At 63.9% G+C, this 57,671-nt stretch carries 48 protein-coding genes and 1 tRNA gene (1 of these 49 running past the window's edge); 13 read left to right on the top strand and 36 right to left on the bottom strand.

Annotated features, from left to right (window positions below; all coding sequences use genetic code 11):
• The 9 genes in view from atpD to U0L91_RS05950 are tightly spaced (at most 60 nt apart) and all read right to left on the bottom strand, a layout consistent with a single transcriptional unit that may run on beyond the window.
• On the bottom strand, positions 1–1,130 hold the 5' portion of the coding sequence (gene atpD / locus U0L91_RS05990; RefSeq protein ID WP_330045286.1) for a F0F1 ATP synthase subunit beta. Its footprint begins 268 nt before the window's first position; only the first 1,130 of its 1,398 coding nucleotides appear in the window; it begins with the start codon at positions 1,128–1,130; its stop codon lies off the left edge, out of view.
• A gap of 14 nt (positions 1,131–1,144) precedes the next feature.
• Positions 1,145–1,996 (bottom strand): ATP synthase F1 subunit gamma, encoded by an 852-nt coding sequence (gene atpG / locus U0L91_RS05985; RefSeq protein WP_330045285.1) that lies wholly within the window; start codon positions 1,994–1,996, stop codon positions 1,145–1,147.
• 15 nt (positions 1,997–2,011) lie between these two features.
• On the bottom strand, positions 2,012–3,532 hold the full coding sequence (gene atpA / locus U0L91_RS05980; protein ID WP_330045369.1) for a F0F1 ATP synthase subunit alpha: 1,521 nt from the start codon (positions 3,530–3,532) through the stop codon (positions 2,012–2,014).
• 60 nt (positions 3,533–3,592) lie between these two features.
• The gene (gene atpH, locus U0L91_RS05975) at positions 3,593–4,132 is read right to left on the bottom strand and encodes an ATP synthase F1 subunit delta (RefSeq protein WP_330045284.1); all 540 of its coding nucleotides are present in this window, start codon (positions 4,130–4,132) and stop codon (positions 3,593–3,595) included.
• Complete coding sequence (gene atpF / locus U0L91_RS05970; RefSeq protein ID WP_330045283.1) at positions 4,129–4,638, bottom strand: F0F1 ATP synthase subunit B; 510 nt, start codon at positions 4,636–4,638, stop codon at positions 4,129–4,131. The genes atpH and atpF overlap by 4 nt, the downstream gene beginning before the upstream one ends.
• A gap of 37 nt (positions 4,639–4,675) precedes the next feature.
• Positions 4,676–4,954: an ATP synthase F0 subunit C gene (gene atpE / locus U0L91_RS05965; protein WP_330045282.1), complete on the bottom strand. Its 279-nt coding sequence runs from the start codon at positions 4,952–4,954 to the stop codon at positions 4,676–4,678.
• 58 nt (positions 4,955–5,012) lie between these two features.
• A complete protein-coding gene (locus U0L91_RS05960) occupies positions 5,013–5,918 on the bottom strand; it encodes a F0F1 ATP synthase subunit A (protein ID WP_330045281.1) in 906 nt (301 codons plus the stop codon).
• 8 nt (positions 5,919–5,926) lie between these two features.
• Complete coding sequence (locus U0L91_RS05955) at positions 5,927–6,394, bottom strand: ATP synthase subunit I (protein ID WP_330045280.1); 468 nt, start codon at positions 6,392–6,394, stop codon at positions 5,927–5,929.
• 19 nt (positions 6,395–6,413) lie between these two features.
• Entirely contained in the window at positions 6,414–6,674 is a 261-nt protein-coding gene (locus U0L91_RS05950; RefSeq protein WP_330045279.1) for an AtpZ/AtpI family protein, read from the bottom strand.
• 268 nt (positions 6,675–6,942) lie between these two features.
• On the opposite strand from U0L91_RS05950, the gene U0L91_RS05945 reads away from it, so the two are divergent.
• Together U0L91_RS05945 and U0L91_RS05940 are read left to right on the top strand one after the other, a co-directional pair.
• Complete coding sequence (locus tag U0L91_RS05945) at positions 6,943–7,212, top strand: ACT domain-containing protein (RefSeq protein ID WP_330045278.1); 270 nt, start codon at positions 6,943–6,945, stop codon at positions 7,210–7,212.
• A 12-nt stretch (positions 7,213–7,224) separates the two neighbouring features.
• Entirely contained in the window at positions 7,225–8,592 is a 1,368-nt protein-coding gene (locus U0L91_RS05940) for a PFL family protein (protein WP_330045277.1), read from the top strand.
• 104 nt (positions 8,593–8,696) lie between these two features.
• Here U0L91_RS05940 and U0L91_RS05935 read toward each other — a convergent pair whose 3' ends face one another.
• From U0L91_RS05935 to U0L91_RS05920, 4 genes are all read right to left on the bottom strand, one after another.
• Positions 8,697–9,698: a GGGtGRT protein gene (locus tag U0L91_RS05935; protein ID WP_330045276.1), complete on the bottom strand. Its 1,002-nt coding sequence runs from the start codon at positions 9,696–9,698 to the stop codon at positions 8,697–8,699.
• A gap of 20 nt (positions 9,699–9,718) precedes the next feature.
• Positions 9,719–10,420: an iron-sulfur cluster assembly scaffold protein gene (locus U0L91_RS05930; RefSeq protein WP_330045368.1), complete on the bottom strand. Its 702-nt coding sequence runs from the start codon at positions 10,418–10,420 to the stop codon at positions 9,719–9,721.
• Positions 10,421–10,545: 125 nt separating this feature from the next.
• Positions 10,546–12,213 (bottom strand): O-antigen ligase family protein, encoded by a 1,668-nt coding sequence (locus tag U0L91_RS05925; RefSeq protein WP_330045275.1) that lies wholly within the window; start codon positions 12,211–12,213, stop codon positions 10,546–10,548.
• Between the two features lie 71 nt (positions 12,214–12,284).
• Entirely contained in the window at positions 12,285–13,463 is a 1,179-nt protein-coding gene (locus U0L91_RS05920; RefSeq protein WP_330045274.1) for an MFS transporter, read from the bottom strand.
• Positions 13,464–13,602: 139 nt separating this feature from the next.
• Here U0L91_RS05920 and hisS point away from each other — a divergent pair, with 139 nt between their 5' ends.
• A complete protein-coding gene (hisS, locus tag U0L91_RS05915) occupies positions 13,603–14,844 on the top strand; it encodes a histidine--tRNA ligase (RefSeq protein ID WP_330045273.1) in 1,242 nt (413 codons plus the stop codon).
• A gap of 144 nt (positions 14,845–14,988) precedes the next feature.
• Complete coding sequence (locus U0L91_RS05910; RefSeq protein ID WP_330045272.1) at positions 14,989–15,945, top strand: DUF4349 domain-containing protein; 957 nt, start codon at positions 14,989–14,991, stop codon at positions 15,943–15,945.
• Positions 15,946–16,014: 69 nt separating this feature from the next.
• Here the strand turns inward: U0L91_RS05910 and aspS are convergent, their stop codons facing one another.
• The 7 genes from aspS to U0L91_RS05875 all read right to left on the bottom strand — a co-directional run bounded on the left by aspS (position 16,015) and on the right by U0L91_RS05875 (position 27,204).
• On the bottom strand, positions 16,015–17,805 hold the full coding sequence (gene aspS / locus U0L91_RS05905) for an aspartate--tRNA ligase (RefSeq protein ID WP_330045271.1): 1,791 nt from the start codon (positions 17,803–17,805) through the stop codon (positions 16,015–16,017).
• A gap of 87 nt (positions 17,806–17,892) precedes the next feature.
• Positions 17,893–18,762, bottom strand: coding sequence for a YitT family protein (locus U0L91_RS05900; protein WP_330045270.1), 870 nt, complete (start codon positions 18,760–18,762; stop codon positions 17,893–17,895).
• Between the two features lie 55 nt (positions 18,763–18,817).
• Entirely contained in the window at positions 18,818–20,629 is a 1,812-nt protein-coding gene (locus tag U0L91_RS05895; RefSeq protein ID WP_330045269.1) for a 5'-nucleotidase C-terminal domain-containing protein, read from the bottom strand.
• A gap of 98 nt (positions 20,630–20,727) precedes the next feature.
• Positions 20,728–21,846, bottom strand: a complete 1,119-nt coding sequence (locus tag U0L91_RS05890) for a hypothetical protein (protein ID WP_330045268.1) — start codon at positions 21,844–21,846, stop codon at positions 20,728–20,730.
• 189 nt (positions 21,847–22,035) lie between these two features.
• Positions 22,036–22,260 carry an HPr family phosphocarrier protein gene (locus U0L91_RS05885; protein WP_330045267.1) on the bottom strand — a complete coding sequence of 75 codons (225 nt, stop codon included), beginning with the start codon at positions 22,258–22,260 and terminating at the stop codon, positions 22,036–22,038.
• Between the two features lie 382 nt (positions 22,261–22,642).
• On the bottom strand, positions 22,643–24,814 hold the full coding sequence (locus tag U0L91_RS05880) for a Tex family protein (RefSeq protein ID WP_330045266.1): 2,172 nt from the start codon (positions 24,812–24,814) through the stop codon (positions 22,643–22,645).
• 11 nt (positions 24,815–24,825) lie between these two features.
• Positions 24,826–27,204 (bottom strand): YfhO family protein, encoded by a 2,379-nt coding sequence (locus U0L91_RS05875; protein ID WP_330045265.1) that lies wholly within the window; start codon positions 27,202–27,204, stop codon positions 24,826–24,828.
• A gap of 121 nt (positions 27,205–27,325) precedes the next feature.
• On the opposite strand from U0L91_RS05875, the gene yfbR reads away from it, so the two are divergent.
• Positions 27,326–27,928 (top strand): 5'-deoxynucleotidase, encoded by a 603-nt coding sequence (gene yfbR, locus U0L91_RS05870; RefSeq protein WP_330045264.1) that lies wholly within the window; start codon positions 27,326–27,328, stop codon positions 27,926–27,928.
• On the opposite strand, the gene dusB is transcribed toward yfbR, so the two are convergent.
• Positions 27,925–28,905 carry a tRNA dihydrouridine synthase DusB gene (gene dusB, locus U0L91_RS05865; RefSeq protein WP_330045263.1) on the bottom strand — a complete coding sequence of 327 codons (981 nt, stop codon included), beginning with the start codon at positions 28,903–28,905 and terminating at the stop codon, positions 27,925–27,927. The genes yfbR and dusB overlap by 4 nt on opposite strands.
• 120 nt (positions 28,906–29,025) lie before the next feature.
• Between dusB and U0L91_RS05860 the strand changes: the two genes are divergently transcribed.
• Together U0L91_RS05860 and tsaD are read left to right on the top strand one after the other, a co-directional pair.
• On the top strand, positions 29,026–31,518 hold the full coding sequence (locus U0L91_RS05860; protein WP_330045262.1) for a DNA polymerase I: 2,493 nt from the start codon (positions 29,026–29,028) through the stop codon (positions 31,516–31,518).
• Positions 31,519–31,537: 19 nt separating this feature from the next.
• On the top strand, positions 31,538–32,545 hold the full coding sequence (tsaD, locus tag U0L91_RS05855; RefSeq protein WP_330045261.1) for a tRNA (adenosine(37)-N6)-threonylcarbamoyltransferase complex transferase subunit TsaD: 1,008 nt from the start codon (positions 31,538–31,540) through the stop codon (positions 32,543–32,545).
• A gap of 36 nt (positions 32,546–32,581) precedes the next feature.
• Here tsaD and U0L91_RS05850 read toward each other — a convergent pair whose 3' ends face one another.
• Positions 32,582–33,016 (bottom strand): hypothetical protein, encoded by a 435-nt coding sequence (locus U0L91_RS05850; protein ID WP_330045260.1) that lies wholly within the window; start codon positions 33,014–33,016, stop codon positions 32,582–32,584.
• Between the two features lie 141 nt (positions 33,017–33,157).
• Here U0L91_RS05850 and U0L91_RS05845 point away from each other — a divergent pair, with 141 nt between their 5' ends.
• The gene (locus tag U0L91_RS05845) at positions 33,158–34,819 is read left to right on the top strand and encodes a glutamine--tRNA ligase/YqeY domain fusion protein (RefSeq protein ID WP_330045259.1); all 1,662 of its coding nucleotides are present in this window, start codon (positions 33,158–33,160) and stop codon (positions 34,817–34,819) included.
• 67 nt (positions 34,820–34,886) lie between these two features.
• Here U0L91_RS05845 and U0L91_RS05840 read toward each other — a convergent pair whose 3' ends face one another.
• The 6 genes from U0L91_RS05840 to U0L91_RS05815 all read right to left on the bottom strand — a co-directional run bounded on the left by U0L91_RS05840 (position 34,887) and on the right by U0L91_RS05815 (position 44,992).
• On the bottom strand, positions 34,887–37,595 hold the full coding sequence (locus U0L91_RS05840) for a valine--tRNA ligase (RefSeq protein ID WP_330045258.1): 2,709 nt from the start codon (positions 37,593–37,595) through the stop codon (positions 34,887–34,889).
• Positions 37,596–37,948: 353 nt separating this feature from the next.
• A complete protein-coding gene (locus tag U0L91_RS05835) occupies positions 37,949–40,474 on the bottom strand; it encodes a heavy metal translocating P-type ATPase (protein ID WP_330045257.1) in 2,526 nt (841 codons plus the stop codon).
• Between the two features lie 14 nt (positions 40,475–40,488).
• Positions 40,489–40,803, bottom strand: coding sequence for a metal-sensing transcriptional repressor (locus U0L91_RS05830; RefSeq protein WP_330045256.1), 315 nt, complete (start codon positions 40,801–40,803; stop codon positions 40,489–40,491).
• A 138-nt stretch (positions 40,804–40,941) separates the two neighbouring features.
• Positions 40,942–42,831: an endo-alpha-N-acetylgalactosaminidase family protein gene (locus U0L91_RS05825; RefSeq protein ID WP_330045255.1), complete on the bottom strand. Its 1,890-nt coding sequence runs from the start codon at positions 42,829–42,831 to the stop codon at positions 40,942–40,944.
• Positions 42,832–42,899: 68 nt separating this feature from the next.
• Positions 42,900–44,252 (bottom strand): ArsB/NhaD family transporter, encoded by a 1,353-nt coding sequence (locus tag U0L91_RS05820; RefSeq protein ID WP_330045254.1) that lies wholly within the window; start codon positions 44,250–44,252, stop codon positions 42,900–42,902.
• 47 nt (positions 44,253–44,299) lie between these two features.
• Positions 44,300–44,992 (bottom strand): YoaK family protein, encoded by a 693-nt coding sequence (locus U0L91_RS05815; protein WP_336647881.1) that lies wholly within the window; start codon positions 44,990–44,992, stop codon positions 44,300–44,302.
• A gap of 154 nt (positions 44,993–45,146) precedes the next feature.
• Between U0L91_RS05815 and U0L91_RS05810 the strand changes: the two genes are divergently transcribed.
• Complete coding sequence (locus tag U0L91_RS05810) at positions 45,147–46,046, top strand: LysR family transcriptional regulator (RefSeq protein ID WP_330045253.1); 900 nt, start codon at positions 45,147–45,149, stop codon at positions 46,044–46,046.
• Between the two features lie 131 nt (positions 46,047–46,177).
• Here the strand turns inward: U0L91_RS05810 and U0L91_RS05805 are convergent.
• The 3 genes from U0L91_RS05805 to U0L91_RS05795 all read right to left on the bottom strand — a co-directional run bounded on the left by U0L91_RS05805 (position 46,178) and on the right by U0L91_RS05795 (position 48,324).
• A tRNA-Arg gene (locus U0L91_RS05805) sits at positions 46,178–46,254 on the bottom strand.
• Positions 46,255–46,365: 111 nt separating this feature from the next.
• Positions 46,366–47,100 (bottom strand): PASTA domain-containing protein, encoded by a 735-nt coding sequence (locus tag U0L91_RS05800; protein ID WP_330045252.1) that lies wholly within the window; start codon positions 47,098–47,100, stop codon positions 46,366–46,368.
• 30 nt (positions 47,101–47,130) lie between these two features.
• Positions 47,131–48,324: an MFS transporter gene (locus tag U0L91_RS05795; protein ID WP_330045251.1), complete on the bottom strand. Its 1,194-nt coding sequence runs from the start codon at positions 48,322–48,324 to the stop codon at positions 47,131–47,133.
• Between the two features lie 341 nt (positions 48,325–48,665).
• Between U0L91_RS05795 and U0L91_RS05790 the strand changes: the two genes are divergently transcribed.
• The gene (locus tag U0L91_RS05790) at positions 48,666–49,850 is read left to right on the top strand and encodes a nucleotide sugar dehydrogenase (RefSeq protein ID WP_330045250.1); all 1,185 of its coding nucleotides are present in this window, start codon (positions 48,666–48,668) and stop codon (positions 49,848–49,850) included.
• A gap of 67 nt (positions 49,851–49,917) precedes the next feature.
• On the opposite strand, the gene U0L91_RS05785 is transcribed toward U0L91_RS05790, so the two are convergent.
• Positions 49,918–50,691 (bottom strand): DUF134 domain-containing protein, encoded by a 774-nt coding sequence (locus U0L91_RS05785; protein WP_330045249.1) that lies wholly within the window; start codon positions 50,689–50,691, stop codon positions 49,918–49,920.
• Positions 50,692–50,898: 207 nt separating this feature from the next.
• Between U0L91_RS05785 and U0L91_RS05780 the strand changes: the two genes are divergently transcribed.
• A complete protein-coding gene (locus U0L91_RS05780; RefSeq protein ID WP_330045248.1) occupies positions 50,899–51,072 on the top strand; it encodes a ribbon-helix-helix domain-containing protein in 174 nt (57 codons plus the stop codon).
• A gap of 152 nt (positions 51,073–51,224) precedes the next feature.
• Here the strand turns inward: U0L91_RS05780 and gap are convergent, their stop codons facing one another.
• Positions 51,225–52,253 carry a type I glyceraldehyde-3-phosphate dehydrogenase gene (gene gap / locus U0L91_RS05775; protein ID WP_330045247.1) on the bottom strand — a complete coding sequence of 343 codons (1,029 nt, stop codon included), beginning with the start codon at positions 52,251–52,253 and terminating at the stop codon, positions 51,225–51,227.
• 281 nt (positions 52,254–52,534) lie between these two features.
• Here gap and U0L91_RS05770 point away from each other — a divergent pair, with 281 nt between their 5' ends.
• Positions 52,535–53,134 carry a hypothetical protein gene (locus U0L91_RS05770; RefSeq protein WP_330045246.1) on the top strand — a complete coding sequence of 200 codons (600 nt, stop codon included), beginning with the start codon at positions 52,535–52,537 and terminating at the stop codon, positions 53,132–53,134.
• Here the strand turns inward: U0L91_RS05770 and U0L91_RS05765 are convergent.
• The gene (locus tag U0L91_RS05765; protein ID WP_330045245.1) at positions 53,102–53,857 is read right to left on the bottom strand and encodes a hypothetical protein; all 756 of its coding nucleotides are present in this window, start codon (positions 53,855–53,857) and stop codon (positions 53,102–53,104) included. The two genes, U0L91_RS05770 and U0L91_RS05765, sit on opposite strands and share 33 nt — an antisense overlap.
• Positions 53,858–54,036: 179 nt before the next feature.
• On the opposite strand from U0L91_RS05765, the gene U0L91_RS05760 reads away from it, so the two are divergent.
• Positions 54,037–55,005: a SpoIID/LytB domain-containing protein gene (locus tag U0L91_RS05760; RefSeq protein ID WP_330045244.1), complete on the top strand. Its 969-nt coding sequence runs from the start codon at positions 54,037–54,039 to the stop codon at positions 55,003–55,005.
• 56 nt (positions 55,006–55,061) lie between these two features.
• Here U0L91_RS05760 and U0L91_RS05755 read toward each other — a convergent pair whose 3' ends face one another.
• On the bottom strand, positions 55,062–56,987 hold the full coding sequence (locus U0L91_RS05755) for a PTS fructose transporter subunit IIABC (RefSeq protein ID WP_330045366.1): 1,926 nt from the start codon (positions 56,985–56,987) through the stop codon (positions 55,062–55,064).
• A 105-nt stretch (positions 56,988–57,092) separates the two neighbouring features.
• A partial coding sequence (locus U0L91_RS05750; protein ID WP_330045243.1) for an ABC transporter ATP-binding protein occupies positions 57,093–57,671 on the bottom strand: 579 nt, incomplete at its 5' end.

Below are 57,671 nucleotides of genomic sequence, written 5' to 3'. Positions count from 1 at the left end.
TCCTGCAGTTCCTTGTAGCGCTGCAGCACGCGCTGCACCGCACGGGCAACCTCGTAGTGTTCCTGGCCGACGATCTCGGGGGTGAGAATCCGGCTGGTGGAATCCAGCGGGTCAACGGCCGGGTAGATGCCCATCGAGGAGATTTCACGGCTCAGAACCGTGGTGGCGTCCAGATGGGTGAAGGTGGTGGCCGGGGCGGGGTCGGTCAGGTCGTCGGCGGGAACGTAGACGGCCTGGACCGAGGTGATGGAGCCCTTGCGGGTCGAGGTGATGCGCTCCTGCAGGGCGCCCATCTCGGTGGCCAGGGTGGGCTGGTAGCCGACGGCGGAGGGCATACGGCCCAGCAGCGCCGAGACTTCCGAGCCGGCCTGGGTGAAACGGAAGATGTTGTCAATGAAGAGCAGCACGTCCTGGTTCTTGACATCGCGGAAATACTCCGCCATGGTCAGGCCGGACAGCGCCACGCGCATACGGGCTCCCGGCGGCTCGTTCATCTGGCCGTAGACCAGCGCCGTCTTGTTGATGACGCCGCTCTCGGTCATTTCGCCGTAGAGGTCGTTGCCCTCACGGGTGCGCTCGCCGACACCGGTAAAGACCGAGTAGCCGTTGTGCGCGGTGGCAATGTTGTAGATCAGTTCCTGAATCAGAACGGTCTTGCCGACGCCGGCGCCGCCGAACAGGCCGATCTTGCCGCCCTTGGCGTAGGGGCAGATCAGGTCAACGACCTTGATGCCGGTTTCCAGCATTTCGGTGTTGGATTCCTGCTCCTCAAAGCTGGGCGCCGGGCGATGGATGCTCCACCGCTCGTCGGTCTTGGGGGCGGGCTTGTTGTCAACGGGCTCGCCCAGCAGGTTGAACACACGGCCCAGGCATTCCTCGCCGACAGGCACCGTGATGGGACCGCCGGTGTCCACCGCGTCGGCGCCGCGGACCAGGCCGTCGGTGCTGGACATGGCGATGCAGCGCACGACATTGTCGCCGATATGCTGCGCCACCTCAACCACGACCTTGTGGCCGTGGTTGTCCAGTTCGATGGCGTTGAGCAGCGCGGGCAGCTTGCCGTCCTCAAACCGGATATCCAGCACAGGCCCGGTGACCTGAATCACCTTGCCGATGTTTTGTTCTGGCATTGAATTCACTCCTTTTATTCCCCGGCGCCGGCCACGATCTCGGTGATTTCCTGCGTGATGGCGGCCTGGCGGGCGCGGTTGTAGTAAAGGTTCAGATTGTCGATCATCTCGGTGGCGTTCTTGGTGGCGGCATCCATCGCGGTGCGCCGCGCACCCAGCTCGCTGGCCACGCTTTCGCACATGGCGCCGTAGACCACGCCGGCCAGATATTCGGGGATGATGGCATCAAAGACGGTTTCCTCGTCGGGTTCGTATTCGATCAGGGTGGGACGGGGCTTGCCGTCCTCAGCGGGCAGCGCCTCAAAGGGCAGCACCGGCATGACCGTCGCCGTCTGGGTCAGCATCGAGACAAAACTGGTGTAGGCGATCTTGATCTCGTCAAAGGCACCGGCCAGGTATTTCTGGCAGACCAGATGTGCGATGTCGAAGCAGTCGCTGACCGAGATGTCCCCCACCATCTGGAACCGGCGGCTGACCAGTTCCTCGCCGTGGTTCTCGTAGTGCTCGACGGCTTTCTTGCCGATGGGAAGCACACAGTGGGGCATATCGTCCTGCATATCGGCGGCCACGGCCTTGAAGATATTGGAATTGTAGCCGCCGGCAAGGCCGCGGTCCCCCGCGAATACAATATAGCAGACTTTTTTCCGTTCCCGCCGGGTCACATAGGGGCTGGAGAAATCCGCCGTTCCCTGTGCGATCTCGATCAGGGTCTGGTAAAGGGTCTGGAAGTACGGGCGGCTCTGTTCGACCCGCTCCTTGGCGTGACGCAGCTTGGAGGATGCCACCAGTTCCATGGCCTTGGTGATCTGCATGGTGCTCTCTACGCTCTTGATGCGCAGCTTGATCTCCTTCATCGATCCTGCCATGCCTGTGACCTCCTTTTAGCGTGATGCGCGGAATTGCTCGGTAAACGCGGTGAGCACCTGTTTGAGGGCTGCCTCAATCTCGGGGCTCCAGGCGCCGGTGGTGCGGATGGGCTCGATGGCCTGGATGGCCGCGGCGTCGGCGTCGAGGTACTCATACAGGCTGCGCTCGTACTCCGCCACCTGATCGACGGGGATTTCGGTCAGGAACCCGTTGATGGTGGCATAGAGGATGGCGACCTGCTTTTCGACGGGAACCGGCGAGTTGCGGTCCTGCTTGAGCACTTCGACGATGCGCTCGCCCTGGGCCAGACGCGCCTTGGTATCCTTGTCCAGATCGGAGCCGAACTGGGCAAAGCCCTGCAGCTCGCGGTACTGGGAGTAAATCAGTTTGAGGGTGCCGGCCACCTTCTTCATGGCCTTGACCTGGGCGTTGCCGCCGACACGGGAGACCGAGATGCCGGGGTCCACGGCGGGCATGATGCCGGAGTGGAACAGCTCGGTGACCAGGAAGATCTGGCCGTCCGTGATGGAGATGACGTTGGTCGGGATATACGCCGAAACGTCGCCGGCCTGGGTCTCGATGATGGGCAGTGCGGTCAGCGAACCGCCGCCCTTCTCATCGCTGAGCTTGGCAGCGCGTTCGAGCAGACGGCTGTGCAGATAGAAGACGTCGCCGGGGTATGCTTCACGTCCCGGCGGACGGCGGATCAGCAGCGAAAGGGCACGGTAGGCGACGGCGTGCTTGGACAGGTCGTCGTAGATGATCAGGACGTGCTTGCCCTTGTTCATGAAGTACTCGCCCATGGCGCAGCCCGAGTAGGGGGCGATATACTGGATGGGCGACAGTTCCGACGCGGTGGCGGCCACGACGATGGTGTACTCCATGGCGCCGTTGCGCTCGAGGTTCTCGACCAGGCTGGCGACGGTGGACTGCTTCTGGCCGATGGCCACATAGATGCAGATGACATCCTTGCCCTTCTGGTTGATGATGGTATCCGTCGCAATGACGGTCTTGCCGGTCTGACGGTCACCGATGATCAGCTCACGCTGGCCGCGGCCGATGGGGATCATGCTGTCGATGGCCTTGATGCCGGTCTGCAGGGGTTCCTTGACCGGCTGGCGGTCGATGATGCCGGGAGCCGGGCTCTCGATGGGGCGGAACTCCTGGGTCTCGATGGGGCCCTTGCCGTCGATGGGCTGGCCCAGTGCGTTGACAACGCGGCCGATCATGGCTTCGCCGACCGGGACAGACACCACCTTGCCGGTGCGCTTGACCACGCTGCCTTCCTTGATGCCGGCATCGGAGCCCAGCAGAACGATGGAGACGGAGTTCTCCTCCAGGTTCTGGGCCATGCCGTACTCACCGTTCTCGAACTGCACAAGCTCGCCGGCCATGCAGTTGTCCAGGCCGGAGGAACGGGCAATGCCGTCGCCCACCATGATGACGGTGCCGGTCTCGCTCTGTTCGATGGCATTCTGGTAGTGCTTGATCTGCGAACGGATGATTTTGGAAATTTGTTCAGGTTTTAATTGCACGGTTTGTTTCACCACTCATTCTCATACTGGGGAGCGCCGCCCGGCGTCCCCCTGACTGTTTTACAAAACCACTTCGGAAATCTCGGCGCGCAGCTCTTCGAGGCGATGGCTGACGGTGCCGTCCAGCCGTGTACCGGCCAGGTCCAGGCGGATGCCGCCCAGAACGCCGGGGTCCACCCGGACGGTCAGGTCAATCTTTTTGCCGGTTTTCTCGGCAAGTCGGGCAATGAGCTTCTGCCGGCTTTCCTCCCGCAGCGGCACGGCCGCCACGGCACAGACCTCCAGAATGCCGAACGCCTGATTGTAGCGGGTACGGTATTCCCGCGCACAGGCCGACAGTTCGCGGATGGCGTTCTGCTCGCACAAAATTTTCAGAAAATTGACGGTGTACGGATGCATCTGCCCGCCAAACGCTTCATCCAGCAGGGCGGTGCGCTCCTTCTTGGGAACGCTCGGGGTGCACAGCAGCTTGAGATACTCCGGCTCGGCGAAGATGCAGCGGACAGCGCAGTCCAGCTCGTTGAGCAGACGCTCTTCCAGGTGCTCTTCCGCGGCCAGATCAAAGATGCTGTCGCCGTAGCGCTTTGCCAGATCGGTCACGATGCTTCACCTACATTCCGGATAAATTCGTCGATCAGATCCTGATGATCCTTCTCGCTGATCTCGCGCTCCACCACCTTGGAGGCAATCTCCATGGCGATGCCGCCGATCTCATTCTTCAGGCTGTTGATGGCGGTCTTTTTCTCCTGTTCAATGTCCGCCTCGGCCTGGCGGCGGATCTGGGCCGCCTGGGCCTGGGCCTCTCCCACCAGCTCTTCGCTGCGGGCGGCCGCCGTTTTCTGGGCATTGACTACGATCTCGTTGGCTTTGGCTTTGGCGTTGGCCATGTCCTTCTCATACTCGGCTTTCATGGCCTGCGCTTCCTCGCGGGCAGCCTGGGCCGCGGTGATCTCCTGATCGGCAGCCTTGCGGCGCTCGTCGAGGACCGCCTTGATCTTATTCAGAAAGAACTTCTTGATGATGAACATCTGAATGAAGAGGTTGCAGATCGTGCAGATCAGTGTGATAGGCTCCACTGCCACAAGGGACTGGTAAACAACGGACATTCGGGAACCTCCTTCCGTCGGGTGCTGCGGATGCCGATCAGCCCAGGAAGTTCATGAACATGCCGGGCGCGACAAAGATCAGCAGCAGGCCGGTGACGAAGCCGTAAATACCGGTGGTTTCGGCCAGGGCGACGCCGAGGATCAGCGTGCTGGTCACATCACCCTTGCACTCGGGCTGACGGCCGATGGCTTCACAGGCCTTGGCGGCCGCGTTGCCTTCGCCGATACCGGGGCCGATACCTGCGATCAGGGCGAGACCTGCGCCGATGGCGCAGCCGGCAAGAGCAATACCTTTTGCTAAAATCGTGAAATCCATGGTGTAATCCTCCTAAAAATTTGATGATTTACTTGGTTTTTTGCAGGCACCGGAGGGATCAGTCCTCCCCGGCGGCCTGTTTGATGAACATGGTGGTCAGCGTACAGAAGATGAACGCCTGGATGCAGCCGCCGAACCAGTCAAAATAGAAGCTGATGATGGCAGGCAGGCCGATGTCCAGCCAGGGGAACTCGGCAGCCAGGCCGCCGGTGACAACGGTCAGCAGCGCCAGCACGCCCAGCACGGTCAGCACAATGCCGGGGATTCTGCCCTTGGCCTTGCCGCCCGCCGCCTTGCTGCGGCGCGCCCGCACAAGCAGCAGAACGCCGATGAGCAGCACCGCCGCGGCAGCCACCACATTGGAGCCCAGCAGGTGGAACAGCGCATAGCTGGCGGCGGCCAGCGCGGTGTAGAGCAGACCGCTGATGACGGTGCCGGACAGAATGTTGCCGAAGTGACGGCAGGCCATACTGATGGGGGTGAAGCACTCCGACACCACATTGATGGGCGCGAGCAGGAACACCGGTTCAAGGAATCCCTTGAGATACCCGCCGAGGCCGCTGGCCTTGATTTTGTGGTAGGTAATCAGCACAAAGACCACCAGGGCCCAGCCGATTTCCGTCATCAGGTCGGCGGTGGGGCTCCAGATGCCCAGCAGGCTGATCAGGTTGGAGACCACACTGGTCACAAAGATGGTGCCTACCAGCGGAATATAGCGGTCAAACTTGGGACCCATATTGCCGCGCACAAAATTGATGAGCGCGTGGTAGATCATCTCGGCCACAGCCTGTTTGCGGGAAATGCCGGTCACCTTGAGGCCCGACCCCAGCACCACGCATCCCACCGTGATGATGGCCATGACCAGCCAGCTCACCACCAGTGTCTGGGTGATGTTCACGGTCCCCAGAATGGGCACATCCGTGAAGGTGTGTAGAATTTTTGCGCCGTTAATGGAAATATCCATCGGTTGCATCACCTCTCCTGTTCGGGCGGCAGGGGGTTTCCCTGCTGCGCGGCGGAAGCCGGCGCGGCTTCCGGGCGCTTGCGCTCTTTGATTTGCTGGAAATAAATTGCCACGCGGGGGAACAGCAGCGGCAGGGCAGCTGCCACCACCTGGAAACACGGGGCCACGAACGCCGCAATGCACCACAGCGCCTGCAATGCCAGGCGCGCCGTGTAGCTGGTCTGGACGCAGGTATGGACGAATCGCGCATCCTGGGATTTCTCGGCCGCCTTCTGCACGGTCAAGCAGAGCGCCGCAAAATTGAGAATGGCCACCGCAGACCCCACCAGCGCGCTGAGCACGACCTGCCACAGCGCCGTGCGGTATACGCCGGCCACATGAAGGACGACAAAAACCAGTACCATCACCGCGGAGCACGCCAGGGTGCCCGCGGCAATCACTTTGAGTTCTTTACGGGAAGAAGGCTGCAATTTCATGGATGGACCTCTTGTCAGGTTAATGACGGTTGAACCCGGACGGGCGATGTTCGGCGTCGCGGCGGCTGTCCCGCAGCCAGCGGGCGGCAAAGCTGCGGAAGGTGACGGCCGCCGTGGCCAGCCCCAGCAGGATGGCCGGCAGCCAGACCCAGACGGGCCAGCCCCAGCGGGTCACAAGCCAGTGCGCAAGCCCGAGAAAAAAGACCGGCGGAAGCAGAAGAGAGAGCCCCAGCTGCGTGACCCAGATCAGGTTCTCCATCGCCTTATAAAAGTCTTTCACACACAGGCCTCCGTTTATGCGCGGAATGAATTCACACAAAACCAGTATAAAGTAGACCGGCGTTTTTTTCAATAGGTCTGGCCAAAATCTTTTCATAATCTTTACATAGTTTTATCTATTGTGATCATATTTTTCCAATTATCGCAGTTTCCGGCAATTTGACGCTATTCAAACCCCAAAGAGTCTGTTATAATGAAAACGACAAAATACGGGTGCGTCGAGCCGGAGAAGGGATCTGCCGCACAGAGCACACAAAGGGGGAGCTTATATGAAAGCCGTTATCACCGTGATCGGACGGGATACCGTGGGCGTGATTGCCCGGGTCAGCGCCGTCTGTGCCGAACTGAATATCAATGTGGAGGACGTGACCCAGAGCATTCTGCAGGAGATGTTCTGCATGATCATGCTGGTCAACACGACGAACTGCACCGTGGAACCCGCCGAGATGCGGGCCCGCTTTGAAACGCTCGGTCAGGAGATGGGCATGCAGGTCACCCTGACCCGCCAGGAAGTCTTTGACGCGATGCACAAGGTGTAAGGAGGCCGCAGCATGAAGATTCTGAACAGCGGCGACATCATGGAAACCATCAACATGCTCACGGCGGAAAACCTCGACGTGCGCACGGTCACGATGGGCATCAGTCTGCTGGACTGCATTGATCCCGACGGGCGCAAGGCCTGTGAGAAGATTTACAACAAGATCATCCGTCTGGCCGGCAATCTGGTGCCGGTCGTGGACAAGATCAGCGCCGACTACGGGATTCCGATTGTGAACAAGCGGATTAGCGTGACGCCCATTGCGATGCTGCTGGGCGCCGCGCCGGACGCCGACCCGGTCTGGTATGCCAAGACGCTGGACGCGGCCGCCAAAACCGTGGGCGTCAACTTTGTGGGCGGATACGGCGCGCTGGTGCACAAGGGATTTTCGGCGGGCGATGTGCGCCTGCTGGAGAGCATCCCCCGCGCCCTGGCCGAGACCGACCTGGTCTGCTCGAGTGTCAACGTGGGGTCCACGAAGTCCGGCATCAACATGGATGCCGTGGCCATGATGGGCAAGGTTGTGCGGCAGACCGCCGAGCTGACCCGGGACAACATGTGCATGGGCGATGCCAAGCTCGTGGTGTTCTGCAACGCGCCGGAGGACAACCCGTTCATGGCGGGTGCCTTCCACGGTCCCGGCGAGCCGGACTGCGAGATTCATGTGGGCGTTTCAGGCCCCGGTGCGGTCCGCGCCGCGCTGGCCAAGCTGCCCAAGGATGCCCCGATGGACGAGGTGGCCGAGCTGGTCAAGCGCACCGCCTTCAAGATCACCCGTCTGGGCCAGCTGGTGGCCAACCTGGCCAGCAAGGAGCTGGGCGTGCCGGCCGGCATCATTGACCTGTCGCTGGCGCCCACGCCGGCCATCGGTGACAGTGTCGCCAACATTCTGGAGGAGATGGGCCTGGAGAGCTGCGGCTGCTGCGGCACGACGGCCTGCCTGGCCCTGCTCAACGACGCCGTCAAGAAGGGCGGCGTGATGGCCTCCAACCATGTGGGCGGCCTGTCCGGCGCCTTCATCCCGGTTTCGGAGGATGACGGCATGATCAAGGCGGCGACCTGCGGCAGCCTGACGCTGGAAAAGCTCGAGGCCATGACGGCGGTCTGCTCGGTGGGCATCGACATGGTGGTCATCCCCGGCGATACCTCCGCCGAGGTCATCAGCGCCCTGATTGCCGACGAAGCCGCCATCGGCATGGTCAACAGCAAGACCACCGCCGTGCGCGTCATCCCCGCCATCGGCCACAAGGCCGGCGACGTGCTGGACTTCGGCGGCCTGCTGGGCCATGCGCCCATCATGCCGATCAGCAAGTTCAAGCCCGACGTGATGATCCACCGCGGCGGACGGATTCCCGCCCCGATGCAGGCACTGAAAAACTGAAATCTTTGGGGGAAGGCAAGGCGCCTTCCCCTTTTTTGCAGGACACAAAAAGCCCCGCGCTCTGCCAGGCAGAGCGCGGGGCTTTGGTTTTGAGGTATCGCAGATCAGCCGTTGTTGACCTGAGAAGCCGCAACAGCGCAGGCGACGGTCATGCCGACCATCGGGTTGTTGCCGGCGCCGATCAGGCCCATCATCTCAACGTGCGCAGGCACGGAGGAGGAGCCGGCGAACTGGGCGTCGCCGTGCATACGGCCCATGGAGTCGGTCAGGCCGTAGCTGGCAGGACCGGCGGCCACGTTGTCGGGATGCAGGGTACGGCCCGTGCCGCCGCCGGAAGCGACGGAGAAGTACTTCTTGCCGTTCTCGATCGCCCACTTCTTGTAGGTGCCGGCGACCAGATGCTGGAAGCGGGTCGGGTTGGTGGAGTTGCCGGTGATGGAGACCTCAACGCCCTCCATCTTCATGATGGCAACGCCTTCCAGGACGTCGTTGGCGCCGTAGCACTTGACAGCGGCACGCTCGCCGTCGGAGTACGGGATGGTCTCAACAACCTTGACTTCGCCGGTCTTGAAATCGAAATCGGTCTTGACGTAGGTGAAGCCGTTGATGCGGCTGATGATCATGGCGGCATCCTTGCCCAGGCCGTTCAGGATGACGCGCAGCGGGGTCTTGCGGACCTTGTTGGCGGTACGCGCAATGCCGATGGCGCCTTCGGCGGCGGCGAAGGATTCGTGGCCGGCCAGGAAGCAGAAGCAATGGGTGTCCTCATGCAGCAGCATGGCGCCCAGGTTGCCGTGGCCCAGGCCGACATGACGCTGCTCGGCGACAGAGCCGGGGATGGTGAAGGCTTCGAGGCCTTCGCCGATGGCGGCGGCGCACTCGGCGGCGCTCTTCAGGCCGCGCTTGACGGCGATGGCGGTGCCCAGGGTGTACGCCCAGACAGCGTTGTCAAAGCAGATGGGCTGCACGCCGCGGATGATCTTGTCGCAGTCAATGCCCTTGGCAAGGAGCATTTCGTTGCAGGCGTCCAGGCTCTCGAGGCCGTTGGCTTCGAGGCAGGCATTGATCTTGGGCATACGACGCTCTTGAGATTCAAAAGTTGCCATAGTTTGTTATCCTCCCTCTCTTATTCTTCGCGCGGGTCGATGTACTTCACGGCGCCCTGCTCGGCGGAGAAGCGGCCATAGGTGCCGATGTTCTTCTCGTAGGCTTCCTTCGGGTCCTTGCCGTGACGGATGTCTTCCATCATCTTGCCCAGACGGACGAACTGGTAGCCGATGACCTGGTTGTCCTTGTCCAGCGCGGTCTTGAGGATGTAGCCCTCGGTCAGTTCCAGGTAACGGACGCCCTTGGCTTTGGTGGAGAAGATGGTACCGGTCATGGAACGCAGGCCCTTGCCCAGGTCATCCAGGCCGGCGCCGACAGGCAGGCCGTTCTCGGAGAACGCGGTCTGGCTGCGGCCGTAAACGATCTGCAGGAACAGCTCACGCATGGCGACGTTGATGGCGTCACAAACCAGGTCGGTGTTCAGCGCTTCCAGAATGGTCTTGCCGGGCAGGATCTCGCCCGCCATGGCGGCGGAATGGGTCATGCCGGAGCAGCCGATGGTCTCGACCAGGGCTTCTTCGATGATGCCGTTCTTGATGTTCAGGCTGAGCTTGCAGGTGCCCTGCTGGGGAGCGCACCAGCCCACACCGTGGGTGTAGCCGCTGATGTCCTCGATTTTATAGGCCTTGACCCACTCGCCCTCTTCGGGGATGGGGGCGGGACCGTGCTTGGGACCCTTTGTGATCGGGCACATATTCTTGACCTGTGCGGAGTATTCGATCATAATTTTCTCTCCTTTACATTTTTGTGAAGCTTTTCACAGCTAAGAACATTATACGGTATAGACAGCGTTTTTTCAAGTGGTTCCTTCTGTCAACGGGCAGATTTTGAGAATTTTTGCGCCGGTCAGAGCAGGAACCAGAACAGCAGGCCGGACAGCGCGCCCGACACCGCCATGCCCGCAATGGCCGCGGCGGTGATCTTGGCATAGCGCACCACACGCTGCCGCCGGGTCAGCGGTTTGGGGGGATGCTGTTTCCGGCCGGCGGGGCGGCGTTCGGACGGCGCCGGTAAGCTGGGAGACGTGAAGGCGGTGAGCAGGCCGAAGAGCAGCATGACCAGCGGGAAGACCATCGAAACCCGGATGGACACCACCGACTGGGCCAGGTAGCTGCACAGTGCCAGCAGGACCGGAGCCACGCCGGGGCGCTGCCAGTTGGCAAAGCCCCGCCGCAGATGGGCCGCGATCAGCAGGACCCAGGCGGCCAGACCCAGCAGGCCGGTGGTCAGCAGCTGTTCGAGATACTCGTTGTGGGCCGCATAGAAAGTGTTCATCCGGGGCGTCACGGCGTCCCCGGCCCAGGCGGCGACGGCCTCGTGCATCATGCCGGGGCCCACGCCGATGAGCTTGCGCCACCAGGAGCCGTCCGCCCAGGTCGAGAAGGCAATCCGCCAGGCGGTGCCGCGGTAAGTACCCCAGTCATCGCTGAAGACGAGCAGGTTGTGCAGCCGTCCGGGCAGCGGCAGCGTCGGCAGGCAGTTGGCCACGGCGACGGCCGCCACCGCCAGCACAAGGACGGCGCCAGTCAGCACCCGGCCGGGCAGGCAGAGCGAGACCTCGGCCCGGCCGCTCCGGGACCGCAGTGCCAGCAGGGCCCACAGAACCAGGCAGACCGCCGCCCCGGGCAGGGCGACCCGGGGATCGCCGAGTTTGGCCAGCAGCGCGGTGCCGCCCTGGGTGTAGACGCTGGCGCGCAGCAGATGCATGGTCCAGGCCCAGCCGAAGAAGGCCGCCGCCACCAGCGCGGTCCTGCGGAGCTGGCGGGTGGTGAAATCCCGGTGGCAGACCATGACCATGGCCGCCGCCGCAATGCCGAGGGTCAGCGCTTCGGAGTCCACGATGGCGAGCGCCAGCGCCCCGAAAAAGGCCGGAACGCCCGCGGCAGCCGCCCGGCGCCGGGTCGGCGCAAAGAGGAAGGCGTAGAAGACCAGCGGCAGGGTCACGGCAAAGAAACTGGCATTGAAGTCCTTCTGGCCCAGCGTGGAGAAGAACTGGGCGCGCTCGACGACGGCGGTGTTGGCATAGGTGCCGATCAGGTCAATGTTGAAGATGTTGAGCAGGTAGAACACCGCCACCAGGGAGCTGGTGACGCCGACGCCCAGCGTGAGGAAGCCGAAGTCCCCGGCATCGGCATAGCTGCGGATACACCAGTACCCGGCGGCCGTGAAGAGGACCATCATGAGGCCGCCGTAGTATCCGCCGAGACCCCAGACCGAGGAGAGGCTGGAGAGGGAAAAGACCGTCGAGACCAGCGTGGTCACGACGAAGGCGGCGACGCCCCACAGCGTGAGGTCGCGGCGTGCCGCCCGGTAACGGCCGGCGGGGGCATGGGCCCCGATGGCGGTGCAGGCGCCGAGCCAGAGGGAAAAGAGCAGGAACAGCGTGAAGCAGCCGGTGAACTTGGTCACGCCGAGGTTGGAGAACCGATCAATGTACAGCGGGTAGACGCAGAGCACCGCACACAGGAAGGCCGTGGCGGAGGACGACGTCAGGCGGGAAAGATTCTGTTGCATGGCTGGAACAATACCTCCGGGAAACAGGGTCCGCCGCGCTGCCAGGGCGCGGGACCCGGGAAATTATCTTTTTATTGTACCCTTTTCCCCTGGTCTTTGCAACCTTGCCGCAAAGGTTTTACAAAGAGGAAGCAGGCACCGCCCGCCCCCGCGCTGATGCCCGCCAGAATGTGCCGGGCGGAGAGCGGCAGCAGCTGGCTGCCCGCATAGCTCAGCAGGCTGCCGGCGCTCATGCCGAGGGCGGTCAGCCCGTAGTTGACGCCGGCGTGGGCCAGGCCGAACAGGTCGGTGTTGAGTGCCGGCTGGACGGCCGCCCCGCCGGAATAAAAGAAGGTCAGGGTACAGTAGGCCGCCGGGAACCACCATCCCTGCGCAAAGGCCAGCGCCGCCGATCCCGCCGCCAGCCCCGCATAGACGCCGTACAGCACCGGTTTGCGGCCCAGCCGGTCGCTGGCCGCCGGGCAGAGCAGCCGGCCCAGCGCACTGGCCGCACTGCCCAGCGCCACACAGACCGGCGCCCACTGTTCGGGCAGACCGCGGTCGGCGGCCAGTGAGAGGATCTCGGGGCTGAAGAGCAGCACGGGCGGCGCCGCCAGGGCGATGCCGGCCACACAGAGCCGGTACTGGGAAGTGCGGATCATCTGGCGCGGTCCCATCCCCTGCTGCGGGGCCGGGCCGTCCTGGGGCGGATTGACCAGCACCGCAGCGGACAGTCCGCAGACGACCAGCACCACGGCCCCGAGTACCCCGAAGCAGACCCGCATGCCCCACCGCCCCGCGATGCCCCGCACAAAGAGGGTGAGGAAGGCGCCCGAGAGGCCCATCGACGCCCCGCTGACGCCGGTGGCCAGACCTTTGCGGTTACGGTACCATTTCTGGGCGCAGGCCAGCACCGCCGGGGCCAGGAAGGCACTGCCCACCCCCGCCGGGACGCTGTACCCCAGAAGGAAGAGCACAATCCGCCCCTGCGGCAGAAAGGCGGCCGCAAAGCTGCCCCCCGCCAGCAGCGCCGTGCCCCACAGCGCCGCAAACCGCGGGGAACGGCGGTCCTGCACAAAACCGCCCACCGCACAGCCGATGCCGTAGCCCGCCACCAGCACCGCGAACACCAGGGAGGCCTGTCCCCCGCTGAAGCCGTAGGTCTCACAGACCGGCCTCTGAAAGATGCCCCACGCGGCCGGGATGCCGGTGAGCAGCTGCACCGCCGCACCGGCGGCCAGCACTTTGGGATTTCCTGTCTTTTGTGGCATACACTCGTCTCCTTTGACGATAGTATGCCCGGATTTGGTTGACAAAACGAAGGCAGGCGGATATGATAATATTTACACAGAACCATCTTATTCCAATTTGTAAAAAATATTGGATAAAATACAATCCGGAGGGAAAGTCATGAAAGTTCAGCCTTTGAAGGGAATGCGCGATCTGCTGCCGCGCGAACAGGCACTGCGGGACTACATTCAGGGGGAGATCCTGGCCACCTACCGTGCGGCGGGGTTCCAGCGCATCTCGACGCCGATTCTGGAGGATATGGAGAACCTGGACAAATCGGACGGCGGCGACAACCTGAATCTGATCTTCAAGGTGCTCAAGCGGGGCGACAAGCTGGCCGCGGCGCTGCGCAGCGGCGATGAGAAGGCGCTGTCCGACATGGGACTGCGCTATGACCTGACGCTGCCGCTTTCCCGGTACTATGCGGCGAACCGCAACGAGCTGCCGGTGCCGTTCAAGGTCATCCAGACCGACCGCGTCTACCGCGCCGAGCGCCCCCAGAAGGGCCGTCTGCGCGAGTTTGTCCAGTGCGACATTGACATTCTGGGCGATTCGTCCCCCAACGCCGAGGTGGAGCTGATCGACGTGACGGCCCGGGCGCTGCTGCGCATCGGCTTTACCGGTTTTACCGTGAACATCAACGACCGCCGCATCCTGCGCGCCATGCTGCAGAAGATGGGCTTTGCCGAGGCGGATCTGGATTCGGTCTGCGTGAGCTTTGACAAGCTGGACAAGATCGGGGCGGACGGCGTGCGCGCCGAGCTGCTGGAAAAGAACTTTGCCGCCGACGCCGTGGAGGCGCTGGACAGCTTCCTGCGGGCGGGGGATTTCAGCCTGGATGCCGTGGCGGCCCGGGTGGGCGACGAGGCCCTGACGGCCGATCTGCGGTATGTGATCGAGGTGTCCCGCCGCATTGCGGGCGACCGGTACGGCATTGCCTATGCGCCCAGCCTGGTGCGCGGACAGGGCTACTACACCGGCATGGTCTTTGAGGTGACCTGCCCGCAGTTCTCCGGCGCGGTGGCCGGCGGCGGCCGGTACGACAACATGGTGGGCAAGTTCATCGGCCAGCAGGTGCCGGCGGTGGGCTTCTCGATCGGGTTCGAGCGGGTCTGCGGGATTCTGCTTGAGCAGGGCTACCAGATTCCCGGCGCCAAGCCGCGGATGGCGCTGCTCTATCTGAAGGAAGCGGACTTTGCGCAGGTTCTGGCCAAGGCCGAGACGCTGCGCGCCGACTATGACGTGACGGTACTGCCCCAGGCCAAAAAGCTGGGCAAGCAGTTCGGCACGCTGGAGAATGCCGGCTACCAGGCCGTGGCCTTTGCCGACAACGACGAGATCCGCCGGCTGGGCCAGAAGTAAGAGAGAAACGACAGAACGGAACATTCCGCAAATGGAATGTTCCGTCTTTTTTTGACATCAAAGTGTAACGCACAGCGGCACTTTTCCGTGTTATAGTGGTGAAAAGGAAACCGGCTTTTCAACTGCAAAGGAGTGTGACTTCCCGTGAAACTGTGCCCTTCCCTGTCCCGGACCCTCTGTCTGGCAACGGCCGCGGCGCTGGCGCTCTCGCTGGCCGGCTGCGGTGCCTCCTCCGGCGCCACCGATGCTGCCTCCACCACGGCAAGCACCTACCAATCCGCTGCGGAAAGTACCACGGCGGATTCGAACGGCGGAACCCCGGTCAACGCCGACTCGCTGCTCGACCCGTCCCAGCTGTCGGAGGATCTGAAAATCATCTACACCGCTTCGATGACGATGGAGACCAACGATTTTGACGCTTCCCGCGACGCACTGCTCGCCGCCGTGGACGACTGCGGCGGCTACCTGCAGAACACCAACCAGGGCGGCAGCGCCGACTATGCCAGCCGGTACGCGGACTACACCGCCCGGATTCCCGCCGACCGGTACCGGGAGTTCCTGACCACCGCCGGGGAGGCCGGCAGCGTTCAGAACCTGACCGAGCGTGCCGAGGATGTGACCGACCATTACATCGACGTGGAGGCCCGGCTGACGGCGCTGGAAAACCAGCGGACCCGGCTCAACGAGCTGGCCGACCAGGCCGACACCACCGCCGACCTGCTGGAGATCGAGAGCCAGCTGTCCGATGTCCAGTATGAGATCGAGCGGTACACCAGTCAGATGCGCCAGCTGGAAAACCAGGTCAGCTATTCCACCGTCGAGATCTCGCTGTACGAGGTGCGGGAACTGACCCCCACGACGGTCACCTTCGGCGAGAAGGTTGCCCAGGCGTTCCGCCAGGGATTGCGCAACCTGATCTCCTTCTGTGAGGAGACCGTGCTGGCGCTGCTGCGCATCTGGCCGTTCCTGCTGATGCTGCTGGCGGTGATCCTGCTGTTCTGGCGGGGCCGGCGCCGTCGGCGCGCCGCCAAGGCTGCCAAAGCCGCTGCCCGGCCGGCCGATCCGCCCCCGCAGGAGGACGGTACACCCCCGTCGGCCTGATTGCCCGCTGTAAAAAAACGCCCTCCCCGGATGGGGAGGGCGTTTTTACTGTATGAGGAAGAGTGAAACTCAGGCCTTGTCTTCCGGCAGGGTCAGCGCAATGGACAGGTCCTTGAGCTGCTGCGGGTCCACCACGTCGGGGGCGCCGGACATCGGTTCGCTGGCGTTCTGCACCTTCGGGAAGGCCAGCACGTCGCGGATGTTGTCACGCTTGAGCATCAGCATGACCATGCGGTCGAGGCCGTAGGCCATACCGCCGTGCGGCGGCGCACCGTACTTGTAGGCATCCATCAGGAAGCCGAAGTTCTTGCGGGCGCGCTCCTCGGTGAAGCCGAGGGCCTTGAACATCCGGTCCTGCAGGACCGGGTCGTTGATACGCATCGAACCGCCGCCCATCTCGACGCCGTTGAGCACGATGTCGTAGGCAACGGCATGGCAGGCACCGGGATCGGATTCCACCTTGTCGATGTCCTCGGCCTTGGGCAGCGTGAAGGGATGGTGCATGGCCATCCAGCGGCCTTCCTGCTCGCTGTACTCGAAGAGCGGGAAATCCACCACCCACAGGAAGTTGAACTGGTCGGGGTTCATCAGGCCGTATTTGCGGCCGATCTCCAGACGGACCTGGCCCAGCGCCGTACAGGCCTTGACCCAGTCGGCATCGCTGACAATCAGGATGACGTCGCCGGTCTCGGCGCCCAGGGCGGTGTACAGGGCGGTCTTTTCCTCCGGGGTGAGGAACTTTTCAAAGCTCGAGGAGGTGGCATCCGCCGTGATGCGGCTGAACGCCAGGCCCTTGGCGCCGTAGGTCTTGGCCACGTCGCCCAGCTTGTCGATGTTCTTGCGGCTCAGCTGATCGGCCAGGCCCTTGGCGTTGATCGCACGGATCGTGCCGCCGGCGGCCACGGCGTCGGCGAACGGCTTGAAGTCGGTGCCGTCGAACAGGTCGGTCACATCACAGATTTCCAGGCCAAAGCGGGTATCGGGCTTGTCGGAGCCGTAGCGGCCCATCGCCTCGTCCCAGGGCAGGCGCTGGAAGGGCGTCTTGAGGTCCACACCCAGCATCTCTTTCCACAGACGCTTGAGCAGGCCCTCGTTGATCGTCATGATGTCGTCCTCGGTGACAAAGGACATCTCCTCATCCACCTGGGTGAACTCGGGCTGACGGTCGGCACGCAGGTCCTCGTCGCGGTAGCAGCGGGCGATCTGGAAATAGCGGTCAAAGCCGGAGAGCATCAGCAGCTGCTTGTAGATCTGCGGGCTCTGGGGCAGCGCATAGAAATGACCGGGCTGCACACGGCTGGGCACCAGATAGTCACGCGCACCTTCCGGCGTGGACTTGATGAGGGTCGGGGTCTCGATCTCGGTAAAATGATTGTCGGTGAAATAGCTGCGGATGATCTGCATGATCTTGCTGCGCAGCACAATCGGTTCGTGCATGGACGGACGGCGCAGGTCCAGATAACGGTAGCGCAGGCGCAGGTCATCGTTGACGTTGATGCCGTCGCGCAGCTCGAACGGCGGGGTCTGGGCCTCGCTGAGGATGCGCAGCTCGCTGACATACAGCTCCACGTCGCCGGTTGCGATCTTATCGGTCTTGGAAGCGCGCTCGCGCAGGCTGCCGCGGCAGATCACGACATATTCGCTCTTGAGGCTCTCCGCCTTGGCAAAGACATCCTTCGGCGTATCCTCATCAAAGACCAGCTGCAGAATGCCGGTGGTATCCCGCAGGTCGGCAAAGATGATGCCGCCCTTGTCCCGGGCGCGGGCAATGGAGCCGCAGACCGTCATCTGCCGGCCCACATCGGCCATGCTGACCTCGCCGCAGTAATCGGTACGGCGCAGGCTGCCCATCGTTTCCATAGTAACTCCCCTTTTCTCTATTGTCTGACAATATATTATACAGCGGTGCCCTGCCTTTTGCAAGACAAAACGCGGTTTTTGCGGCGGTTATTCCGCGCCGCCGCTGCCGCCCAGTTCCAGGCGGCGGAATCCTTCGCCCGCCACCTCGTTGGCCTGCAGCATGACGATGAAACTGCCGGGGTCCAGGCGTTTGGCTTCCCGGTTGATGATGTACAGCTGTTTGGAACTGCAGGCGCACATGACGACATCCCGCTCATCCTGCGCATAGCCGCCGAATCCCTTGAGGATCGTCGAGCCGCGGTCCACCGTGCGGCCGATCATGTCGCAGATGGCCGGGCCGTCCGATGTGACGATGAGGGCCACCATACAGGCGTTGAAGCCGAACATCATCCGGTTGATGATGTAGGAGGCCAGGAAGTTGAAGATCAGGCCGTAGATGATGGAATCCACATCGTGGAAGACCAGGCCGTTGGCAAGGATGACGGCCAGCGCCGCGCCGAAGGTCAGGTTGCCGAACGGCATATGCGGATGCTTGGCCTTGATGGCCATCGTGATGAAGTCCAGGCCGCCGGTGCTGGAGTTCTGCATATAGATCAGCGCGTCGCCGATGCCGCTGATGACGCCGCCGCACAGGGTGGCGAGCATCCGGTTGCCGGTATAGACGGGCAGCGCGGGCAGCAGAAAGTCGGTGAACACCGCGAAGAGGATCATGCACCGCACGCTGCGCAGGAAGAAGTCCTTGCCGAGCAGCCGGAAGCAGACCAGCACGATGGGCACATTGATCAGAATGTTCGTCACGCCGATGGGCAGTCCGAACAGCCGGTACAGGATGGCGCCGATGCCGGCCACGCCGGTGACGGGGACCTCCGCCGCGACGGCGAAGCTGTACAGACCCGCCGCCGAGATCAGGCAGCCGATCACTTCCAAAAAAAGATTTTTCCAACGGGAATCTGTCATTCCTTTTCCTCCCTCAATGTCGGGCAAAGGAACACTGCACTGCCCGCGGTATGGATTATTTCCGGTTCTTTCTGCGATGGTAGGATTCGCCGCTCTGTCCGCCGGCGGTTCCGCGGCGGATCAGCAGCACGGCCACAACGGCCACGCAGACCAGGCCCAGCACAATCGCCGTGTACAGCGGCAGTTTGCTGCTGGTCTGGGCCGCTTCCTCACGGCGCTCGGTCTCCTCGGGATCGGGGGTGGGCTCCGCCGTCGGTTCGGGGGCCTCGGTGGGTTCCAGCGTCGGCATCGGGGTGGTGCCGATCAGCGTGCCTGCCGAGGGGTCCTGCACCGGCGCCGGCGTGCGGGTGCTCTTGGTCTGCTGTCTGGCAGCGGGGGCCGCCGTGGGCTGCACGGCCGCAGCCGCGGGGGTCTGGGTGGCCGTCACGGTCTGGGACGGTTCCTCCTGCCGCGTCTCGGCGCTGTTTGCCTGGGGTGCGGCCGGGGCCGCAGTGACGACCGGCTGCGGGGTGGCTGTGGGCTGCACCACAACCCCGCCGTCAGAGGCGGCCGGGACCGACGAGACCATGACCGGCGTGCCGTCCGCCGTGCCGATGAAGGTGATGTTGCTGAGGTAGTAGCCCGGCTCCCCTGCCTGCATCCGGAAGGTATGGGAACCCGGGGTCAGGTATTCCAGCCAGAGATTGCCCGACACATCGGCGACCGCCGTCATCGGGGTACCGTCCAGCAGGAAGTGAATGGTATGGTTGGCATAGCCGGTGCCGAGGCAGACCGTGCCCGTGTAGGACCCGGCGTTGACGGGGAGCGAACGTCCCACGCTGCCCTGGCGGCTGAGCAGGACCGTGAGGGTATCGGCATCCGCATTGGCGGGCAGCGCCGTGATGGCGCCGCGGAGGGTCAGGCCGCTGTCTGCCAGCAGGTTTTCGGCGGTGTTGAGGCCGAACCGCTCAAGCAGTCCGGCGGGCAGGACCAGCGCCAGGCGGGTGTCGGCAGTGACGGCGCGGCCGTCTGCCGAGGCGGAGTCGGCCAGCCAGAGGCTGTCCACCTGGGGTTCCCCGCCCGCGCTCTTCCAGGTGAAGCGCAGACCGCTGACCTGGGGATAGCCGCCGTAGCCGCTGCTCTGGGAATCCAGCATCCCTTCCAGCGAGACATTGAGCAGGTCGCGCAGCTTGGCGCCGTCAATCACGACGAGGGCCAGCGTATCGTCCCGGACGGCCTGGGCAACGGTGTTGAGGTCCACACCGGCCTCCACGGTGCCGGTCAGGCTGGCGCCGTCCAGCACCGCCACGAGCGGCAGCGTGTTGCCCGACCGGTTCCAGGCGTCGGAGGATGCCGCGGCCAGGGCAGCCGCGTCGGCGGCAAGGTCGCCGAGGTTGGTTTCCTCACGGCTGGCCGCCTGCAGGGTGGTGCCGTTGGAGAGCGCGACCGGCCCCCACAGTGTGGCATTGGTGCGGGCTTCGGTCTGGGCATTTCCGGCCGGGTAGCGGGCTCCCGGCACCGGGGCGCCGGTCATCCAGCCTGCGGGCCAGAGCGGAATCGAGGGGGCGGGCGTCGTCTGGCCCGGGGCGGCGGTGGGGGCCGGCGTGCCGGGCAGCGGCGTGGGCGCCGTTTCCGGTGTGGCGGATTCCGGCGTCGCCGTCTCGGGGGTGGCGGTTTCCGGGGTGGCGGTCTCCGGCGTGGCATCGCCGCGCTGGCCTCCTCCGGTCAGCAGCCGCACCAGATCCCCGAGCACCGGGATCTCCATCAGCGTTTCCACAAAGCCCGTCGGCTCCGCCTGGGCCGGCGCCGCGAGCGCCGGGGTGGCCGTGCCGAGCAGCAGACAGGCGGCCAGAGCCGCCGAACAGGTACGCCGTTTCCAGTCCGTCATAGGTAACATCCCCTTTATTCCGATCGTTTTTTACATTCTGTGGTCCAAAAAGGCCGGGGCGTGCTTTGGATATGCACCGCTCCGGCCCTGCGAGTTCCTTAGACAGTCTTTTTGATCTTGGAGGCGCTGTACGTCTTCATCGCACTGGCGGAGAGTCCGTTCTCCATCGAGGCGCCTTCCGCATACAGCTGATTCTGCAGCTCACTGCTCTTCATCGCATCGAGCAGGTTGTAGTTGCTGACATACTCGTCAACGGTGCCGTATTCCAGCGGGTCGATGGCGCGCACCACCACATAGCTCAGACCCAGATCGACGGTGGTCCACTGACCGAACCCGGCCTGCTCCACCGCATTGATCAGGGTGTTGTTGCCGGTGCCGTCGTCATAGCTGGCCAGGTCGTCCGGCGTGTACAGGCCGCTGGCCGCATAGTACAGCGCCTGGCTGGAATCCGTCGAGCTGCCGATCGCGGTGAACGCCTCGGGCACATACTGCATGGCGGCGAGGTAGAGCGCCGACTCGGAGGTGGCGGCGGCCAGATAGTCGCGGCACTCGTCGGCAATCTCGCTCACCTGCTGCTTCTGGTCCTCCGTCGCGTAGGCGTAGGTGGACTGGTCAAACAGCGGCAGCTGCACCGTCTCGAGATAATAGCAGTTGTCGGCAATGTAATCGCTGTAATCCTGGGTGGAGACCGGCTCGGTGCCGTTCTCGCCGTAGATCAGCTCCAGGCAGGCCTGGGCCTTCTGGGAGTTGAGCAGGTAGGTTTCGAGGCTGCTCTTGCTGATGCCGTTGGCCGTGTAGAGATCCCCGTTGGACTCCCACAGCGAATCCGCCGTCTGGGCGGCTTCCGACGTGGCGGCATCCTCGAGCGTGCCGCCGAGTTCGTCGAACTTCTTCTCAACGGCGGCATAATACTGCAGGCTGCGCAGCGTCAGGCGGCTGACATAGTCTGCGCCGTCGGTGGTGACTTCCTCATCGCCGATGGTGCCGGTGCACTGGGCCTTGAGCACGGCCTTGACATCGTTGGCGGTCTCGCCGGTAGCCAGATCGGCCACGCCGGCGGCCGTGTTGTAGGCGTTGTACTGCGCCAGCAGGTAGATGCCGGCCGGAATGTCAACGCCGCCGATACTGCCCACGCTGGCCGGGGTGGACATCGCACAGCCAGAAATGCTCAGCAGCACCATGACCGCAAGAGCCAGGCTGATGAATTTCTTCTTCATGAGGGGTTTCTCCTTTATGTACTTTCAATTTGCCTTCTGCCATACCTGCACAAAAAGGCAATATAAAGGTATTATAACGCTTTTGGGCAGTCAATGCAAGTAAAGACTTGCGCCGTGCAGACAAAAAGCCGCCGGCTGGTCGGCCGGCGGCTTTTCTGATGTTTCCAGGTATTGAGGCAGGACCCGGCATCACTGGCGCAGAGCACCCACGACGCGGTCCAGATCATGCTCATCTTCGCAGACAATCTTGACAGGGTGGCTGTAATCGAGGCTCATCATCCCCAGGATGCTCTTCGCATCGGCGATGCTGCCCTTCATGTCGTGCACGCCAACCTCGTTGTAGCATTTGGCGGCGGCAGACACGATCCCCTGAACTTCGGCGAAGTTGGAAACCTTGACTTGTCTCACCATCATAAAGACCTCCATACAATATATCCCACCCGCGGACCATCATGTCCGCGGTGCAAGGAGCGGAGCCGCTTGCTCTCTGTCCTCCTTACATTGTGCATTATAGCATAATTATTTCCAACGGAGTTGTGTAACATTCACAAAGCCGATTTTTTCATCAGGATGCACAAAAGAGGGATTTGTTCATATTTGGATTTGTCTGCTATCACAAAACTTTGAAGCCAGAGTAATGTTTTCTTTATATTTTTTGCCTTATCGGATTTTAAATTTTAACTATCAGCTTGATTTTCTTTTCTTTTACACACATTCAATAGTTTTGTATAGCCGTTTTCGCGTGGGGGTCAGCGGGGGGCTTGCAACAAAATTCCATAATTGGCCCTGTTTTCTGTCATTTGGTTGCCTGCGGCACAGCTTTCATGGTCAGGCCGATGCGTTTTTTGTTGACATCGACGGTGAGGACCCGGACGCGGACGACGTCCCCGACCTTGAGAACCTCGCCGGGATGGCGGATGAACCGGTCGGAAATCTGCGAAATATGCACCAGACCGTCCTGATGCACCCCGATATCCACGAAGGCGCCGAAGTCAATGACGTTGCGCACCGTGCCGGTGAGCTCCATGCCGGGCTTGAGATCCTCGAGTTTCATCACATCGCTGCGCAGCTGGGGCGGGGGCAGGGTGTCGCGCACGTCCCGGCCGGGGCGGCAGAGTTCCGCCACAATATCCTGCAGCGTCGGCTCGCCGATGCCCAGCCGCTCGCAGAGGCTGCGGGTCCCGCAGGACCGCACCCGGGCGGGCAGTTCCTGCATCCGGGCGGTGCCGATCTCGGCGGGGGTGTAGCCGCAGGCCTCCAGCAGGCCGCGGGCGGCGGCGTAGCTCTCGGGATGGACGGCCGTGGCGTCCAGGGGATTCTCGGCGCCGGGCAGCCGCAGAAAGCCCGCGCACTGTTCAAATGCCTTGGGGCCCAGCCCCTTGACCTTTTTGAGCTGGGCGCGGGAGCGGAATGCACCCTCCTCCTCGCGCCGGGCCACAATGTTGCGCGCCGTCGCGGCCGTGATGCCGGCCACACGGCGCAGCAGCGGGGCCGAGGCGGTGTTCAGGTCCACGCCCACACTGTTGACGCAGTCCTCCACCACGCCGTCCAGCGTCTCGTTGAGGCGTTTCTGGGGCATATCGTGCTGATACTGGCCCACGCCGACCGCCTTGGGATCAATCTTGACCAGCTCGGCCAGCGGGTCCTGCAGCCGGCGCGCGATGGAGACCGCGCTGCGCAGGTTGACATCAAACTGGGGGAATTCCTCGGCGGCCAGCTTGGAGGCCGAATAGACCGAGGCACCGGCCTCGCTGACCACCATGTACTGCAGATGCAGGCCCTTCTCGGCGGCCAGGTCCCGGATCACACGGGCGGCGAATTCCTCGGTCTCGCGGCCCGCGGTGCCGTTGCCGATGGCCAGCACCTCCACGCCGTGGCGCAGGATCATCGCCTTGACGGTGCGCTCGGCCTGCTCGACCCGTTTGAATTCCGGCACCGGATAAACCACGCCGGTGTCCAGCACCTTGCCGGTGGGGTCCACGACGGCGATCTTGCAGCCCATCCGGTACCCGGGGTCGAGGCCCATGACGGTCTTGCCCCGGATGGGCGGCTGGAGCAGCAGCTGGCGCAGGTTGCTGCCGAACACCTCGATGGCGCCCTCGTCGGCCCGGGCGGTCAGCTCGGCCCGGAGTTCGTTTTCCAGGCTCGGATGGATGAGCCGGGCATAGGCGTCGCGGGCGGCGGCTTCGACGATGCGGGCGCTGGCGCCGCCGGTCTTTTTGCGGGCGAACATCCAGGCGGTGATGGCGGCGGCCCGCTCGGCATCCACCTCGATGGAGACCTTGAGATACCCTTCCCGCTCGCCGCGGTCAAGGGCCAGAATGCGGTGGCCGGGAATCTTGTTGACCGGCTCACGGTAATCGTAGTAGGGCGCGTAGACGCTGTCCTCCTCCTTGGCGGCCACGCTGCGCACCGCGCCGAAGGCGTGATAATAGCGGCGCAGCTCGGCACGGCAGGCGGCACTGTCGCTGACCGTCTCGGCCAGGATGTCCTGCGCCCCGGCCAGGGCCGCGGCGGCGTCGGGCACCTCGTCGTTCAGGTAGCCGGCGGCGGCTGCCTCGGGATCAAAGGCGGCGTCCTGGCGCAGGATCGCATCGGCCAGCGGCTGCAGTCCCCGCTCCCGCGCAATGCCCGCCCGGGTGCGGCGCTTGGGCTTGTAGGGGCGGTACAGGTCCTCCAGTTCGGCCAGCGTGGCGGCGGCGCTCAGTCTGGCATCCAGCTCGGGCGTCATGGCCTGCTGGTCGGTGATGGCGCTGCGCACCTCCTCGCGCCGCTTGTCCAGCCCGCGCAGGTAGGCCAGGCGGTCGCCCAGGCTGCGCAGGACCTGGTCATCCATCGACCCGGTGGCCTCCTTGCGGTACCGGGCGATGAACGGGATGGTGTTGCCGGCGTCAATCAGGGCGATGGCGCCTTCCACATGGTTGGGGGATAGCTGAAATTCTTTGGCCAGCTGTTCGGCATAGGTCATGGATCTGGTTCTCACTTTCTGGGATCTTGGGGAGCTGCGGGTGCACTGTCGGCACGGCGGCGACGGCGCAGGACCGGCAGGCAGACGCCGGCCAGCCAGACGACGCAGGCCGCGCCGCTGACCGTAGCCGAGGCGCGCAGCCCCGCGGTGTGGTAGGTAAAGACAATCTCGCTGCGGCCCGCCGGGGCACGCACCGCCATCAGACCGTTGTCCACCTTCTCGATGGCGGCGGGCTGTCCGTTCACGGTGGCGGAGAAGCCGTCATCGTAGGGGACGCTGAAAAAGACGAGGTTTTCCCGGTCCAGGTCCGCCGTGGCGGTGAACCCGGTGCGGGTGGCCGTGAATCCGGTCACGGCATCGGCGCGGCGGGCGGCGCAGTCGTCGGCATAGCCGGCAAAGTCCAGCGTCCCCACCTCGTCGGCGGGCAGTTCGGTCAGCAGATCGCCCAGGCGGCTGATCTGGTCATCGGTGAGGAGCAGCGCCTTCATCAGCAGGTTGCCGCGCTTCTCCTCGGCGACGGAGTCAAAGGTCTCCTGGGTGACGTACCGGTCATAGGTAAAGCCCATCGGCACCCAGTTTTCATTTTCATAGAGCAGGTAGTCCCCCGCTTCGCCCGCGGCCTTCCAGCCCTGGGCTTTCTCCTTCTTCCAGTCCGCGTCGGCGTCGCGCGGGACCAGGGTATACCGCACGCTGAGCAGTCCGCGCAGCGCGTAAAGGCCGACGTCCGGCTTGGAGCTGACATCCCGGGTGACGCCCACGCTGGGATAGAATTCCAGAATGCTGGGGGCCACGGTGGAGTTGAAGAACTGGATGCAGCTCTTGTCCAGCCACAGGCCCATATTGTTGTAACATTCGTAGGCGTCGATGCGGTAGAAGGCATCGTCGGGCAGGGCGGCGTTGACCTCATCGGCCTGGCCCCAGGTTTCGTCCACATAGGCGGCGTCATGGTACCACTGGCCGTACTTGGTGATGGAGAGGTGAACCTGTCCGTACACAAAGCTGAAGCCGAGCACCGCCGCCAGCAGCAGCGAGGCGAACCGCTCCGGCCGGCGCAGATGCAGCAGCAGCGCAAACAGGGCGATGCCCAGCAGGGTGGCGGCCAGCAGTCCCCAGTAGCGCAGCGGTTCCTCCACAACGCCGAGCGTCGTGGTGTCGTTTTCCGTCACCGGGACCAGTGCGAAGGCGATGCTGCTGAGGGTGCAGAGTGCGACGACGCGCAGCGCCAGCCGGAACTCGGTGCGGCGCAGCCGTTCGCTGCGCAGGGCCATGACGGTGGCGGCGCAGAGGATCAGCACCGGCATATAGTACCAGCGGGCGTAATAGCTGGAGTTGAAGGCATAGAACATGCTGTTCAGCACCGGCACAAAGGCGCAGATCACGCAGACCCGCAGGATGCGGGAGAAGGGATGGCGGCGTCTGACACGGCAGAAGACCAGGCCGCCCGCAATGCCCACCACGGGCAGGTAGGCCGTCATGCTGGTATGCTTGAGGATGCCTTCCTGGAAGAGGTCGCGCAGATAGGGGGCATCCGGCATGAGGAAGGCGCTGTAAAAGATGGCCAGATACTGCTGCGCACTGCCGTAGACGAGATACCCGTAGCCGTTGAAGGGGTCGATGGTGCGGGGGTTCTGCACCAGCGAGAGGGCCGCCGGCCAGAGCAGCGCGCAGCCCATCGCACAGCCGAGCAGGGTTTCGAGCGCGAGACGGCCGAACAGCCGCCGGGTCAGACGGTAAGCGCCGCCCGCCGTCAGGCAGACAAAGTAGATGATCAGAAAGACGGCCTGACCCGCAAAGAAGAAATAGTTGTTGAGCAGGTTGAGGCCCAGCCAGAAGGGGAACATCCGGTGTCTGCCGTCCAGCACCGCGTCATCCAGCGAGGCCAGCAGATACGGGAAGAGGGCCACCACATCGAGGAAATGGTTGAAGAAGATATTATAAATGGTAAAGCCCGAGAAGGCATACAGGCAGGCACCGATGACGCTGTACTCCTCGTCCCGGACCCAGCGGCGCATCCAGAGGTAGGCGCCCCCGCCGGCGACGGCAAATTTGAGGCAGAGCATCGGCACCATGAACCAGGGGGTCAGCCAGTCCGGCAGCAGCAGCGTGAGCCAGAAGAAGGGGCTGCCGCACAGATAGAAGCTGTACGCATTGACAAACCCGCTGCCGAGGTCGGTGGCCCAGCTGAAGGTGCCGCCCTGTTTGACGAAGGCATTGGCATAGGAATAGAAGGAGATCTGCTGATCGTTGAAGTCCCCCGCATAGTGGAAGAAATCCCCGCTGAGTGCGTCGATCAGGCAATGCGGCGCAAACAGGGCGGCGCTGACCGCCAGGCAGAGCAGAAACACCTGCCAGTAACGGCTTTTGGATGGGTGAAGTGCGAGCTGCGGCATACCGGAAGCCCCCTCTTTTTTGAAAAATTCCCGCGAAGTCCTTAATAACGGACCCTGCATGTGGTATACTGGAATCGGTTTTCCCAACCCCACAGTTTACAGGAAAGGAACTGCTTTTGCAATGAAAACTTATCCGTTCCACGCGCTGCTCGGCCGGATGAAGTACATTACCCGGTGGTCGCTGATGCGCAACGGCCGGCCCGAGTCGCTGAGCGAACACTCCGCCGACACCGCGGTGCTGGCCCATGCGCTGTGTCTGATTGCCCGGCACTGCACCGGGACCGGGGACGAGATCCGTCCCGACACGGTGGCCGCCGCGGCGCTGTACCACGACGCACCGGAGATTCTGACCGGGGACATGCCCACCCCCGTCAAGTACAAGAACGACGCGCTGCGCGACGCCTACAAGGAGGTGGAGCGGCAGAGCGCCCGCGCCATGGCCAGCCTGCTGCCGCCCGAACTGCGCGAGGTGGAGGAAGGGTATCTGACCGGGCAGGTGCTCAACGAGGCCGAGCGCCGGCTGCTCAAGGCCGCCGACCGGCTGAGCGCCCTGATCAAGTGCATGGAGGAGGTCGGCAGCGGCAACCGTGAGTTTGCGGCCGCGATGGACCAGCAGCGCCGCGCGCTGGAGGAGATGCACTGCCCCGAAGCGGACTACTTCATGCAGCACATGCTGCCATGCTACAACCAGAATCTGGACGAGCTGACCCGGGGCCGGTTTTAATCCTGCAGGCGGCAGGCCGTGTCGATCAGGCGGTCAACATCGGGGAAGTGTTCGAGCATCGAGCAGTACCGCCGCAGCGATGCCGCTCCCTTGAGTCCCTTCATATAATACATGGCCTGGCTGCGGGCCTGGGGCATGGCGGTCCACTCCCCTTTTTCCTCGCACATCTCATAGACCTGGGCGCGCAGGGCGGCCATCCGGCGGTTCAGACTGGGCAGGGGTGGTTCGGGCTGTCCGGCCAACACCGCGTTGACCCGCTCAAACAGCCAGGGGTCGCCCAGCGCCCCGCGCCCGATCATGACACCCGCACAGCCGGTCTGTTCCAGCAGGCGGGCCGCGCCGGCGGCGGACGTGATGTCGCCGTTGGCAAGCACCGGGATCTGCACCGCCTGCCGGATGGCGGCAATGGCGGCCGGGTCGATGGGCGGGATATACATCTGTTCGCGGGTACGGCCATGGACGGCCAGCAGGTCGGCGCCAGCCCGCTCACATTCCCGGGCGACCTCGACGCCGGTCAGATGATCGCCATCCCAGCCGATGCGCATCTTGACGGTCAGCGGCGTGTCCGGTCCGAGGGCCTGCCGCGCCGCCGCCACCATCCGCCCGCACAGGGCCGGGTCGAGCAGCAGCCGGCTGCCCGCCCCGCCCGAGGTGATTTTGGGGGCCGGACAGCCCATGTTCAGGTCCAGAATATCAAAGGCGACGCCCTTGTCCCGGATGATGCCGATGGCCTGGGCCACCGTCTCGGGTTCGGCGCCGAACAGCTGGACGGCGTAGACCCCGTGGGGATGGGCATCGCGCAGAAGGGCGATGCTTTTTTTGTCGCCGAAGGTGATGGCCTTGGCACTGGCCATCTCACTGACCGTCCAGGCCGCGCCGTGGTCCGCCATCAAGTGACGGCAGGCCGCGTCGGAAAGCCCCGCCATGGGGGCAAACACCGCCGGATGGTCCGGCAGGGTAAGGCTGCGAAGCTGCATAAACTCTCCCATCTTGTGCGATTTGTCTGTAAAGATCGTTTTATTATTCTACCACACTCCCCGCAACAGTGCAATTTGTGATATACTGGGGTTCAGCACAGCATCTTTCAGGAGGTTTTTATGAAACTGTTGGTTTTGGACGGCAACAGCCTGGTGAACCGGGCCTATTTCGGCATCAAGCTGCTGACCACCAAGGACGGCCGCCATACAAATGCCATTTTCGGGTTCCAGAACATTCTGCTGAACCTGCTCGCCACCCACAGCCCCGACGCGGTGGCTGTGGCCTGGGACGAGAAGGCGCCCACCTTCCGCCACACTGCCTTTGCGGGCTACAAGGCCACCCGGCATGGGATGCCCCCCGAACTGGCCGAGCAGATGCCGGTTCTGAAGGAGCTGCTGGCCGATCTGGGGTTTGTCCAGGTCAGCCGGGCGGGCTGGGAGGCGGATGATCTGCTGGGCACGCTGTCCGCGGCCAACGAGGCGGCGGGCGGCGTGACGCTGCTGGCCACCGGCGACCGGGACAGCCTGCAGCTGGTGGATGCGTCCACGACGGTGCTGCTGGCCACCAACCGCGAGACCGTCGTGATGGACTGCGCCGCCGTCGAGGAAAAGTACGGCGTCCAGCCCCCGCAGCTCATCGAGGTCAAGAGCCTGATGGGCGACGCATCGGACAACATTCCCGGTGTGCCGGGCATCGGCGAAAAGACCGCCCTGGCCCTGGTCCAGCGGTTCGGCAGTCTCGAGGGGGTCTATGACCATCTGGACGACCCGGCCATCAAGCCCAAACAGCGGGAAAAGCTGACCGCCGGGCGGGAATCGGCCGAGTTGTCCCGGATGCTGGGCACGATCCGCCGGGACGCCCCCATCGAGACCGACCCCGACGCCTACCGGCGCGGCGCGGGCGATCCGGCCGCGGCGGCCCATCTGCTGGCCGACCTGGAGATGCACAAACTGGCCGCCCGCTGGGGTCTGGAGGAGAACAGCGCCCCGGCCGCCGTGGACCAGGTCCACCCCGAACCGCTGCCCGATGCGCCCGCCGGCCGGCTGTATCTGGCCCAGGGTCCGGAGGGCTGGTATGCGGTACAGCAAAACCATGTCTGGTCGGTGGCGCCGGAGCGTCTGGCGTCCCTGCTGGACGGCGATGCCGAGCTCTTTGTCTTTGACGCCAAGCCGCTGTTCCATGCGGCGCTCGACGCGGGCGGCACCGGCCGGGCCGTGCAGTTTGACGGCAAGCTGGCCGCCTATCTGCTCAACCCGTCGGCGAGCGATTACCAGGTCGGGCCGCTGGCGGCCGAGTACGGCATCCGGCCCGCCTTTGCCTGCGAGGCCTGCCCCGACGCCGGTGTGCTGGCGGGGCTCTGCGAGGCTTTGCAGGCCCGGCTGCGGGAACAGAAGGAGGACGCCCTGCTGACCGGAATGGAACTGCCGCTGGCCCGGGTGCTGGCCGACATGGAGCGGATCGGCTTTGCGGTGGACCCCGAGGGCATCCGCGCCTTCGGCGACAGTCTGCGCGCCGAGCTGGACGGGATTCTGCGCTCCATCTATGCGGAGGTCGGGTATGAGTTCAACCTGAACAGCCCCAAGCAGCTGGGCGAGGCCCTGTTTGACAAGCTGGGGCTGCCGCCCCGCAAAAAGACCCGCCGGGGCTACTCCACCGACGCCGAGACGCTGGAAAGCCTGCGCCCGTACAGCCCGGTGGTGGACGATATTCTGAAATACCGCACCTATTCCAAGCTGCTGTCCACCTATGTGGACGGGCTGCTCAAGGCGCTGGGGCCGGACGGGCGGATTCACTCCACCTTCATCCAGACCGAGGCCCGCACCGGACGGATCAGCTCCACCGAGCCCAACCTACAGAACATTCCGATCCGCACCGAGCTGGGCAGCCGGCTGCGCGGTTTCTTTGTGGCGTCGCCTGGCTGGAAGCTCGTGGACGCCGACTACTCCCAGATTGAGCTGCGGATTCTCGCGCACATCACCGGCGACGAGGCGATGCAGCAGGCCTTCCGGTCGGGAGCGGACATCCACCGCGCCACCGCGGCCAAGATCTACCACATTCCCGAGGAGCAGGTCACCCATGAGCTGCGCACCTCCGCCAAGGCGATCAACTTCGGCATCATGTACGGCAAGGGCGCGTTCAGTCTGAGCAAGGACCTGAACATCCCGGTGCGGGAGGCCGAGGCGTTCCTGAAAACCTATCTGAACACCTTCCCGCGCGTGGACGGCTATATGCAGGACTGCATCACCCACGCGAAGGAGAACGGGTATGTGGAGACGCTGTTCGGCCGCCGCCGCCCGCTGCCCGAACTGGCCAGCTCCAACTTCCAGGTGCGTTCCTCGGGCGAGCGGATGGCCCGCAACACCCCGATCCAGGGCACGGCGGCGGACATCATCAAGCTGGCGATGGTCCATGTCTGGGAACGGCTGCGCCGCGAACACCTGCAGGCGCGGCTGCTGCTGCAGGTCCACGACGAACTGATCGTGGAGGCGCCCGAGGAGGAAGTGGAACAGGTCAGCCGTCTGCTCCGCGAAGAGATGGAGCAGGTTGTACAGTACAGCGTGCCGCTGACCGCCGAGGTCGGCGTGGGCACCACCTGGCTGGAAGCGCACTGAAACTGTGGAGGATTGTCCAATGTATATTCTGGGAATTGAATCCACCTGCGACGAAACCGCGGCCGCGGTCGTCCAGGACGGAAAGAAACTGCTTTCCAACGTCATTGCCACGAGCGTCCGGGAACAGGCGCTGTACGGCGGCGTGGTGCCGGAGATTGCCAGCCGCCGCCATGCCGAGTACATCAGTGCGACGGTGCAGCAGGCCCTGTCGGACGCCGGCATGACGATTGCCGATGTGGACGCCGTGGCCGTCACCTTTGCGCCGGGCCTGATCGGCGCCGTGCTGGTGGGGGTGAACTTTGCCAAGGGGCTGGCCTACGGGGCCGGCAAACCGCTGGTGCCGGTGCATCATCTGCGCGGCCACATTGCGGCCAACTATCTGAGCCATCCCGAGCTGGAACCGCCGTTCCTGTGTCTGGTGGCCAGCGGCGGGCACAGCCACATCGTCGAGGTGCAGGACTGGTGCCGCTACCGCGTGCTGGGCCGCACGGTGGACGACGCCGCCGGCGAAGCCTTTGACAAGGTGGCCCGCACGCTGGGTCTGCCCTACCCCGGCGGGCCCAGCATCTCGGCGGCGGCCAAGACCGGCGACCCCCACGCCTACAAGCTGCCCACCCCGCATGTGGAGGGCAAGTACAACGTGAGCTTTTCGGGTCTCAAGACCGCTGTCGTCAACGAGGTGCACAACGCCGAACAGCGCGGCGAAACCATCCGGGTGCCCGACATGGCCGCGAGCTTCCAGGAGCGGATCGCCCAAATTCTGGCCCACAAGCTGCTGTCGGCGGCGGCGGACACCCATGCCCGGGTGATCTGTCTGGCGGGCGGCGTGGCGGCCAACGGCCGGCTGCGCCAGCTTGTCAACGACGGCGCCCAGAAGCTGGGGGCACGGGTCTATCTGCCGGCGCTCAAGTTCTGCGGCGACAACGGCGCGATGATCGCCGCCCAGGGGTACTATGAGTATCTGGACGGCAATATCGCAGGGCTGACCCTCAACGGTCTGCCCACCCTGCCCATTGATTACCGGTAACCGACAGGAGGCTCCCCGCAGCGGGGAGCCTCCTGTTCATTCTTCCGGTGCGACCAGATCATAGAAGAAGATGCCCTCGGTCAGGTTGACGAAGGTATCCTCATCCCGCAGCGGCAGCGCCCGGCCGTTCCACCAGACCGTCCGGCGGCTGGCCGAGACGGTGGTCTCGCCGTCCGCGGTAAAATAGGTGATGGTGATCAGCGGGGAGTCGTCCGGGTCAGGGTCGGCAAAGATGGCGTATTTCAGGAACCCCGTGAGCTTGACCGCCAGCTCGATCTGGTCGGGGTCGGTGGTTTCCCGCACGTCCGGCGTCAGGGCGGGATAGGCGACGGTCACCCGCTGCACCTCCCCGACGGCGGGCACCCCCAGCAGATACATCCCGTCCTTGACAATGGAAATGCCCACAAACAGCGCCGCCGTCACGATGACCGGCAGCACGAAGCCGGTGAGCAGGTTTTTGAGTGATTTCATACCGCAGTCCTCCTTCTGCTTCCAGCATACCCGACGGCGGGTCCTGCCGTCAAGCCGGACAGCTCTTTTCCGTGCCGTCTTGCAAAAAGGGACCGACTATTGTACAATAGAGGATATTATCTGAACTTTGGGGTGGATATTATGTCAGAAGAAAAATTTTCCAACTTTTTGACCGACGTCATTGATGAGGACCTGGCCCAGGGCAAGGTGAAGGAGATTCACACCCGGTTCCCGCCGGAGCCCAACGGATACCTGCACATCGGCTCGGCCAAGGCGATTTATATCAATTATATGGCTGCCAAGACCTACGGCGGCAAGTTCAACCTGCGCTTTGACGACACCAACCCCGCCCGCGAGGGGGACGAGTATGTGCAGAGCATCCTCAAGGACCTGGAGTGGCTGGGTGCGACGCCCAACGGCGGCGTGTTTTACGGCAGCGATTACTTTGACCGCTGCTACGAGTATGCCGAGAAGCTGATCCGGGAAGGCAAGGCCTATGTGGACGACCTGACCCGCGAGGAGATGCAGGAATACCGCGGCAACGATGCCGGCAAGCCCAGCCGTCCGAGTCCCTACCGCGACCGCACGCCGGAGGAGAACCTGGATCTGTTCCGCCGGATGCGCGCCGGCGAGTTTGCCGACGGCGAAAAGACGCTGCGCGCCAAGATTGATCTGGCCAGCCCCAACATGAACCTGCGCGACCCGGCGATCTACCGCATCAAGCATGTGACCCATCATCGCCAGGGCGACCGGTGGTGCATCTATCCGCTGTATGACTTTGCCCACCCGATCCAGGACGCCATCGAGGGCATCACCCACTCGATGTGCAGCCTGGAATTTGAGAACCACCGCCCGCTGTACGACTGGGTGGTGAGCAACCTGTTCGGCAGCGAGTTCCCCAAGCAGCGGGAATTCGCCCGTCTGAACGTGACCAACACCGTCATGAGCAAGCGCTATCTGCGCGAACTGGTCGAGAAGCACATCGTGGACGGCTGGGATGACCCGCGGATGCCGACGCTGTGCGGTCTGCGCCGCCGCGGCTACACGCCGACCAGCATCTTTGAGTTTGTGCGTTCGGCCGGTGTGGCGAAGGCGGACAGCCTGGTGGACATGCGCCAGCTCGAAGCGGTGCTGCGCGCCGAGCTGGAACTGTCGGCCGCCCGCCGTGTGGCGGTGCTGGACCCGGTCCGGCTGATCATCGACAACTATCCGGCCGACAAGACCGAGCTGTTTGAGCTGCCCAACAACCCCAACCGTGACGCCAACGACACCTCGACCCGCCAGGTGGCCTTCACCCGCGAGGTCTGGATTGACCGCAGCGACTTCTTTGAGGTTCCGCCGCCGAAGTTCAAGCGGCTGACGCTGGGCAGCGAGGTCCGTCTGATGGGCGCCTACCTCGTGCGCTGCACCGGCGTGGACAAGGACGAGAACGGCAACGTCGTGGCCATCCACGCCGAGGCCGATCTGGAGACCCGCAACGGCAACCCCGCCGACGGCCGCAAGGTCCGCGGCACCATCCACTGGGTCAGCTGCGCGCACTGTGTGGACGCCGAGGTGCGGCTGTACGACAAGCTGTTCACCGAAGCCAACATGAACGCGATTCCGGACGGCGCCGACTTCAAGGATTACCTGAACCCCGACAGCGTGCAGGTGATCCCCCACGCCAAGCTGGAGCAGTGCCTGGCCGACGCCAAGCCCGGCGAGCGGTTCCAGTTTGTCCGCACCGGCTACTTCACGCCGGACAGCAAGGACCCCCACGTCTACAACCGGATCGTGACCCTCAAGGACAGCTTCAAGTTCTGATTTCCGATAAAAAGAACGCCCTCCCGGCCGGGAGGGCGTTCTTTTTGTTGTCGGAATACCGGTCCGATCAGCCGAGGGCGGCGATGGACTGGCGGATGTTGGCCAGTTTGTCCTCCGCGGCGGCCATCTTGGTGCGGGTCTCGGCCACCAGTTTTTCGGGAGCGCGCTCCACAAACTTGGGGTTGGACAGCTGGTTGCGGAACATCGCGGCCTCCTTCTCGGCCTTGGCCAGCTCGCGGTTGAGGCGGGCCAGCTCCTTCTCGCGGTCGATCAGCTCCATCATCGGGATGAAGCCGCGGGCCGCCGGCGTCACGACGGTGACCATGCCGGCCGTGTCGCCGGTGTAGGCATCGACAAGCGTCACATCGGTCGCGAAGGCAAAGCGCGCCAGGTAGGCTTCGCCTTTGCGGAAGGCCGCCGGGTTGGCCGTCTCGATGATCATGCTGGTCTTTTTGGCCGGATGGACGTTCATGTCGCTGCGGGTGGCGCGGACGGCCTTGATATAATCCATCAGCGTCTCAAAGTCGGCACATTCCTGCGGCCAGCTCTGCATGGCGGCGGCATCGGGCCAGGCTTCGTTCATGATGGTCTCGGCGCTGCCAGGCAGGGACTGATAGATCTCCTCGGTGATGAAGGGCATGAAGGGATGCAGCAGCTTGAGCGCCTTGTCCAGCACCCAGACCAGCACCTTGCGGGCCGTGTCGGCCTGGAGGGCATCGGTGCCGTTCAGGCGGGACTTGCAGATCTCGATATACCAGTCACAGTAGATGTCCCAGATGAAGTTTTCGACCTTCTCGGCCGCCAGACCCAGCTCGTACTTGTCGAGGTTGGCGGTGACTTCGGCGGCGGTGCGGGCCAGCTCGGACAGCACCCACTTGTCGCTCATATCCAGCAGCGACTCGTCGGGCATGCCGGGGACAAAGTCCTCGGGCAGGTTCATCTGCACAAAGCGGGCGGCGTTCCACAGCTTGTTGGCAAAGTTGCGGCTGGCACGGACCTTTTCATCGCTGTACCGCATATCGTTGCCGGCGGTGGAGCCGACCATCAGCATCATGCGCAGCGCGTCGGCGCCGTACTCGTCGATGACCTTGAGCGGGTCAATGCCGTTGCCCAGGGATTTGCTCATCTTGCGGCCCTGGCTGTCGCGGACAATGCCGTGAATCAGCACGGTGTCGAAGGGAGCGCGGCCGGTGTAGGCGAGTCCCGAGAAGATCATGCGGGAAACCCAGAAGCCGATGATGTCATAGCCGGTGACCAGCGTGTTGGTGGGATAGAAGTAGCGGTAATCCTCGCTGGTCTCATCGGGCCAGCCCAGCGTGCTGAAGGGCCACAGCGCGCTGGAGAACCAGGTGTCCAGCGTGTCGGGGTCCTGCTGCAGGGCGGTGCTGCCGCACTTGGGGCAGGTATGGGGCTCCTCCTTGGAGACGATGGTGGCGCCGCAGTCGGCACAGTACCAGGCCGGAATGCGGTGGCCCCACCAGAGCTGACGGCTGATGCACCAGTCGCGGCTGCCCTTCATCCAGTTCAGATAGTTCTTGGTGAAGCGCTCGGGGACGAACTTGATCTCGCCCTTCTCGACGCTCTCGATGGCCGGGCCGGCCAGGGGTTCCATCCGGACAAACCACTGCTTGGAGACCATCGGCTCGATGACGGTGTGGCAGCGGTAGCAGGTGCCGACCTCATGCTTGAGGGGCTCGGTGGACTTGAGGTAGCCGCCGGCTTCCAGGTCCTCCAGGATGGCCTTACGGGCCTCGGCGGTGGTCATTCCGGCGTACTTGCCGCAGTCCAGCACCTCGGGCTCGTCGGCCGACGCATGGCCGGAAGCCTTGAGCGCCTCGGCGGCGGCCTTGTCGGCGGCGCCGGTCATATGACCGTCATAGGTCAGGACCCGGATCACCGGCAGGTTGTGGCGCTTGCCGACCTCAAAGTCGTTGGGGTCATGGGCCGGCGTGATCTTGACGACGCCGGTGCCCTTCTCCATGTCGGCGTGCTCGTCGCAGACAATGGGGATTTCCTTGTTCAGCAGCGGCAGGATGACATGGCAGCCGTGCAGATGGGTGTAGCGCGGGTCGTCGGTATTGATGGCGACGGCGGTATCGCCGAGCATCGTCTCGGGACGGGTCGTGGCCAGTTCCAGCATCTCGCCGGTCTCCTTGACCGGGTAGAGCAGATGCCAGAAGTTGCCGTCCTTCTCCTCATATTCCACCTCGGCGTCCGAGATGGAGGTGTTGCAGTGGGGGCACCAGTTGACCATCCGGTTGCCGCGGTAGATCAGCCCCTTGTCATACAGCCGGACAAAGACTTCCCGCACGGCGTTGGAGCAGCCCTCATCCATCGTGAACCGCTCACGCTGCCAGTCGCAGGAGCAGCCGAGCTTTTTCAGCTGGCTGACAATGCGGGAACCGTAGGTGTTTTTCCAGGCCCAGGCGCGCTTGAGGAAGCCCTCGCGGCCCAGCATCTCCTTGGTCAGGCCCTCCTCACGCATCGCGGCCACAACCTTCGCCTCGGTCGCGATGGAGGCATGGTCGGTGCCGGGCACCCACAGCGCGGCGTAGCCCTGCATCCGCTTGTAGCGGGTCAGGATGTCCTGCCAGGTTTCGTCCATCGCGTGGCCCATGTGCAGCTGGCCCGTGACGTTGGGCGGCGGCATGACGATGGTGAACGGCTTTTTGGACCGGTCGATCTGCGTGTGGAAATACCCCTTGTCGCACCATTCCTGATAAATGCGGTCCTCGGTGCCTTTGGGGTCATACTGTTTGGCAAGTTCTTTCGGCATGATTGTCTCTCCTTTGCGGTGTATGCTGCCCTGCGCGGGGCGAGCCATACAAAAAGGCCGCCCCATGCTTCCAACATGGGACGGCCTGTAGAGTCACAAGTCGCGGTACCACCCAAATTGCCTTTTTGCAAAGGCCTCTTGAACGCCGGATAACGCGGGCGGGACGGGCCCCGCTACTGAGCTGCGCCGTTCACGGAACCTGCTTGGGGGCGACAGGCGCGGACGTACCGCTGCCGGCTCTCACCTGCCCCGGCTCTCTGAAACGGCACCTGCCCGCGGAACTCCCCCGCACTGCATTTGGTATGTTTAGTTTAGCGCTTGCGGCGGGGCTTGTCAAGGGGGGTTCCGGCTTTTCAGGAGATGGACAGGACCTTGTAATCCTGGTCCTCGACGGCCTTTTTGAGCGCTTCGCGGTCGATTTCACCGCTGAGCGTCACGACGGCGGTACCGTCCTGGGCGCTGACCCGGGCTTCGCTCACGGCGTCCAGGGATTCCAGCGCCTTCTTGACACGGGCTTCACAGTGGGCACACATCATGCCCTCGATTTTCAGAGTCATCTGCATGGTTGTTGTCTCCTTTGCTTCGGTAATCGGTTCGTTTACGGGGGGAAGGGGCTTGCCGTGGCGATGGTCATGGCGGGCATCGTAGAGCCGGAACCAGTTGAGCCGCAGCGCGTTGGACACCACGCAGAAACTGGACAGGCTCATCGCCGCCGCGCCGAACATCGGGTTGAGGGTCAGCCCCAGCGGAATCAGCACACCCGCGGCCAGCGGAATGCCGATGGCGTTGTAGAAAAAGGCCCAGAAGAGGTTTTCGTGGATGTTGCGCAGCGTCGCGCGGCTGAGCCGGATCGCGGCCGGCACATCGGACAGCCGGCTGCGGACCAGCACGACATCGGCGGCGTCGATCGCCACATCGGTGCCGGCGCCGATCGCAATGCCCACGTCGGCGCGGGTCAGGGCGGGGGCGTCGTTGATGCCGTCGCCCACCATGGCCACGCGGCCCCGCTGCTGCAGGCGGCGGATGGCGCTCTCCTTGCCGTCCGGCAGCACCCCGGCAATGACCTCATCCACGCCGGCCTGACGGCCGACGGCCCGGGCGGTGCGCGCGTTGTCGCCGGTCAGCATGACGACCGTCAGGCCCATCGCGCGCAGCTGTTGCACGGCGGCGGGGCTGTCCGGCTTGAGGACATCCGCCACCGCGATAACGCCGGCCAGGCGGTCCTCCTCCAGGAAGAACAGCGGGGTCTTGCCCTCGGCGGCCAGAGCATCGGCCTGTGCGGCGATTGCGGCCGGGATGGCGGTCCTGCCGCCGATGAAGGCCTGGCTGCCGCCGCAGAGCTGCCTGCCCTGCCACACGGCCCGCAGGCCGTTGCCGGGCAGGGCGGCAAAATCGGTCACTTGCTGGTCGGGCAGGCCCTGTTCCCTGCCGTACTGCAGCACGGCCCGGGCCAGCGGGTGTTCGCTGCGCTGTTCAAGGGCGCAGGCCAGCCGGAGCAGAGTTTCGCTGTCATAGCCGGGAGCGGGCAGCACATCGGTCACCCGCGGTTCGCCGGCGGTCAGGGTGCCGGTCTTGTCGAGTGCGACGATCTGCACCTTGCCGGTCTGCTCCAGCGAGACCGCCGTCTTGAACAGGATGCCGTTGCGCGCACCCACGCCGCTGCCCACCATGATGGCGACCGGCGTGGCCAGGCCGAGGGCGCAGGGGCAGCTGATGACCAGCACGCTGATGGCCCGGGCGATCGCAAAGCCGGGGTCGCGGCCGAGCAGCAGCCAGACCGCCAGCGTGACGGCGGCCAGCACCAGCACGGCGGGCACAAAAATGCCCGAGACCTTGTCGGCCACCTTGGCGATGGGGGCCTTGGTGGCGGCGGCGTCGCTGACCATCCGGATGATCTGGGAAAGGGTGGTGTCCTCGCCGACCCGGGTGGCCCGGCACCGCAGAAAGCCGGACTGGTTGGTTGTGGCGGCACTGACGGGGTCGCCGGCCTGCTTGTCCACCGGGATGCTCTCGCCGGTGAGGGCGGATTCATTGACGGCGCTGCTGCCTTCCAGCACGACGCCGTCCACCGGGATGCTCTGGCCGGGCCGCACGACGAACTCGTCCCCGGCCCGGACCTGCTCCACCGGAACCTCGGTCTCCTTGCCGTCGCGGAGCAGCACGGCGGTGCGGGGCGCCAGATGCATCAGGCTGCGCAGCGCGTCGGTGGTGCGGCCCTTGCTGCGGGCCTCCAGCATCTTGCCCACCGTGATGAGGGTCAGGATCATCGCGGCGGATTCAAAATACAGCGAGTGCAGCCGGTGCGCGGCGGCGGCGAAATCCCCTGCCGCCTGGTCGGCCGTCATTGCAAACAGTGCGACGGTGCTGTACCCGAAGGCCGCCGTCGAGCCCATGGCCACGAGGGTGTCCATGTTGGGCGCGCGGTGCCAGAGGCTTTTGAAGCCGCTGATGAAGAATTTCTGGTTGATGGCCATGACCGCCGCGGTGAGCAGCAGTTCCAGCAGCGCCACCGCCACGGGGTTGCCGTCAAAGAAGGCGGGCAGCGGCCAGCCGGCCATCGTGTGGCCCATCGAGACATACATCAGCAGGATCAGAAATCCCGCCGAGGCCGCCAGCCGCCGCACCAGCACGGGGGTTTCGCGGTCCTGCAGACTGTCCTGCGCGTCGGCGGCCGGCTTTGCCCCCTTGACCGAGGCGCCGTAGCCGGCCTCGCGGACCGCCGCCACAATCTGCTCGGGGGAGGCGGTGCCCTCCACCCCCATCGAGTTGGTCAGCAGGCTCACCGAGCAGGCGCTGACCCCCGGCACCTTGGAAACGGCCTTTTCGACCCGGGCACTGCAGGCCGCACAGCTCATGCCCGTCACATCGTATTGCTGCATCGTTTTCCTCCCTGTCAGCGCATCAGCTTCTGCAAGGTGCTGACCAGCTCTTCAATCGTCTCGTCCCGGCCCTCGCGCAGATCCTGCGCCACACAGGTGCGGATATGCTCGGCCAGCAGTTCCCGGTTGAAGGCATTGATGGCCGCCGTCGCGGCGGCGCTCTGGACCAGGATGTCCACACAGTACGCCTCGTCCTCGATCATGCCGCGGATGCCGCGGATCTGCCCCTCAATGCGGTTGAGCCGGTGGATCAGTTTGCGGACTTCCTCCTCCGAGCGGTGCTTCTTTCTGCGGCAGCAGCAGGTCTTTTCTTGTTCCGTCTGTGCCATCTCGTCCCCTCCTTTATACCCCCTGGGGGTATCTTTTGACCCTATTATATACCCCCGCCGGGTATATTGCAAGGGGTTGGAAGCAATTTCCGAAAAAAAAAGCGGACCGCCTGACCGGCGGTCCGGGATGCTGGGGGATCAGGACAGCGGCGGGGTAATCTGCCAGCTGCCGTCGGTGAAGTCCACCTCCACCGAGGTGCCGTCCGAAAAGACCGACCGCTGGCGGCTTCCGTCGGGGCGCAGCAGGTCATGGCGGACCAGCTCGCAGTGGGCGACCCGCTCCTGCAAGGCCGTGACGATGCGGCAGCGGCGGACGGCGTGCTCGAGCCGGGCCTCGCTGCCCGTGCCGAAGGCGCCGTCCTGGTCGGGATAGGCGCCCTCCCGCACCAGGTAGGGCGCGCCGCCGTTGAGCAGCGCGTAGAGCATGTAATCCTCGCCGGGGGTTTCCTCCATCATCCAGGGGATGATGACGCATTCATGATAGACGAGGTTGAACAGCGGCACCGGCAGGCCGTAGCGCGGCGCGCCGGGACGGCGCAGCATGAAATCGTAAGGGGCATAGTGGCAGAACACCAGGTTGGCCATGGCCCAGTCGTTGACCTCCTCCGAGCTGGGCAGGATGCCCTGCGCGATCAGGTAGGAGAAGCAGCGGTTGCGGTAGTCGTAGCACTCCCTGCGGGTCATCCGGTGCAGCGGATGGTCGCACTCGTCGCCCTCGTTGCAGGTAAAGACATCCAGATACGCGCCGTCCAGCCGGACACCGTTTTCACGGATCTGCGAGAAATTGCGGCGCAGATAGTAGGGTGCCTGGGTCGCACAGAGGTAACTCTGGGGGCCGCCGGCCCACCGGGCATGCTGCGGGATGCCGCCCTGCGGCAGGTGGCAGGCGTATTCCTCGTCAAAGCTCGGGGCGGAGCGGTAGTAGTCCCGGTACTGGTCATGGATACCGAAGAGGTAGCCGTAGCCCTGCACCGTCTCGGCCAGCGCCCGCATTCCCGCCCAGCCGCCGGCCTCGCGGCAGGCGGGCAGGTAGTCGGGGTGGGCATTGTCGTAGCCGGGCTGGGCCCAGCCGTCCAGGTGCAGGTAGAGCTTGGGAACGCCGAGGGCATGGAGCCGCCCGATCTGCTCGGCCCGCTGCGCAAAGGAGACCAGGCTGTCGTTTTTTTCGGGGTGTTCGGCGTCGTAGAAATCCGAGGAGGGCTCCACATGGGATTTGATGCCGAAATGGACAAAGGCGCAGCCGATCAGCCGCTCGACCGACGGCAGCAGCGCCGCCTTGCAGCGCAGCGGGATCAGACGGCCCTGTTCCCGGGCATCGGTCCGGTACGCCTTGCACAGGGTATTGTAGTCGCAGTCCTCGAAGAAGGAATACCGCAGGATGCGGCGCTCGGCCATCCGGCCGAGGCTGGGTTCCAGCCAGACGCCGATGCGGGTCCGCGGGCCGCCGGCGGGATGCTCGGCCTGATAGCCGGCATTGGCGGGCGTCTCGCAGACGGCGAGGTAGCCGTGTCGTCCGCTGACCTGGCCGAACCAGGGCATATACCCGTCCGCCGTGCCGAACCGTCCGCCGAAGGGCAGCCGGCCGAGTTCCACCGGCCAGTCGTCGGGGATCAGAAGCCCCTGGCAGGCGTTGAGCAGCGCATAGCCGGGCGCGGGGTCGGCGGCTTCGAGCGGGCCGGGCCAGCAGACCCGGTCCACCGTCAGGCCGTCCTCACACAGCGGGGCCCATTCCAGCCGGACGCAGGAGGTACTCTGTTCAATCCAGGCCCGCAGCGCAAAGGCATAGGGCACAATCCGGCCGCCCGCCGGGAAGCCCGAAAAGCGGGATTCGATGCCGCACCCCACACCGTTGGAAAAACAGGTGTGGCGGATTGTCTGTGCGGCCGAGAAGGGGATTTCTTCCCCATGGCAGACCAGCACGGGGCGCCAGTTCTCCGCGGTCTGCCAGCGGGTTCCGCGGGCCTCGATCTCATAGCCGAGGGTATCTTCCCGCAATGTCAGACGGATCTGCTGTGTCCGGACCTGCATCATGATGACTCCTTTCTGTACCGAAAAAAGCGGCAGATCGGAACTGCGATCTGCCGCGGCATGAATGATCAGAGATATCTTGCGTAAATCACGAGGTTGGCAACCGCCACCACCATGACGGTGGCGGGCACCATGGCCAGGCAGTACTTGCCCCAGCCGATCTTGTAACCGCGGGAGGTGGCGGTGGAAACGCCCACCACGTTGGCCGATGCGCCGATGGGGGTCGCACTGCCGCCCACGTCGGTACCGATGGCCAGCGTCCAGGCCAGCGTGGTCAGCGGCACACCCTCGACGGCAGCCAGGTTCTGGATGACCGGAATCATCGTGGCCGCGAAGGGGATGTTGTCGATGAAGGCACTGGCAAAGGCCGAGATCCACAGGATGATGGCCACCATGATGGCCAGGTTGCCGCCGCTGGCGTTGCCGATGAAGTCGGCCAGCAGGGTCAGCACGCCGGTTTCCTCCAGGCCGCTGACGACGATGAACAGACCCACAAAGAAGAGCAGCGTCGGGATGTCGATGCGGCGGACGACCTCAAAGGCCTTGCGCTTGGCCACAATGATGGTCAGCAAGGCGACCACGGCGCCGATGGTGGCAACCGTCAGGCCGGTCTGGGCATGGGTGACCAGCAGGACCACGGCCAGGCCGAAGATCATGCAGCTGGCGATGAAACGGCGCTTGCCGGTGATCATGTCCTCGGGACGGGGTGCATTCTCCGGCGGGTTCTGGTTGGCGTTGGCCAGCAGTTCCTTGCGGAAGATGAAGTAGAAGTAAACCACGCAGAGCACCAGGCAGACCACCGCGATCAGGCCGGTGTTGAGCACGAAGTCCGCAAAGGAGTAGCCCAGCGCGGTGCCGATGATGATGTTCGGCGGGTCACCGCACATGGTGGCCGAGCCGCCCAGGTTGGCGCAGAACACTTCGGCCAGGATCATCGGAACCGGCGGGAAGTTGAGCAGACGCGCCAGCTCGATGGTGATGGCGGCCAGGAACAGGATGACAGTGATGCTGTCAATGAACATGGACAGCGCGAAGGACAGCACCATGAAGGTGATGAAGATCGGGATGACCCGATAGTGCACCAGCTTGGCGATCCACATGCACAGCCAGTTGAAGAAGCCGGCGCGGGACATGCCCTGCACCATGATCATCATACCGGCGATGAAGATGATCGTCTGCCAGTTGATGCCGCCCGAAGCGGCAGATTCCGCACCGCCCGTGTACCAGAAAGACAGCGTAAAGATGCTTTCCAGATTCAGGGTGCGATCAATGGCGGCCAGACTGTGCATTCCCAGTCCGAACACCAGAATCAGGGTGGCTGCACCGCAGCCGAGTGTGACATAGTGCCGTTCCACCTTGCCCGAGATGATCAGAATGAACATCACGAGAAAGATGGCGGCCGCAACGATTTGTACCATCATACTACATTCCCGCCCTTTCGTTTTTGTTTGGCCGTTGGTCGCCCGGTTCAGATCGGGCCGGAACCCGATTCCTCCTCCCGGATGAACATCAGGCCCAGGCTGACAGCCAGCAGCGCACAGCAGCACCAGATGACCCGGAAGCCGTACCGCATCGTGAGCAGACTGCCCGCGGCGGCTCCCACCGCAAACAGTCCGATCACACCAAAATACTGTGCGGCACGGTGCAGCGGTGTGCGGTCCGTCCCGTGCAGGCCGGCATACAGATTGTGCATGCCGCTGCGCAGATTGCCGATGCACATGGTGCTGGCGTACGCATTGCCGTGCACTTTGCGGAAAGACTGCACCTGCATGGCACAGACAAAGCTGACCAGCGCATTGGCCAGGGCGTTGCCGCCTTCCGGCACAAAGCCCACCACCAGCAGGAAAAGAATCTCCAGCAGCAGGATGAACTGCCGCCAGTGAAACTTCTCGCTGCGCCAGTGCCGGCGCACCCATTCCGCAAAATACACCCCCGCCGCAAAGGCAAGCAGCGGGGTCAGATACCGCAGGGCTTCGGAAAGTTCCCCCTCACACAGATGGGTCGCGCACAGGACAATGTTGCCTGTCTGAGCATTGGCAAAGACATGTCCGCGCCCCATGTAGGTGTAGGCGTCCTGGAACCCGCCCGACAATGTCAGGAATATCGTGGTCCGGAACGCATCAGACATCTGCCCATGGTGCGCGGCAAACAGGCTGGCCAAACCGACTTCCTCCCTTTTCTGCGGTATTCTTGTGCATACTGCTGTAAACTGTCCTTGAATTTTTTTACATGTCGTATTATACTTTCGGTAACGGCCAATGTAAAATATATGTTTTACATATCCACTATGTCAATTTGATATGGAGCAACAGTACATGAACGTCAACTACGAATACTATCGGATTTTCTATTATGTCTGCAAATATCACAGTTTCACCAAAGCGGCGAATGTTCTTTGCTCCAATCAGCCCAACATCACGCGGGCGATGAACCGCCTGGAAGAGCAGCTGGGATGCAAGCTGCTGGTGCGCAGCAATCAGGGCATCACGCTGACGCCGGAGGGCAAAACGCTGTATTTTCATGTCGAGATCGCCCAGAACCAGCTGCAGGCCGCCGAGGATGAACTGGCCGGCAACGCCGGGCTGCAGAACGGCACCATCACAGTGGGCGCCAGCGAGACCGCGCTGAACGTCTTTTTGCTGGACAAGCTGCAGATGTTCCGGCAGCGGTACCCCGACATCCGGATGCGCATTGTGAGCCATTCGACGCCGCAGGCCATCGCGGCGCTGAGCCGCGGCCTGGTGGACCTGATCGTGATTTCGACCCCCTCCAAGATCGAGAAGGCGATGCGGGAGACCATGCTGGCCTCCTTCCAGGAAGTGCTGATCGCGGGGCCCAATCTGCGGGACCTGGCCGACAAGCCGCATCATCTGGCCGAGCTGCAGCAGTATCCGCTGATCTGCCTGGGTCCGGACACGATGACCTACGCCTTTTACAACCAGCTGTACCTCAAGCATGGCCTGGTGCTCCAGCCCGACACCGAGCCGGCCTCGGCGGACCAGATTCTGCCGCTGGTCAAGAGCGGGCTGGGCCTGGGGTTTGTGCCGCTGGATTTTGTGCGGGACGCCCTGAGCCGTCAGGAAGTCTTTGAGGTGCCGCTGTATGAGACCATCTCGCTGCGGCAGATCTCGCTGGTGCGGGACAAGCGCCGCGCCCCCAGTGTGGCCGCCCACGCCTTTGAACAGATGCTGCTGGAGGGCGTCCGGATGGACTGACCTTGCAAACGAAATCGGAGAGCCCCGCAGGGCTCTCCGATTTTATTTTGCCCGACCGCGCGGGGATCGGGTGTGGCGGACACTTCCCGAAAAAAGGCAATAAAAAAAGGTTTCACGTTTCCGTGAAACCTTGGTGCGCTGGAAGGGACTCGAACCCCCGGCCTTCTGATTCGTAGTCAGACACTCTATCCAGCTGAGCTACCAGCGCATCTATTCCGCTCAGGAAGTCATCCGTAACTTCCGAACGCTTATTTATTATAGCATACGCTGGCAAAATGTCAACCTTTTTTTCAAAAATATTTTATTTTTTCTCTGCCGCTCACTCTGTGACGGTCAGGCGGACATGTTCATTGCGCCGCAGGAGGGTGCCGGGCAGCGGGTCCTGGGCCGTCACCGTACCGGTCTGCCGGTTAGCGGGGCTGGTGGTGGGCAGCAGATCGAGGGCCGCCAGCTGCCGCCGGGCCTCGGCGACGCTGAGCCCGATCAGGCTGGGCACGGGGCGGAACGGGTCGGACACCGCCCGCGCCACCGTGAGAGTCACCACACTGCCCGCCTCCAGGGCGGTTCCCCCGGCGGGGTCGGTGCGGATCACCGTATCGGCGGGCAGCGTCGGGTCGTCCCGGATGAATTCCACCGCCGTCGCAAAGCCTGCCGCCCGCAGTGTGTCCAGCGCCTCCGACCGGGACAGGCCGGTCAGGGCCGGGACCGTGACGAGGTGTTCGCCCAGGCTGACTTCCACCACAAGCTGCTGGCCCTCCTTGACGCGGGTGCCTGCGGCGGGGCGCTGGGCCACCACCTGTCCGGCCGGGGCGTCATGGTAGCGCTCCACCCAGACCAGCGTCAGGGCGCCGGCATCGGCCGCAGCCTCTTCCCGCGTCAGGCCCGTGAGCTCGGGGACCTCCATCGTCTGGCGCAGCGAAAACATCGGGTTGGTGCTGCGGCGGAGAATGCCCGTGACGGCGGCGGCCGAAGCCGCCACCGACAGCACCGCCAGACAGACCAGAACCTGCAGCAGCGACCATCGCCGCCATCTTGCCGGAAGTCGTTCCTTCATGCCGCGCCCTTCTTTCCGATTTGTATAATTTTATTTTATAATCCGTTTTGGCAACAGAACCGCAAGGCCGGAGCACAGCACCACCGCACCAAGCAGCAGCAGTCCCGCGCCGGAATGACCGGTCAGATCGCCCGCCCAGCCGGTCACGGGGCTGGCGACGATCATCAGGACGCTGTACGCCATGCTGTCCACGCTGACGAGGGTGGCCCGCTGGTCGCTGGGGAAGGCGTCGTGCAAAGCCTTCTGGGCGTGCAGGAACCACATCTGGGTGCTGGCCGAGATGAGCATGCTGCCCGCCACCGCCAGCGGGATGGGCGCGCAGCCCGCCGCCACGGTTCCGCCCGCGCAGAGCAGGGCCGTGAAGAGGTACCAGGGCCGGAGCCGCCGGATGGTCAGACGGCGCCCCACGGCGACGCCGAACATCCCGCCCGTGACGCCGAGCAGAAGCGGCAGTCCCAGCCAGCGGGTGGGGAATCCGTTCTCCACAAGGCGCTGCTGCAGGTACATGCCGCTGAGATAGGCGGGCAGCGAGATGACGGCATCCGCTGCAATGCACTGCCGGGCCCGCCGGCTGCCGCGCAGGAATTCCGATGTCTGCCGCAGATGCCGGCGCAGATCGGTGCGGAGGTTGCGCAGCGGATGTTCCCGCCGGGCGGCCTGGGTGGCCGTCACGACGGGTTCCTCGAGTCCCAACGCCGCCGCGGTGCGCAGCAGGGCGACCACGGCCTCGATCAGATAGAGACCCAGGTAGCTGAACCAGGCCGAGAGCAGGCTGCAGGCGTTGCTGATGAGCTGGGCCGCGGATTGCAGCTGGCTGCAGTTGGCATCCAGCTGCAGGAAGGTTTCGCTGCGGCCGGCCTGCACCAGGCTGTCGTAGCTGAGCGCCTCCAGCGTGCCGGAGATCAGGTTGTAGCTCAGCGCCTGCAGTGCCATCGAGAGGCAGACCGACGCGAAGTCGTGGCCCAGCGCCATCACCAGGGCGCCGGCGCAGGCCATCAGGCCGGACAGCGCCAGCGTGCGGCGCCGGCCCAGCAGATCGGCCGCCGTGCCGCTGGGCAGCTCGGCGGCGAGGCTGACGCAGTGGAAGATGCCCTCGGCCAGTCCGACCTGGGCCAGTGTGAAGCCCCGCGCCGTGAGCAGCACGACCCACACCGCATCGGTCACGGCCAGGCAGGAGGCAAAAGCGTAACTGTAAATATGAAAAGCCTGTTTTTTGAGATTCATCGGGAAAGCACCATCTTTCTGTTCCTACATGTTCAGAAACGGTGTACCCCTGCAAAAAACAAAGCGCCATGGCAAATATGCCACGGCGCACCGTGCCCAATGCACAGCTTTCCCTGGTATTTGCCGGAATATTTCTCAGATTTGCAGAAGGGTACACTTCGGGAAGGATGGGCTTATTTGTATGCGCTGGTCTTGCGCAGCAGTCCCGAATAGTCCTTCATTGCGTCTTTCCTTCTGCCTGTCCGGCGTATTTTGATTTAGTATAGCATTTCCGCGGGGATTTGGCAAGAGACAAGGTCTGTGTTATAATAAGGAAAATACGCGAAAGGGCAGGGACGATCATGAAAATTGCAGTGGCGGGCACAGGATATGTGGGGCTTTCCAACAGCATTCTGCTGGCCCAGCACAACGAGGTCTGGGCGGTGGATGTGCTGCCCGACAAGGTGGAGGCCGTCAATGCGCGCCGCTCCCCCATTGTGGACCGGGAGATCGAGGACTATCTGGCGCACCGCGACCTGAATCTGCGCGCCACGACGGATGCCGCCGCAGCCTACACCGGTGCGGAGTTCATCATCATCTCGACGCCGACCAACTACGACGAGGAGAAAAATTATTTTGACACCTCGAGCGTCGAGGCCGTCCTGACGCTGGCCAAGCAGTACGCGCCCGAAGCGACCGTCGTGATCAAGTCCACGATTCCGGTGGGGTATACCTGCCGCGTGCGGGAACGCTTTGACAATCCCCGCATTCTGTTCAGCCCCGAGTTCCTGCGGGAAGGCCATGCGCTGTACGACAACCTCTATCCCAGCCGCATCGTCGTCGGCGTGCCCCAGGATGACCCGGTCATGGAGGAGCGGGCGCACCGCTTTGCGGCCCTGCTGCAGGAGGGCGCCATCAAGCAGGACATCCCGACCCTCTTCCCCGGCCTGACCGAGGCCGAGGCCATCAAGCTCTTTGCGAACACCTATCTGGCCCTGCGGGTCGCCTATTTCAACGAGCTGGACACCTACGCCCAGGTGCGCGGACTGGACACCCGTTCCATCATTGACGGCGTCTGTCTGGACCCCCGCATCCGGGACAGCTACAACAATCCGAGTTTCGGCTACGGCGGATACTGTCTGCCCAAGGACAGCAAACAGCTGCTGGCCAACTACCGCGATGTGCCGCAGAATCTGATCAAGGCGATTGTGGATTCCAACGCCACCCGCAAGGATTTCATCGCTGAGCAGGTGCTGCGCCGCCATCCCGGGACGGTGGGCGTCTACCGGCTGACCATGAAGGCGGGCAGCGACAATTTCCGGCAGTCCAGCATCCAGGACGTGATGAAGCGGATTCTGGCCGAGGGGGTGCCGGTGCTGATCTACGAGCCGACGCTCAAGGAGGACACCTTCCGCGGCTGCCGTGTGGTGCGCGATCTGGCGGACTTCAAGGCGTGCTGTGACGTGATTCTGGCCAACCGCGCCTCGGCCGATCTGGCCGATGTGCCGGAAAAGGTCTACACCCGGGACCTGTACAGCCGGGACTGACAAAAGGAAAAAGCGGCGCTTTCCGCCGGTCGTTCTGACCGGGAAAGCGCCGCTTTTTGTCATGGGATCAATGGCAGCTGCCGCCGCAGCCGGGGTGTCCTTCCCCAGGATGGCCGCAGGTGTGGCCTTCGCCGTGATGGTCACAGTGGACATCGGGGTTGTAGTTCAGCCCGCCGGAGAGCAGGGCTTCCACCGCCGCGTCGGCACTGCCCGAAACGCCGCCGAACAGCCGGATGCCCGCCGCCGAGAGGGCGTTCTGTGCCCCGCCGCCGATGCCGCCGCAGATCAGCGTATCGACGCCCAGCCCGGCCAGCAGACCGGCCAGGGCGCCGTGGCCGCTGCCCTCGGTGCCGACAATGCGGGTACCGGTCACCTTGCCGTCCTGCACGTCATAGAGCTTGAACTGTTCGGTATGGCCGAAATGCTGAAAAATCATCCCGTTGTCATAGGTCACTGCGATTTTCATGATGGATTCTCCTTTGTCGTGCTGCGGATTGCCGGGGTTCAGCTCGGCGCGGCCGCACCGCCTGCCGCAGCAGGCCCGGGCGGAACCGTCGCAGAGCCGGTAGTTGCCGCCCGTGATGTGCAGCGTCTTGCCGTTGACCAGGCAGTCCGACAGCTGAAATCGTGCGTGTTCATAGATCTCGGTGACGGTGGTGCGCGAAATTCCCATCTGGCGGGCACACTGCTCGTGGGTCAGTCCCTCGTAGTCGATCAGGCGGATCGTCTCGTATTCGTCCACCGTCAGAAGGACAGCTTCCCCGGCCCCCGGTCCGTCCGGGGCAAACCGGTCATATTCCGGCTCCAGGCATACGCGCCGGCAGCGGCTGGGTCTGGCCATTCGGGCACCTCCGTTTCCGATATATGTCGATAACAGTATAGCACAGCGCGCGGAGAAATACAAGCGGAACCGTGCGGTTCAGGACCCGCAGGAGGTTACCTGTCTCCATTCCACCGTCCGGGCGCCTTGTTATGTTTATTTTTCAACACATTTTAACCCTGTATTTATTTCAAAAACTATGTCATAGTATCCATGGGGGATGATGCAATGGACGAACTGAAAATTACAAAAAAGACCGAACCCGTCATGTTCACCATTCGTGTGGACAAATCCATTGTGGATTTTTATGACGATCTGGCCAGGAAAACCAATCGGTCCCGCAACGAACTGATCGGTCTGGCTCTGGAATATGCCAAGGACAAGATCGTCATTGAACCGTAGAACCGAAACAGGCCGTCCGCTTCTGCACATTCCGGCAGAGGCGGGCGGCCTTTTTGGGTTCCGTCCCTCAACAGCGGAACGGGCAAAAAAAAATGCCGCCCCGCGGCAGGAAATCTGCTGCGGGGCGGCGGCTGGCTTTGGGAAGATATCGATTACAGCTCAGCGAAGTACTTGATGGTGCGGACCATCTGGCTGGTGTAGCTGTTCTCGTTGTCGTACCAGGACACGACCTGAACCTGATAGGTGTCGTCGTCGATCTTGGTGACCATGGTCTGGGTGGCATCGAACAGGGAGCCGTAGCGCATGCCGATGACATCGGAAGAAACGATGGGATCCTCGTTGTAGCCGAAGCTCTCAGAGGCGGCAGCCTTCATAGCGGCGTTGATGCTCTCCTTGGTGACGTCCTTGCCCTTGACAACGGCAACCAGGATGGTGGTGGAGCCGGTGGGAACGGGGACACGCTGGGCAGAGCCGATCAGCTTGCCGTTCAGCTCGGGGATGACCAGACCGATGGCCTTGGCAGCACCGGTGCTGTTGGGCACGATGTTCTGAGCGCCGGCGCGGGCACGACGCAGGTCACCCTTGCGCTGCGGGCCGTCCAGGATCATCTGGTCGCCGGTGTAAGCATGAACGGTGGTCATGATGCCGGAGACGATGGGGTAGGTCTTGTTCAGGGTGTCGGCCATCGGAGCCAGGCAGTTGGTGGTGCAGGAAGCAGCGCTGATGATCTGGTCGTCAGCGGTCAGGGTCTTCTCGTTGACAGAGTAGACGATGGTCTTCAGGTCGTTGCCGGCAGGAGCGGAGATAACGACCTTCTTGGCGCCGGCAGCAATGTGAGCCATGCTCTTTTCCTTGCTGGTGTAGAAGCCGGTGCACTCGAGAACGACGTCAACGCCGATCTCGCCCCAGGGGCAATCCTTGGCATCCTTAACGGCGTAGATCTTGATCTCCTTGCCGTCAACGATGATGGAATCCTCGGTGGACTCGACGGTGTGCTTGTGCTCGCCGATCTTGCCCAGGAAGGAGCCCTGCGCGGTGTCGTACTTCAGCAGATGAGCCAGCATCTTGGGGCTGGTCAGATCGTTGATGGCGACGACTTCATAGCCCTCAGCCTCAAACATCTGACGGAAGGCCAGACGGCCGATACGGCCAAAACCATTGATAGCAACTTTAACAGCCATAGTAAAATCCTCCCAAAGAATTTATACTCGGAACGGGAGATTCCCGCTCCACCTTTGCGGCAGACTGCCGCATTTCGGTCTGATCCTATTGTACCCTATTCTTCCGAAAACTGCAAGAGGGTTCGTTATAATTTTAACGCCAAAGTTTCAAAAATTCTGTTTTGAGCAAAAATATTTCGTATTTTTTGCCAATCTTACAGCGTTATGTCAACATTTACCACGGCAGCGGGGCCCCGGGAACGGGCAGACTAGGGGCAGTGTCTGCAAGGGAGGGGGACCCGATGAATCAGGAAAGCCGGGCCGAGCTGGCCGAGGAAGCGGCGCGCCGGGCGCTGGCGGGTCTGGACCCCGGGCCGGTGCTGGAGCGTCTGCGCCGGCTGACGGTGCGGGAGCTGCTGCAGGCGGACGCCGAGCCGGTCCAGGCGGCGGATCTGGCCGGCGAGCTGGACGCAGTCTGCACGGCGCTGCGCGGCGCGGTGCGGCGGCGCCCCGGCTGGCTGTATGCCGCCCTGCCGGGGCAGGAGTGTCTGCCGGTGCGGGTCCGGGGGGAGCTGCTGCGGGCCGCGCTGCTGGATGCCGTGCGGCGGTCCCTGCCGGGCGGCGGGCCCGTTGTGGTGGAGTGCCGCCCGCTGCACGGCGCGGCGCTGCTCTGTGTGCGGGGCCCCACGGGGCGCGGCGGCGCGGTGCCGCCCCTGTGGCGGCGGATGGCCCGGCAGGCGGGCGGCACCGCCGTGGCCGGCAGCGGGGCGTTCTCGGCGGCGGCGCTGCTGCCGCTGGCCGTGGACCTGCCGCTGAAAAAATCCCCTGGCAGCGCAGCGCTGCTGGAGGATCGTTACGGATTGCTGTATTTATTTCTCAACGGCGTCTGCGCCGCACCGTGAGGCGGCCAGGGCCGCCCACAGGCCGCACAGGCCAAAGACGCCCAGCCCCGCGCTGACCAGCAGCTGGGGCAGCGTGACGGCACCGCAGACCAGTTCAAAGACGGCCTGGGGCAGTTCATGCAGCGTGCAGAACAGCAGTGCCATCCAGCCGTACCGGAACCAGGCGCGGCCGGCGGGGCGGTCGGGCAGCAGCAGTCCCTTGAGGAGAGACTGGAGCAGCAGCAGAGCCGCGGCGGCGCTGAGCACCCGGAAGGTGCAGCCCAGCCGCACGACCGAGGCGGGCACCACCGAAAACCGCTGGATGAGCACCCAGAGCATTCCGGCCACGCCGGGCAGGAACCAGAGGACCGAGGGCGGGACCTCCCGCGGGCGGGCGGCGACAACCGCCAGGCCGATCAGGCCAAGCCCCGCGAGGAGGTAGAGCAGCGTATCGGTCAGCGAGGGCAGGGACGCCGCCCCTGCCGCCGCCAGCAGCAGGCCGGAGACCGCCAGCCCCGCCGACAGGCCGCGGCCCGGGACCGTCCTGCCGTCCGGGACCCCTCTGCCGGTCAGCCAGAGAAGCACCGCGGCAGCCAGCGGCACAAGATAGCGCAGCACAACGGCGTTGTCGGTGACAAAGCCGGTCTGCGGATCGGTGAACAGCGCCAGATCGACCGCGCGCAGGATGCCCAGCACCAGGCAGATCGCGGCGGGCAGGAGAAAACGACGGCTGAAAGTTTTCATGAAAGATCCTTTCCCGCCGGGCATATTGCCGTTTGGCGGCGAATACAATGGTAACGGGCGAAGAGGACAGGCTCTGCGGTCCGTCTGCCTGCAGCCGGGCCGCTGCTGCGGCCGGCAGGCAGTCTTATTATACGGTGCCCCGCCGCAAAATGCAAGCCGTCCCGCCCGGAGGTACACCCTTGAAACGGACTTTGCTCTCGGCCGCCCTGCTGGTCCTGCTCAGCGGCGCGGTTCCCTTTCTGTGTCTGCTCTTCCCTGCCCCGGCGTCCGGGGATGCGGTGCCGGAAGTCACGGCCTCCCCGGAGACCGCGCTGCCCGACGCCGCGCCGGTTCCCGCCGAGGTAACCCTCTACGACGAGGCCATCCAGGCGGAGCGGACGCTGTCGGTGCCGGAGTTCCTGATCGGAGCGGCGGCCTGTGAGATGCCCCCCGACTGGCCGGAGGACGCGATCTGCGCCCAGATGGTGGCCAGCCGCAGCTATGCGCTGTATCAGGTCCTTCAGGGCACCATCTTTACCGTCAACAGCGACCGGTGCAGCGGCTGGACGACCGACGAGGTCCTGCAGAGCCGCTGGGGGGATGCCTATGCCGACAACCGCAGCCGTCTGGCCGGGCTGGCCGACCGGGTGGGGGCCTCGGTCCTGCTCTACAACGGACAGCCTGCCGCCGCCTGCTACCATGCGATCAGCTGCGGGCGCACCGAGGCCAGCCAGAACGTCTGGCAGACCGCCCTGCCCTATCTGCAGGGGGTGGATTCGGCGTGGGACCGCTTCTGTGAGGATTACGAGGTGACAGTCCAGTACAGTGCCGATCAGGTATCCGACGCGCTGGGTTCGCTGGGGCTGACGCCGGAGGGCGATGCCTCGGAATGGGTGGGCGACGCGGTCTGGGACGAGGCCGGCTATGTGCGGAGCATTGAGCTGTGCGGGCAGTCGGTATCGGGTACCCGGGTGCGCCAGGCGCTGAGTCTGCGCAGCGCCTGTTTTGCCATCGCCTGGCGGGGCGGTGAGTTTGTCATCACGACGCGCGGCTACGGACACGGCGTCGGGCTGAGCCAGTACGGGGCCCGGGCCATGGCGGAGGGCGGCGCCTCGTGGCAGCAGATTCTGACCTACTACTATCCCGGCTGTGAAATCGGAGAAGGATGACATCAGGCCCGGCTTTGGCGGTATTGCACAAAGCCGGGCCTGATTTTTTGGTTATTTCACTCCTCCGCCGGGGCACTCTTGAGTGCACCGAGCAGCAGGGCCGTGAGGAAGCTGCCGACCACCAGCGCCAGCAGGAAGTACAGCGGATGGGTGGTCAGCGGCAGCAGGAAGAGGCCGCCGTGGGGCGCGGGGATGCCGCACCGGAAGATGGCACAGATGGCGGCCGCCACGCCGGAGCCGACCATACAGCTGGGGATGACCCGCAGCGGGTCGCGCAGCACAAAGGGCAGTGCGCCCTCGGTGATGAAGCTCGCGCCGAGGAAATAGTTGCTCAGCGCCGTGTGGCGTTCCCGGCTGGTGAATTTCTGGGGGAAGAGGGTGCAGGCCAGGGCGACGCCGATGGGCGGGACCATGCCGCCCACCATGACCGCCGCCATGAAGCCCTGCTGGCCGCTCATCAGGGTGACGGTGCCGAAGAGGTAGGCCGCCTTGTTGATCGGGCCGCCGAAATCCACCGCCATCATGGCGCCCAGCACCGCCGACAGGACGATGCGGCTGCCGCCCTGCATCTGGTCCAGGCAGCGGTAGAGCCATTCGTTGAAGCTGCCGAGCGGCGGATTGACGAAGAACACCATCAGCAGGCCGATGACTGCCAGACTGATGACCGGATAGATCAGCGTTGTCTTGATCTGTTCGACGGCGCTGGGGAAGCGGGTCAGGGCCCGCCGCAGGAAGCGGATCAGGAAGCCCGCCACAAAGCCGGCGAGCAGCGCGCCCCAGAACCCCGACGAAACCCAGGATTCGCTGGAGGCGCTGGTCATGCCGGTGTAGGCCAGCATACCGCCCATCATGCCGGGCAGCAGCGCGGGCAGTTCCCCGATGGCCACCGCGATATAGCCGGCCAGCACGGGGTACATCATATTGAAGGCGGTGTTGCCCAGCGTGCGGGCCACCTTGGCCAGGACGGTCCCGGTGCCGAACGCGGCGGCGCCGGCGTTGCTGCCATCCAGGAAGTAGCTCAGTGCGAGCAGGATGCCGCCGCCCGTGACAAAGGGGATCATGTGGGCGATGCCGTTCATCAGATCGGCATAGAATTTGTGGCCGAGGGCCGTCATGGCGCTGCGGTGGGAGGTCACCTCCGGAATGACCGGGATGGGCGGCGGGTCGGTCGCCCCGGTGAAGACCGGCACCGTGCCGGACAGCGCGCGGTGCAGCAGCTGTTCGGGTTCCTTGAGCGCCTCGGACACCGGGACTTTCAGCACCGGTTTGCCGGCAAAGCGCTCGGTCTCGACGGCCTTGTCGGCCGCCACGAGGATGCACTCACAGCCCGCGATGTCGTCGGCGGTCAGCAGGTTCTTGGCGCCGTCCGCGCCGTTGGTCTCGACCTTGATGGGAATTCCCATCTCCTGGGCCTTGGCTTCCAGGGCTTCCGCCGCCATATAGGTATGGGCGATGCCGGTCGGGCAGGCCGTGACCGCCAGCACCCGCGGACAGGGCTGGGACGGCCGGGCGGCCTCGACCCGGGCTTCGTGAGCGGTGCCGGTCTGTTCCCGCTGGGCGATGACATCCAGGAAGGCCCCGGGGTCCTGTGCCTCCAGCAGGGCAGTACAGAAATCCGGTTCCATCAGGAGCTGTGCGAGCTTGGCCAGCACCTGGATGTGCAAATCATCGGCACCGGCCGGGGCCGCGATCAGGAAGATCAGCCGCACCGGTGCGCCGTCCAGCGCCTGGTAGTCGATGGGAGTCTTGAGGGTGACCGCTGCCAGGGCAGGGGCCAGCACGGCATCACTTTTGCCGTGGGGAATGGCGATCCCACCGCCGACCCCCGTGGTCCCCTGCGCTTCCCGCTCGAGGACCGCCTTTTCAAAAGCGGAAGGGTCACGCAGACAGCCGCTGCGTTTCATCAGGCCGGTCAGGGCATGGATGGCCATTCGTTTGTTGTCCAGGTTCACCCTCAGCGCAATGCGGTCGGCTGAGAGCAGGTCGGTAATCTGCGTGGTACTCGCCTCCTCGGTCCGGCGGAATTTTCCTGTAAAAAAGCGGCTCCGCCGTGAAGAGCGGAGCCGCTTGAGCAGTTCGGAGGAAAATCAGTTGAGCAGAGTCAGCTCAGACTCAGGATCGAACAGATGGATCTTGTTGGTATCGAGAGCCATCACGACCTTGTCGCCGCGGCGGGACTTGGAGGTCGGTCCGACACGAGCCATCAGGTTCTGGCCCTTGTAGGTCAGGTACAGGTAGATCTCGGCGCCCATCAGCTCGGAGACTTCGACTTCGGCGTTGATGTGGCTGTCGGGATGCTTCTCGAGGAACTCGGGATCGTCATCGATGTCCTCGGGACGGATGCCGACCTTCAGGGTCTTGCCGACGTAAGCATTCAGCTTGCCGTCCGCGGTCTTCTCCTTCGGCAGGGGAACCGTGGTGCCGGCCAGATCGACGACGAAGGTATCGCCGTTCTTCTGCAGGATGCCGTCCAGGAAGTTCATCTGGGGGCTGCCGATGAAGCCTGCGACGAACATGTTGCAGGGATAATCGTACAGGTTCTGCGGGGTATCGACCTGCTGGATGACGCCGTCCTTCATGACGACGATGCGGTCGCCCATCGTCATGGCCTCGGTCTGGTCATGGGTAACGTAGATGAAGGTGGTAGCCAGCTTCTTGTGCAGCTT

It is taken from the genome of Gemmiger sp., from assembly GCF_036306485.1.
Lineage (GTDB): Bacteria > Bacillota > Clostridia > Oscillospirales > Ruminococcaceae > Gemmiger.
The sequence above is the reverse complement of the archived record's forward strand: the minus strand, read 5'-3'. Positions and strand labels throughout refer to the sequence as shown.

Excerpts from the sequence above, each read along its gene's own strand:
- atpG (WP_330045285.1), bottom strand. The coding sequence starts at position 1,996 with ATGGCAGGATCGATGAAGGAGATCAAGCTGCGCATCAAGAGCGTAGAG.
- atpF (WP_330045283.1), bottom strand. The coding sequence starts at position 4,638 with ATGTCCGTTGTTTACCAGTCCCTTGTGGCAGTGGAGCCTATCACACTG.
- atpE (WP_330045282.1), bottom strand. The coding sequence starts at position 4,954 with ATGGATTTCACGATTTTAGCAAAAGGTATTGCTCTTGCCGGCTGCGCC.
- U0L91_RS05960 (WP_330045281.1), bottom strand. The coding sequence starts at position 5,918 with ATGGATATTTCCATTAACGGCGCAAAAATTCTACACACCTTCACGGAT.
- U0L91_RS05955 (WP_330045280.1), bottom strand. The coding sequence starts at position 6,394 with ATGAAATTGCAGCCTTCTTCCCGTAAAGAACTCAAAGTGATTGCCGCG.
- U0L91_RS05945 (WP_330045278.1), top strand. The coding sequence starts at position 6,943 with ATGAAAGCCGTTATCACCGTGATCGGACGGGATACCGTGGGCGTGATT.
- U0L91_RS05940 (WP_330045277.1), top strand. The coding sequence starts at position 7,225 with ATGAAGATTCTGAACAGCGGCGACATCATGGAAACCATCAACATGCTC.
- U0L91_RS05935 (WP_330045276.1), bottom strand. The coding sequence starts at position 9,698 with ATGGCAACTTTTGAATCTCAAGAGCGTCGTATGCCCAAGATCAATGCC.
- U0L91_RS05925 (WP_330045275.1), bottom strand. The coding sequence starts at position 12,213 with ATGCAACAGAATCTTTCCCGCCTGACGTCGTCCTCCGCCACGGCCTTC.
- U0L91_RS05920 (WP_330045274.1), bottom strand. The coding sequence starts at position 13,463 with ATGCCACAAAAGACAGGAAATCCCAAAGTGCTGGCCGCCGGTGCGGCG.
- hisS (WP_330045273.1), top strand. The coding sequence starts at position 13,603 with ATGAAAGTTCAGCCTTTGAAGGGAATGCGCGATCTGCTGCCGCGCGAA.
- aspS (WP_330045271.1), bottom strand. The coding sequence starts at position 17,805 with ATGGAAACGATGGGCAGCCTGCGCCGTACCGATTACTGCGGCGAGGTC.
- U0L91_RS05900 (WP_330045270.1), bottom strand. The coding sequence starts at position 18,762 with ATGACAGATTCCCGTTGGAAAAATCTTTTTTTGGAAGTGATCGGCTGC.
- U0L91_RS05895 (WP_330045269.1), bottom strand. The coding sequence starts at position 20,629 with ATGACGGACTGGAAACGGCGTACCTGTTCGGCGGCTCTGGCCGCCTGT.
- U0L91_RS05890 (WP_330045268.1), bottom strand. The coding sequence starts at position 21,846 with ATGAAGAAGAAATTCATCAGCCTGGCTCTTGCGGTCATGGTGCTGCTG.
- U0L91_RS05885 (WP_330045267.1), bottom strand. The coding sequence starts at position 22,260 with ATGATGGTGAGACAAGTCAAGGTTTCCAACTTCGCCGAAGTTCAGGGG.
- U0L91_RS05880 (WP_330045266.1), bottom strand. The coding sequence starts at position 24,814 with ATGACCTATGCCGAACAGCTGGCCAAAGAATTTCAGCTATCCCCCAAC.
- U0L91_RS05875 (WP_330045265.1), bottom strand. The coding sequence starts at position 27,204 with ATGCCGCAGCTCGCACTTCACCCATCCAAAAGCCGTTACTGGCAGGTG.
- yfbR (WP_330045264.1), top strand. The coding sequence starts at position 27,326 with ATGAAAACTTATCCGTTCCACGCGCTGCTCGGCCGGATGAAGTACATT.
- dusB (WP_330045263.1), bottom strand. The coding sequence starts at position 28,905 with ATGCAGCTTCGCAGCCTTACCCTGCCGGACCATCCGGCGGTGTTTGCC.
- U0L91_RS05860 (WP_330045262.1), top strand. The coding sequence starts at position 29,026 with ATGAAACTGTTGGTTTTGGACGGCAACAGCCTGGTGAACCGGGCCTAT.
- tsaD (WP_330045261.1), top strand. The coding sequence starts at position 31,538 with ATGTATATTCTGGGAATTGAATCCACCTGCGACGAAACCGCGGCCGCG.
- U0L91_RS05850 (WP_330045260.1), bottom strand. The coding sequence starts at position 33,016 with ATGAAATCACTCAAAAACCTGCTCACCGGCTTCGTGCTGCCGGTCATC.
- U0L91_RS05845 (WP_330045259.1), top strand. The coding sequence starts at position 33,158 with ATGTCAGAAGAAAAATTTTCCAACTTTTTGACCGACGTCATTGATGAG.
- U0L91_RS05840 (WP_330045258.1), bottom strand. The coding sequence starts at position 37,595 with ATGCCGAAAGAACTTGCCAAACAGTATGACCCCAAAGGCACCGAGGAC.
- U0L91_RS05835 (WP_330045257.1), bottom strand. The coding sequence starts at position 40,474 with ATGCAGCAATACGATGTGACGGGCATGAGCTGTGCGGCCTGCAGTGCC.
- U0L91_RS05830 (WP_330045256.1), bottom strand. The coding sequence starts at position 40,803 with ATGGCACAGACGGAACAAGAAAAGACCTGCTGCTGCCGCAGAAAGAAG.
- U0L91_RS05825 (WP_330045255.1), bottom strand. The coding sequence starts at position 42,831 with ATGCAGGTCCGGACACAGCAGATCCGTCTGACATTGCGGGAAGATACC.
- U0L91_RS05820 (WP_330045254.1), bottom strand. The coding sequence starts at position 44,252 with ATGATGGTACAAATCGTTGCGGCCGCCATCTTTCTCGTGATGTTCATT.
- U0L91_RS05810 (WP_330045253.1), top strand. The coding sequence starts at position 45,147 with ATGAACGTCAACTACGAATACTATCGGATTTTCTATTATGTCTGCAAA.
- U0L91_RS05800 (WP_330045252.1), bottom strand. The coding sequence starts at position 47,100 with ATGAAGGAACGACTTCCGGCAAGATGGCGGCGATGGTCGCTGCTGCAG.
- U0L91_RS05795 (WP_330045251.1), bottom strand. The coding sequence starts at position 48,324 with ATGAATCTCAAAAAACAGGCTTTTCATATTTACAGTTACGCTTTTGCC.
- U0L91_RS05790 (WP_330045250.1), top strand. The coding sequence starts at position 48,666 with ATGAAAATTGCAGTGGCGGGCACAGGATATGTGGGGCTTTCCAACAGC.
- U0L91_RS05785 (WP_330045249.1), bottom strand. The coding sequence starts at position 50,691 with ATGGCCAGACCCAGCCGCTGCCGGCGCGTATGCCTGGAGCCGGAATAT.
- U0L91_RS05780 (WP_330045248.1), top strand. The coding sequence starts at position 50,899 with ATGGACGAACTGAAAATTACAAAAAAGACCGAACCCGTCATGTTCACC.
- gap (WP_330045247.1), bottom strand. The coding sequence starts at position 52,253 with ATGGCTGTTAAAGTTGCTATCAATGGTTTTGGCCGTATCGGCCGTCTG.
- U0L91_RS05770 (WP_330045246.1), top strand. The coding sequence starts at position 52,535 with ATGAATCAGGAAAGCCGGGCCGAGCTGGCCGAGGAAGCGGCGCGCCGG.
- U0L91_RS05765 (WP_330045245.1), bottom strand. The coding sequence starts at position 53,857 with ATGAAAACTTTCAGCCGTCGTTTTCTCCTGCCCGCCGCGATCTGCCTG.